The 56973-nt window shown below is 58.9% G+C and carries 49 protein-coding genes and 4 pseudogenes; 22 read left to right on the forward strand and 31 right to left on the reverse strand.

All coding sequences use genetic code 11. The features are described from left to right. Positions 1-83: 83 nt before the first annotated feature. The gene (locus tag DBR00_RS02065) at positions 84-1223 is read right to left on the reverse strand and encodes an alkane 1-monooxygenase (RefSeq protein WP_108488132.1); all 1140 of its coding nucleotides are present in this window, start codon (positions 1221-1223) and stop codon (positions 84-86) included. Between the two features lie 238 nt (positions 1224-1461). Here DBR00_RS02065 and DBR00_RS02070 point away from each other — a divergent pair, with 238 nt between their 5' ends. From DBR00_RS02070 to ligA, 4 genes are all read left to right on the forward strand, one after another. Next, the gene (locus DBR00_RS02070) at positions 1462-2121 is read left to right on the forward strand and encodes a GntR family transcriptional regulator (RefSeq protein ID WP_108488131.1); all 660 of its coding nucleotides are present in this window, start codon (positions 1462-1464) and stop codon (positions 2119-2121) included. A 12-nt stretch (positions 2122-2133) separates the two neighbouring features. Further along, positions 2134-5622 (forward strand): chromosome segregation protein SMC, encoded by a 3489-nt coding sequence (gene smc / locus DBR00_RS02075; RefSeq protein ID WP_108538005.1) that lies wholly within the window; start codon positions 2134-2136, stop codon positions 5620-5622. Positions 5623-5804: 182 nt separating this feature from the next. Continuing rightward, positions 5805-6632 carry a cell division protein ZipA gene (gene zipA, locus DBR00_RS02080; protein WP_108487983.1) on the forward strand — a complete coding sequence of 276 codons (828 nt, stop codon included), beginning with the start codon at positions 5805-5807 and terminating at the stop codon, positions 6630-6632. 61 nt (positions 6633-6693) lie between these two features. Next, complete coding sequence (gene ligA / locus DBR00_RS02085) at positions 6694-9063, forward strand: NAD-dependent DNA ligase LigA (RefSeq protein ID WP_108487984.1); 2370 nt, start codon at positions 6694-6696, stop codon at positions 9061-9063. Between the two features lie 54 nt (positions 9064-9117). On the opposite strand, the gene DBR00_RS02090 is transcribed toward ligA, so the two are convergent. From DBR00_RS02090 to DBR00_RS02105, 4 genes are all read right to left on the reverse strand, one after another. Next, positions 9118-9426, reverse strand: coding sequence for a TRL-like family protein (locus tag DBR00_RS02090; RefSeq protein ID WP_090253600.1), 309 nt, complete (start codon positions 9424-9426; stop codon positions 9118-9120). Between the two features lie 276 nt (positions 9427-9702). Next, entirely contained in the window at positions 9703-10059 is a 357-nt protein-coding gene (gene queD, locus DBR00_RS02095; RefSeq protein ID WP_108487985.1) for a 6-carboxytetrahydropterin synthase QueD, read from the reverse strand. 105 nt (positions 10060-10164) lie between these two features. Then, the gene (locus DBR00_RS02100; protein ID WP_108487986.1) at positions 10165-11298 is read right to left on the reverse strand and encodes a catalase family protein; all 1134 of its coding nucleotides are present in this window, start codon (positions 11296-11298) and stop codon (positions 10165-10167) included. Positions 11299-11351: 53 nt separating this feature from the next. Further along, entirely contained in the window at positions 11352-13226 is a 1875-nt protein-coding gene (locus tag DBR00_RS02105; protein ID WP_108487987.1) for a di-heme-cytochrome C peroxidase, read from the reverse strand. Here DBR00_RS02105 and DBR00_RS20620 point away from each other — a divergent pair. Together DBR00_RS20620 and DBR00_RS02110 are read left to right on the forward strand one after the other, a co-directional pair. Continuing rightward, the gene (locus DBR00_RS20620; RefSeq protein WP_158271537.1) at positions 13225-13362 is read left to right on the forward strand and encodes a hypothetical protein; all 138 of its coding nucleotides are present in this window, start codon (positions 13225-13227) and stop codon (positions 13360-13362) included. The two genes, DBR00_RS02105 and DBR00_RS20620, sit on opposite strands and share 2 nt — an antisense overlap. A gap of 25 nt (positions 13363-13387) precedes the next feature. Continuing rightward, entirely contained in the window at positions 13388-13855 is a 468-nt protein-coding gene (locus DBR00_RS02110) for a DUF3429 domain-containing protein (protein ID WP_108487988.1), read from the forward strand. Here DBR00_RS02110 and DBR00_RS02115 read toward each other — a convergent pair. After that, positions 13820-14374, reverse strand: a complete 555-nt coding sequence (locus DBR00_RS02115; RefSeq protein WP_108487989.1) for an AAA family ATPase — start codon at positions 14372-14374, stop codon at positions 13820-13822. The two genes, DBR00_RS02110 and DBR00_RS02115, sit on opposite strands and share 36 nt — an antisense overlap. Continuing rightward, positions 14371-14937 (reverse strand): nicotinamide riboside transporter PnuC, encoded by a 567-nt coding sequence (gene pnuC / locus DBR00_RS02120; RefSeq protein ID WP_108487990.1) that lies wholly within the window; start codon positions 14935-14937, stop codon positions 14371-14373. The genes DBR00_RS02115 and pnuC overlap by 4 nt, the downstream gene beginning before the upstream one ends. A 131-nt stretch (positions 14938-15068) precedes the next feature. On the opposite strand from pnuC, the gene DBR00_RS02125 reads away from it, so the two are divergent. Beyond that, positions 15069-16178, forward strand: a complete 1110-nt coding sequence (locus DBR00_RS02125) for an ABC transporter substrate-binding protein (protein ID WP_256582905.1) — start codon at positions 15069-15071, stop codon at positions 16176-16178. A gap of 1 nt (position 16179) precedes the next feature. Here DBR00_RS02125 and DBR00_RS02130 read toward each other — a convergent pair whose 3' ends face one another. From DBR00_RS02130 to DBR00_RS02155, 6 genes are all read right to left on the reverse strand, one after another. Next, complete coding sequence (locus tag DBR00_RS02130) at positions 16180-16395, reverse strand: DUF2970 domain-containing protein (RefSeq protein ID WP_108487992.1); 216 nt, start codon at positions 16393-16395, stop codon at positions 16180-16182. A gap of 138 nt (positions 16396-16533) precedes the next feature. Beyond that, on the reverse strand, positions 16534-16725 hold the full coding sequence (locus DBR00_RS02135) for a DUF1272 domain-containing protein (protein WP_108487993.1): 192 nt from the start codon (positions 16723-16725) through the stop codon (positions 16534-16536). 23 nt (positions 16726-16748) lie between these two features. Beyond that, on the reverse strand, positions 16749-17744 hold the full coding sequence (locus DBR00_RS02140) for a GlxA family transcriptional regulator (protein ID WP_108487994.1): 996 nt from the start codon (positions 17742-17744) through the stop codon (positions 16749-16751). Between the two features lie 170 nt (positions 17745-17914). Then, positions 17915-18184: a hypothetical protein gene (locus DBR00_RS02145; protein WP_108487995.1), complete on the reverse strand. Its 270-nt coding sequence runs from the start codon at positions 18182-18184 to the stop codon at positions 17915-17917. Between the two features lie 189 nt (positions 18185-18373). Beyond that, positions 18374-19213: a hypothetical protein gene (locus DBR00_RS02150; protein WP_108487996.1), complete on the reverse strand. Its 840-nt coding sequence runs from the start codon at positions 19211-19213 to the stop codon at positions 18374-18376. 54 nt (positions 19214-19267) lie between these two features. Then, on the reverse strand, positions 19268-20347 hold the full coding sequence (locus tag DBR00_RS02155) for a patatin-like phospholipase family protein (RefSeq protein WP_108487997.1): 1080 nt from the start codon (positions 20345-20347) through the stop codon (positions 19268-19270). A gap of 196 nt (positions 20348-20543) precedes the next feature. Between DBR00_RS02155 and DBR00_RS02160 the strand changes: the two genes are divergently transcribed. From DBR00_RS02160 to DBR00_RS02175, 4 genes are read left to right on the forward strand one after another with little or no spacing between them, the layout of a single operon-like run. Then, positions 20544-20852 carry a PepSY domain-containing protein gene (locus DBR00_RS02160; protein WP_108487998.1) on the forward strand — a complete coding sequence of 103 codons (309 nt, stop codon included), beginning with the start codon at positions 20544-20546 and terminating at the stop codon, positions 20850-20852. After that, a complete protein-coding gene (locus tag DBR00_RS02165; protein WP_108487999.1) occupies positions 20852-21169 on the forward strand; it encodes a PepSY domain-containing protein in 318 nt (105 codons plus the stop codon). Before DBR00_RS02160 ends, DBR00_RS02165 begins: the two co-directional genes overlap by 1 nt. Continuing rightward, the gene (locus tag DBR00_RS02170) at positions 21170-21838 is read left to right on the forward strand and encodes a response regulator transcription factor (protein WP_108488000.1); all 669 of its coding nucleotides are present in this window, start codon (positions 21170-21172) and stop codon (positions 21836-21838) included. Further along, positions 21835-23154 carry a sensor histidine kinase gene (locus DBR00_RS02175; protein WP_108488001.1) on the forward strand — a complete coding sequence of 440 codons (1320 nt, stop codon included), beginning with the start codon at positions 21835-21837 and terminating at the stop codon, positions 23152-23154. The genes DBR00_RS02170 and DBR00_RS02175 overlap by 4 nt, the downstream gene beginning before the upstream one ends. Positions 23155-23180: 26 nt before the next feature. Here DBR00_RS02175 and DBR00_RS02180 read toward each other — a convergent pair whose 3' ends face one another. The 3 genes and pseudogenes from DBR00_RS02180 to DBR00_RS21360 all read right to left on the reverse strand — a co-directional run. Beyond that, complete coding sequence (locus DBR00_RS02180) at positions 23181-23777, reverse strand: NADPH-dependent FMN reductase (RefSeq protein WP_108488002.1); 597 nt, start codon at positions 23775-23777, stop codon at positions 23181-23183. 112 nt (positions 23778-23889) lie between these two features. Further along, entirely contained in the window at positions 23890-24645 is a 756-nt protein-coding gene (locus DBR00_RS21355) for a methyl-accepting chemotaxis protein (protein WP_371920612.1), read from the reverse strand. Between the two features lie 102 nt (positions 24646-24747). Beyond that, positions 24748-26151: pseudogene (locus tag DBR00_RS21360) on the reverse strand (HAMP domain-containing protein); the annotation flags it as partial. A 162-nt stretch (positions 26152-26313) separates the two neighbouring features. On the opposite strand from DBR00_RS21360, the gene DBR00_RS02190 reads away from it, so the two are divergent. From DBR00_RS02190 to DBR00_RS21370, 3 genes and pseudogenes are all read left to right on the forward strand, one after another. Then, positions 26314-27630: a Na+/H+ antiporter family protein gene (locus tag DBR00_RS02190; protein WP_108488004.1), complete on the forward strand. Its 1317-nt coding sequence runs from the start codon at positions 26314-26316 to the stop codon at positions 27628-27630. A 118-nt stretch (positions 27631-27748) separates the two neighbouring features. Continuing rightward, positions 27749-28300: pseudogene (locus DBR00_RS21365) on the forward strand (cache domain-containing protein); the annotation flags it as partial. Between the two features lie 114 nt (positions 28301-28414). Then, positions 28415-29431, forward strand: a pseudogene (locus tag DBR00_RS21370) (methyl-accepting chemotaxis protein); the annotation flags it as partial. Between the two features lie 55 nt (positions 29432-29486). Here the strand turns inward: DBR00_RS21370 and DBR00_RS02200 are convergent. Both DBR00_RS02200 and DBR00_RS02205 read right to left on the reverse strand, forming a co-directional pair. Further along, a complete protein-coding gene (locus tag DBR00_RS02200) occupies positions 29487-29834 on the reverse strand; it encodes an MmcQ/YjbR family DNA-binding protein (protein WP_108488006.1) in 348 nt (115 codons plus the stop codon). A 17-nt stretch (positions 29835-29851) separates the two neighbouring features. Continuing rightward, positions 29852-30130 carry a peptidylprolyl isomerase gene (locus tag DBR00_RS02205; protein WP_108488007.1) on the reverse strand — a complete coding sequence of 93 codons (279 nt, stop codon included), beginning with the start codon at positions 30128-30130 and terminating at the stop codon, positions 29852-29854. Positions 30131-30356: 226 nt separating this feature from the next. Here DBR00_RS02205 and DBR00_RS02210 point away from each other — a divergent pair, with 226 nt between their 5' ends. Continuing rightward, positions 30357-31586, forward strand: coding sequence for a PilT/PilU family type 4a pilus ATPase (locus DBR00_RS02210; RefSeq protein WP_177479874.1), 1230 nt, complete (start codon positions 30357-30359; stop codon positions 31584-31586). Positions 31587-31614: 28 nt separating this feature from the next. Here the strand turns inward: DBR00_RS02210 and DBR00_RS02215 are convergent, their stop codons facing one another. From DBR00_RS02215 to DBR00_RS02250, 8 genes and pseudogenes are all read right to left on the reverse strand, one after another. Continuing rightward, positions 31615-32343 carry an ABC transporter substrate-binding protein gene (locus DBR00_RS02215; protein WP_256582906.1) on the reverse strand — a complete coding sequence of 243 codons (729 nt, stop codon included), beginning with the start codon at positions 32341-32343 and terminating at the stop codon, positions 31615-31617. Positions 32344-32414: 71 nt separating this feature from the next. After that, positions 32415-34370: an acetoacetate--CoA ligase gene (locus tag DBR00_RS02220; RefSeq protein ID WP_108538006.1), complete on the reverse strand. Its 1956-nt coding sequence runs from the start codon at positions 34368-34370 to the stop codon at positions 32415-32417. 294 nt (positions 34371-34664) lie between these two features. Then, positions 34665-35567, reverse strand: coding sequence for a hydroxymethylglutaryl-CoA lyase (locus DBR00_RS02225; protein WP_108489001.1), 903 nt, complete (start codon positions 35565-35567; stop codon positions 34665-34667). 213 nt (positions 35568-35780) lie between these two features. After that, a complete protein-coding gene (locus tag DBR00_RS02230) occupies positions 35781-37742 on the reverse strand; it encodes an acetyl/propionyl/methylcrotonyl-CoA carboxylase subunit alpha (protein WP_108489000.1) in 1962 nt (653 codons plus the stop codon). Then, on the reverse strand, positions 37739-38539 hold the full coding sequence (locus tag DBR00_RS02235; protein WP_108488999.1) for a gamma-carboxygeranoyl-CoA hydratase: 801 nt from the start codon (positions 38537-38539) through the stop codon (positions 37739-37741). Before DBR00_RS02235 ends, DBR00_RS02230 begins: the two co-directional genes overlap by 4 nt. Positions 38540-38575: 36 nt before the next feature. Continuing rightward, a complete protein-coding gene (locus DBR00_RS02240) occupies positions 38576-40183 on the reverse strand; it encodes a carboxyl transferase domain-containing protein (protein WP_108488998.1) in 1608 nt (535 codons plus the stop codon). 18 nt (positions 40184-40201) lie between these two features. Continuing rightward, complete coding sequence (locus tag DBR00_RS02245) at positions 40202-41365, reverse strand: isovaleryl-CoA dehydrogenase (protein WP_108488997.1); 1164 nt, start codon at positions 41363-41365, stop codon at positions 40202-40204. A 29-nt stretch (positions 41366-41394) separates the two neighbouring features. Next, positions 41395-41795 (reverse strand): annotated as a pseudogene (locus DBR00_RS02250) (MerR family DNA-binding transcriptional regulator). 179 nt (positions 41796-41974) lie between these two features. Here DBR00_RS02250 and DBR00_RS02255 point away from each other — a divergent pair. Genes DBR00_RS02255 through DBR00_RS02265 form a run of 3 tightly spaced genes read left to right on the forward strand, consistent with a single transcriptional unit; the run spans position 41975 to position 44470 of the window. Beyond that, entirely contained in the window at positions 41975-42469 is a 495-nt protein-coding gene (locus DBR00_RS02255; protein ID WP_146180656.1) for a hypothetical protein, read from the forward strand. A gap of 37 nt (positions 42470-42506) precedes the next feature. Further along, positions 42507-43412 carry a response regulator gene (locus tag DBR00_RS02260; RefSeq protein ID WP_108488994.1) on the forward strand — a complete coding sequence of 302 codons (906 nt, stop codon included), beginning with the start codon at positions 42507-42509 and terminating at the stop codon, positions 43410-43412. Positions 43413-43438: 26 nt separating this feature from the next. Continuing rightward, positions 43439-44470, forward strand: coding sequence for a hypothetical protein (locus DBR00_RS02265; RefSeq protein WP_108488993.1), 1032 nt, complete (start codon positions 43439-43441; stop codon positions 44468-44470). Between the two features lie 39 nt (positions 44471-44509). Here the strand turns inward: DBR00_RS02265 and DBR00_RS02270 are convergent, their stop codons facing one another. Continuing rightward, positions 44510-45433 carry a LysR family transcriptional regulator gene (locus DBR00_RS02270; RefSeq protein ID WP_108488992.1) on the reverse strand — a complete coding sequence of 308 codons (924 nt, stop codon included), beginning with the start codon at positions 45431-45433 and terminating at the stop codon, positions 44510-44512. Positions 45434-45591: 158 nt separating this feature from the next. On the opposite strand from DBR00_RS02270, the gene DBR00_RS02275 reads away from it, so the two are divergent. Further along, positions 45592-46821 (forward strand): acyl-CoA dehydrogenase, encoded by a 1230-nt coding sequence (locus DBR00_RS02275; RefSeq protein WP_108488991.1) that lies wholly within the window; start codon positions 45592-45594, stop codon positions 46819-46821. A gap of 56 nt (positions 46822-46877) precedes the next feature. On the opposite strand, the gene DBR00_RS02280 is transcribed toward DBR00_RS02275, so the two are convergent. The 4 genes from DBR00_RS02280 to xthA all read right to left on the reverse strand — a co-directional run bounded on the left by DBR00_RS02280 (position 46878) and on the right by xthA (position 50645). Next, the gene (locus tag DBR00_RS02280) at positions 46878-47081 is read right to left on the reverse strand and encodes a hypothetical protein (protein WP_108488990.1); all 204 of its coding nucleotides are present in this window, start codon (positions 47079-47081) and stop codon (positions 46878-46880) included. A 5-nt stretch (positions 47082-47086) separates the two neighbouring features. Further along, the gene (locus DBR00_RS02285) at positions 47087-48070 is read right to left on the reverse strand and encodes a TerC family protein (protein WP_108488989.1); all 984 of its coding nucleotides are present in this window, start codon (positions 48068-48070) and stop codon (positions 47087-47089) included. Between the two features lie 272 nt (positions 48071-48342). Then, positions 48343-49725, reverse strand: a complete 1383-nt coding sequence (locus tag DBR00_RS02290) for a substrate-binding domain-containing protein (protein WP_108488988.1) — start codon at positions 49723-49725, stop codon at positions 48343-48345. 104 nt (positions 49726-49829) lie between these two features. Beyond that, complete coding sequence (gene xthA, locus DBR00_RS02295) at positions 49830-50645, reverse strand: exodeoxyribonuclease III (protein ID WP_108488987.1); 816 nt, start codon at positions 50643-50645, stop codon at positions 49830-49832. A 144-nt stretch (positions 50646-50789) separates the two neighbouring features. Here xthA and DBR00_RS02300 point away from each other — a divergent pair, with 144 nt between their 5' ends. The 3 genes from DBR00_RS02300 to DBR00_RS02310 all read left to right on the forward strand — a co-directional run bounded on the left by DBR00_RS02300 (position 50790) and on the right by DBR00_RS02310 (position 56911). Next, positions 50790-51431: an N-acetyltransferase gene (locus DBR00_RS02300; protein WP_108488986.1), complete on the forward strand. Its 642-nt coding sequence runs from the start codon at positions 50790-50792 to the stop codon at positions 51429-51431. A gap of 87 nt (positions 51432-51518) precedes the next feature. After that, positions 51519-53246, forward strand: a complete 1728-nt coding sequence (locus tag DBR00_RS02305; RefSeq protein WP_108488985.1) for an autotransporter assembly complex family protein — start codon at positions 51519-51521, stop codon at positions 53244-53246. After that, positions 53243-56911 (forward strand): translocation/assembly module TamB domain-containing protein, encoded by a 3669-nt coding sequence (locus tag DBR00_RS02310; RefSeq protein ID WP_108538007.1) that lies wholly within the window; start codon positions 53243-53245, stop codon positions 56909-56911. Before DBR00_RS02305 ends, DBR00_RS02310 begins: the two co-directional genes overlap by 4 nt. Positions 56912-56973: the final 62 nt, after the last annotated feature.

The raw sequence follows: 56973 nt of genomic DNA on the forward strand, positions 1-56973 counted from the left end.
AGGTGCGGCAGAACTACAAACGCAGGGCATAAAAAAACGCCAGGGGTGGGAGCCCTTGGCGTTTTTTGTTACTGCGTCTGCGTTTAGGAATGGGTCAGCTGTGAATCAGTCAGTTGGTGCTCTTCACCTGCGTAGTAGGCGCGCACCCGTGGGTCCATCACCGCGCGCCACAATGGTGGGAACAGCGCCAGGACGATCATTCCGGCATAGCCATTGGGCAGTTGTGGACTGTCGTCGAAGTGGCGCAGCACCTGATAGCGGCGTTTGGCATAGGCGTGGTGGTCGGAATGGCGTTGTAGGTGGAACAGGAAGAGGTTGGTCAGGAGGAAGTTGCTGTTCCATGAATGCGTCGGATTGGTGCGTTCGTAGCGGCCATTGTCCAGCTTGCGGCGGTGCAGGCCGTAGTGCTCCACATAGTTGACGACTTCCAGCAGGGTAAAGGCGACCACTGACTGCGCGATAAAGAACAACGCGCCGAGCCAGCCGAAGGCCAGGCTGAAACCGATCAGGAATAACGCACTAATGGCGTACCAGCCAATCAATTCGTTGCGCCAGTGCAGGGCAGGCAGGTTCTTGCGTTTCAGTCGTTCAGCTTCAAGCTTCCAGGCATTGAGGAAGTTGTGCTTGTAGGCGTGCGGCAGAAAGGCATAAAGGCTCTGGCCATAGCGCGAGGAACTGGCGTCTTCCGGGGTCGACACGTGCACGTGGTGACCGCGTACATGTTCGATCTTGAATCCGCCATAGCACACGGCTGCCAGCAGAAGGCCTCCGGCGTTCTGCTCCAATTGCGGGTCCTTGTGGATGAACTCATGGGCTACGGTTATGCCGATCGCCCCGGTGACTGTGCCGACTGAAAGCACCCAACCGAACTGGCCTACCCAGCTCCAGGCCTCATGGTTGACGAACACCCAGCCAGCCCAGCCGAGCATGCCCAATAGCGCTGGCACAGTTGCCAGGCTTAATAAGCGGTAATAACCCTGCTGCTCCATTTGCGGCACCTGCACGGTTTCATCGGGGTTGGCCGGATCACGGCCGATGATGAAGTCCAGCAGCGGGATTACCCCGAACACCACCAGCACCACCAGCCAGGGCCAGGCGTTGGCATAGTGGCTGTCCAGTGACCAGTAATAGCTCAAGGGGATTCCCAATACCGGGATCAACCAGAACCAGTAGCCGATGCTTTTGATGGCAAGCATCCAGTTTGAGGGCAGGCGTTCGAACATGGTGGCTCCGTACTTGTTATTGTTGGAGTAGTAGGTTGGTAGGATTGTAGGACAATCTTCCTTGGTGGCCATCCCCCGGCAGCCCACCTTTTGGTTTGAAAGCAGGGCGCAGGCGGCCTTGGCCCGGTAACACCCTGTGTTACACTCGCGGCCTGCGCTGTACCGCCCAAGCCAAGCCTGGCATGAGCTTGAGACCCTTGTTTGCGCCCAATAGGTCAGATAGAGCCTAAGGATCACCATGACGTTCAAGGCACCGGATAGCCTCGCTGAGCAGATCGCCCATCACCTTGCCGAACGCATCATTCGCGGTGAGTTGAAGGCGCGTGAGCGGATTCAGGAACAGAAAGTCACCCAGGCGTTGAACGTCAGCCGCGGTTCGGTGCGCGAGGCATTGTTGATTCTTGAGCGCCGCCACCTGATCGTGATTCCGCCGCGCCGCGGAGCGCAGGTGGCGGAATTGACACCGCATAACGTCAAGAGCCTGTATGCCCTGGTCATGGAACTGTACATCCTGCTGGGCAAGGCGGTGGCGGATAGCTGGCAGGTTGAGGTCGACCTGGCGCCGTTTCTGCTGATACAGCAGCGTCTTCAGGACAGCCTGCAGCGCGAAGATATCAACGCTTTCGTCGAAAGCAGCTTCGACATCATGCGTGCCGCCTTCCCGTTCTCCAATAATCCCTACCTGCAGGAAACCGTGGAGAACCTGCTGCCGGCCATCAGCCGCACTTATCACCTGGCGCTGGAGCGGCGCAAAGGTGAAATGGGCCAGTTTCTCAACACCTTTGCCGCCTTGTTGCAGGCGATCATCGCCCGCAACCACCAGGCCATCCGTGAGGTGCTGCTGGGTTACGGTGAGCACAATTGCCAGCTGGTTCTGGCCGCACTGGCCGACGCTTAAGGAAGGCTGTCTATGCGGCTCAAGTGCATCAAACTGGCCGGTTTTAAGTCCTTCGTCGACCCGACCACGGTGACCTTCCCCAGTAATATGGCGGCCGTGGTCGGGCCGAACGGCTGCGGCAAGTCGAACATTATCGACGCCGTGCGCTGGGTGATGGGTGAGAGTTCGGCGAAGAACCTGCGGGGCGAGTCGATGACCGACGTCATCTTCAATGGCTCCAATACCCGCAAACCGGTGACCCAGGCTTCAATCGAGCTGATTTTTGACAACTCCGACGGCACCCTGACTGGCGAATACGCGGGCTATAACGAAATTTCCATCCGCCGCCGGGTGACCCGCGACAGCCAGAACACCTATTTCCTCAACGGCACCAAGTGCCGTCGCCGCGACATTACCGACATCTTCCTTGGTACCGGCCTGGGCCCACGCAGCTACTCGATCATTGAGCAGGGTATGATCAGCAAACTGATCGAAGCCAAGCCGGAAGACCTGCGCAACTTTATCGAAGAAGCCGCCGGTATCTCCAAGTACAAGGAGCGCCGCCGCGAGACTGAGAACCGCATCCGCCGCACCCATGAAAACCTGGCACGCCTGACCGACCTGCGTGAGGAGCTGGAGCGTCAGCTCGACCGCCTGCACCGCCAGGCCCAGTCGGCGGAGAAATATCAGGAATACAAGGCCGAGGAGCGTCAGCTCAAAGCCCAGCTCACCGCCTTGCGCTGGCAGGCGCTGAATGAGCAGGTGGGTAGCCGCGAGGCGGTGATCAGCAACCAGGAGGTCAGCTTCGAAGCCCTGGTGGCCGAGCAGCGCAACGCCGATGCGAGCATCGAGCGGTTGCGCGATGGCCATCACGAGCTGAGTGAACGTTTCAACCTGGTGCAAGGCCGTTTCTACTCGGTGGGCGGCGATATCGCGCGTATCGAGCAGAGCATCCAGCACGGCCAGCAGCGTCTGCGCCAGTTGCAGGACGACCTCAACGAAGCCGAACGCGCGCGCCTGGAAACCGAATCGCATCTGGGCCACGACCGCACGTTGCTGGCGACCCTGGGCGAAGAGCTGGCCATGCTCGAACCTGAGCAGGCGCTGACTGCAGCGGCGGCGGAAGAGTCCGCCGCCGGGCTGGAAGAATCCGAAACAGCCATGCATGGCTGGCAGGAACAGTGGGACAGCTTCAACCAGCGCAGCGCCGAACCACGGCGGCAGGCCGAGGTTCAGCAATCGCGGATTGCCCAGCTGGAGCAGAGCCTGGAGCGCCTGGCCGAGCGTCAGCGGCGTCTCACTGATGAGCTGCAGCAACTGGCCGCCGACCCGGAAGATGCCGCGATTATCGAACTGAGCGAGCAGATCGCCGCCGGCGAAATCAGCCTGGAAGACTTGCAGCTGGAAGAAGAGCAGCAGGGCGAACGTCTGCAGCAACTGCGCAATGATCTGCAGCAGGGCAGTCAGGCCCAACAGCAGGCGCAAGGCGAGTTGCAGCGCCTGAATGGTCGCCTGGCTTCGTTGGAAGCGCTGCAGCAAGCGGCGCTGGACCCCGGCAAGGGTGTCGGTGAGTGGTTGCGCGAACAGCAGCTGAGCGAACGCCCGCGTCTGGCCGAGGGCCTGCGGGTTGAGGCCGGCTGGGAGCTGGCGGTGGAAACCGTGCTGGGTGCCGATCTGCAGGCCGTGTTGCTGGATGATTTCCAGGGCCTGGATTTTGCCGGCCTGACCCAGGGCGATCTACGTCTGGCCAGCCCGAGTAAGGGCGGTGCGCGGGTTGCCGGCAGTCTGCTGGATAAGGTCGAAGCCAATATTGATCTGACACCCTGGCTGGCCAAGGTCAAACCCGTACAAAGCCTGGATGAAGCACTGGCTGCGCGCTTGCACTTGGCCGAAGGCGAAAGCCTGATCAGCCGTGATGGCTACTGGGTCGGCCGGCACTTTTTGCGCGTGCGCCGCGCCAGTGAAGCGGAAAGCGGCGTGCTGGCCCGTGGTCAGGAGATCGAACGGCTGACGCTGGAGCGCGATGAGCGTGAAGCAGCACTGGCTGTACTGGATGAGCGGCTGACGCATCTGCGTGAAAACCAGCGTGCTCAGGAAGAACAGCGCGAGCAGCAACGCCGTCAGGCCCAAGACTTGGCCCGTCGTCTCGGCGAGCTGAAGGCTCAGCTGTCTGCCGGACAGGCCAAGGTCGAGCAGCTGATATTGCGCCGTACCCGTCTGGACAGCGAGCTGCTGGAGCTGGGCGAACAACGCGAAATCGAACATGAGCAACTGGGTGAGTCGCGTCTGCAACTGCAGGATGCTCTGGATGCCATGGCCACTGACAACGAGCAGCGCGAAAGCCTGCTGGCCCGCCGCGACAGCCTGCGCGAACGCCTTGATCGCGTGCGCCAGGAAGCCCGTCAGCACAAGGATCACGCTCACCAGTTAGCTGTGCGCTTAGGCTCACTCAAAGCCCAGCATGACTCCACCCGCCAGGCCCTGGAACGCCTGGAACTGCAGGCCGAGCGCCTGCACGAGAAGCGCGAGCAGCTCAACCTCAATCTGGAAGAGGGCGAAGCGCCGCTGGAAGAGCTGCGGATCAAGCTCGAAGAACAGCTCGACAAGCGCATGGCGGTGGAAGACGAACTCAAACTGGCGCGCCTGGCCCTGGAAGATGCCGACCGCGAGCTGCGTGATGCGGAAAAACGCCGCACCCAGGCCGAGCAACAGGCGCAGCTGTTGCGTGGTCAGCTGGAACAGCAGCGCATGGACTGGCAATCGCTGACCGTGCGACGCAAGGCGTTGCAGGATCAGTTGCTGGAAGACAACTACGACCTGCACGGCGTGTTGGCGACTTTGCCGCCAGAGGCCAGCGAGAAAGCCTGGGAAGAAGAACTGGAGCGCCTGGCTGTACGTATACAGCGCTTGGGCCCGATCAACCTGGCGGCAATTGACGAATATCAGCAGCAATCCGAGCGTAAGCGTTACTTGGATGCGCAGAATGCCGATCTGGTGGAAGCGCTGGAAACCCTGGAAAACGTCATCCGTAAGATCGACAAGGAAACTCGCAACCGCTTCAAGGAAACTTTCGATCAGATCAACGGTGGCCTGCAGGCGCTATTCCCGAAAGTATTCGGTGGCGGTAACGCCTATCTGGAACTGACCGGTGAAGATTTGCTGGATACCGGCGTCACCATCATGGCGCGCCCGCCTGGAAAGAAGAACAGCACCATTCACTTATTGTCCGGCGGGGAAAAAGCACTGACGGCCTTGGCCCTGGTATTTGCCATCTTCAAGCTCAATCCAGCGCCGTTCTGCATGCTCGATGAAGTGGATGCGCCGCTGGATGATGCCAACGTCGGGCGCTATGCAAGGCTGGTAAAAGAGATGTCGGAAACCGTGCAATTTATCTATATCACCCACAATAAAATCGCCATGGAAATGGCCGACCAGTTGATGGGCGTAACCATGCACGAGCCCGGTTGTTCGCGATTGGTGGCCGTGGATGTGGAGGAAGCGCTGGCCTTGGTTGAATCATGATGGCCAGGGCGGTGTAAAGTTATCTTTCGTCGTGCTAGCTTAATGCGCATTGTTATTAGACGTGGCGTTATAACTCAGGGAAAGGCCTGGCAGAACATAGGCTTGGCGTCGCGAAAAAGAATTAGCAAAATGGCCCTGGAAGGCCTTTTTCAGCACATTTTTATTAGGGGTTAAGGTATTTCATGGAATTCGGTCTGCGCGAGTGGCTGATTGTCATCGGCATTATTGTGATTGCCGGCATCCTTTTTGATGGCTGGCGGCGGATGCGTGGTGGTAAGGGTAAGCTCAAGTTCAAACTTGATCGTAGTTTTGCCAACCTGCCAGACGATGACAGTGATCCGGACTTGCTGAGTCCGCCGCGGGTAATTGATCGGAATAAGGAGCCCGCTTTTGATGAAGAGGATCTGCCTTCACTAAGCGCCCGCGAACTCAACCGCCGTCGTGCAGGCGAGCCACAACAAGGTGACCTCAATCTTGGACAGGATGAGCCGGTGCCGACTCTGCTCAATCCGGTTGATGGCGAGCCAGCAGTTAAGTCGCTCAGCCAGAGTCAAGACAGCCTGAAAGAATTACCGCCTGTAGAAGAAGTACTGGTGATCAACGTGATTGCTCGCAGTGAGGAGGGTTTCAAAGGGCCTGCGCTCTTGCAGAACATTCTGGAAAGCGGCCTGCGTTTCGGTGAGATGGACATCTTCCACCGCCACGAAAGCATGGCGGGTAATGGTGAAGTACTGTTCTCCATGGCCAATGCGTTGAAACCTGGCACTTTTGATCTTGATGACATAGAAGGATTCAGCACCCGCGCCGTGAGTTTCTTCCTCGGCTTGCCTGGTCCGCGTCATCCCAAGCAGGCGTTTGATGTAATGGTGGCGGCGGCACGCAAACTGGCCCATGAACTGGGTGGCGAGTTGAAGGATGACCAGCGCAGCGTGATGACTGCGCAAACTATCGAGCACTACCGCCAGCGCATCGTCGAATATGAACGCAAGCAACTGACCAATAAACGCTGATTTAACCGATGAAATACCAAGAGCAGCCAAGGCTGCTCTTTTCGTTTGAGAGCACACTGCAATGACCGATGCCTCGATTGCTGCCCAGCGCATAGTGCAACTGCGCGCCGAACTGGATGGGCATAACTATCGCTATCACGTACTCGATGAGCCGAGTATTCCCGACGCTGAATATGACCGTTTGTTCCATGAGCTCAAAGCTCTAGAGGTCGAACACCCAGAGCTGGTTACGGCCGACTCTCCAACCCAGCGCGTCGGTAGCTTGGCGCTTTCGGCCTTCGGCGAGGTCAAGCACGAGGTGCCGATGCTCAGCTTGGGCAACGCCTTCGAAGAAGCCGACCTGCTGGATTTCGATCGCCGGGTGCGCGAAGGGCTGGATTTGCCAGCTGGCGATCTGTTTGGTGGCGGTGCTGAGGTTGAATACAGCTGCGAGCCCAAACTTGATGGCCTGGCGGTCAGCCTGTTGTACCGCGATGGCTTGCTGGTGCGTGGCGCTACGCGTGGTGATGGCAGCACGGGCGAGGATATCAGTGTCAACGTGCGCACCATTCGTAATGTGCCGTTAAAGCTGCAGGGTGAGGGCTGGCCTGCGGTACTTGAGGTACGGGGTGAAGTCTTTATCTCCAAGGCCGGTTTCGAGGCGCTTAATGCACGGCAGCTGGAGCAGGGCGGTAAGACTTTCGCCAACCCGCGTAATGCGGCGGCAGGCAGCCTGCGTCAGCTGGATTCGAAAATTACCGCCAGCCGTCCGCTGGAATTCTGCTGCTACGGCATTGGCCAGGTGCAAGGTGAACTGCCACAAACGCATATCGGCATTCTTGAAGCCCTTAAGCAATGGGGCATGCCGATCAGTCGCGAGCTGAAACTGGCCAAGGGTGCCGATGAATGCCTGGCGTATTACCGCAGTATCGGTGAACGTCGCGAGTCACTGGCTTATGAAATTGACGGCGTGGTGTTCAAGGTCAACAACCTGGCCTATCAGCGCGAACTGGGCTTCCGCGCGCGCGAGCCACGCTGGGCGATTGCCCATAAGTTCCCGGCAATGGAGGAGCTGACCGAGCTTCTGGATGTGGAGTTCCAGGTTGGCCGTACGGGTGCGGTTACCCCGGTGGCACGTCTGAAACCGGTCAAAGTGGCTGGCGTTACAGTGTCCAATGCCACGCTGCATAATATGGATGAAGTGGCGCGTCTGGGCGTGATGATCGGCGATACGGTGATTATCCGCCGCGCCGGTGATGTGATTCCGCAGGTGGTTCAAGTGGTGCCTGAGCGTCGTCCACTGGATGTCAGACCAGTACAGATTCCTGAAAGCTGTCCGGTGTGCGGTTCTCACGTCGAGCGCACCCAGCTGGTCAAGCGCAGCAAGGGCAAGGAAACCTTCAGCGAAGGCTCGGTGTACCGCTGTGTTGGCCGTCTGGCGTGTGGCGCCCAGCTCAAGCAGGCGATCATTCACTTTGTCTCACGTCGCGCCATGGATATAGAAGGTCTGGGCGACAAGACCATCGAACAGCTGGTTGATGAGCAGTTGATCGCCTCGCCGGCCGATCTGTACCAACTGAAGTATGAGCAGATCATCAACTTGGAAGGCTTTGCCGAGGTTTCCAGCAACAAGCTGCTTCAGGCCATTGCTGACAGTAAACAACCCAGCCTGGCGCGCTTTATCTATGCCCTCGGCATACCCGATGTGGGCGAGGAGACTGCCAAGGTGCTGGCTCGTTCGCTGGCATCTCTAGAGCGCGTACAACAGGCCTTGCCGGAAGTGCTGACCTACCTGCCGGATATCGGTTTAGAGGTGGCGCATGAGATCCACAGTTTCTTTGCCGACAGTCATAACCAGCAGGTGATTGCGGCTTTGCTGGCCCGTGATCAGTGTGGGTTGCAATTGCAGGAGCAAGGCGAGCTGAGTGCCGAACTCAGCGCCAGCGCCACACTGGCGGGGATGCTGGACAAGCTGAATATCCCGTTCGTAGGCCCTGGTGGCGCGCAGAAGCTGGCGGACAAGTTTGTCAGTCTGGATGCGGTGCTGGCGGCTGACTGGCTGGATATGCGTCAGACTCTGCCCGAGAAGCAGGCCAAGGCGGTGCGCGAGTTTTTCGATGTGCCAGCCAATGCGCAACGTGCGCAGGCTATCGAAGCGCAGCTAAAAGCTTTTGGCATGCACTGGCACAGCGAGAAAAGAGCTATCGAAGGCTTGCCGCTGGCTGGGCAGACCTGGGTGCTGACCGGCACGCTGGAAGTGATGAGCCGCGATGTGGCCAAGGAAAAGCTGGAAAGTCTGGGCGCCAAGGTGGCAGGGTCGGTATCGGCGAAAACCAGTTGTGTCGTGGCGGGCCCTGGGGCGGGCTCGAAACTGGCAAAAGCCAGTGAGTTAGGTGTGCGGGTGATTGACGAGGCGCAGTTTTTGTCAGCCCTGGCGGGCTTCGGCCTCTAGAAAGGCGGGTTTTCTATACTGCCCCCAAACAGAGTTTGGGGGCAGTACGACAACTTAGTTACCGGTTACGTTTACGCAGGTTTCGCCGAAGAACGGGTAGAAGCCTTTGGTGTGGTAATCAGCGGTAGCGATGGTGCCGATGTTGCCATTGGCCTTGGCGGCAGCAATGGACGCGTCGCCTTTGTTGATCAGACCAATGATGGTGGTGGCGCAAGCAGTACCGGTTTTGTTACCGGAAGCGGTAGTGGCAGTGATCGGGCCTTTGACGTCGGTGATCAGACCAACGCTGACTGGCGACAGGCCAGAAGCGCAACCGCTGAGCAGGGTAACCAGGCCGGCAGCCAGAGCAATTTTCTTCAACATGTTGTGATTCCTTTTCGCTTATCCATAAGAAGCTTTACCCATCCAGGTAAAGCGCTCGCGCACCCTAAAGCAGTGCCTGGGCAATAACAAGTTCGCCTGCTATTTTTCAAATCGATTTCAAATTTATGAAATCTTTCTGTGACTTTTCCACTGACAGCTGTTATCGCGCTACGCGCTATTGATTCAGCAGCCTACATAGAGAACGTGGCGATATTTGGTGATACGAATCTTGGGGGAGGTGCCTGGTGCTTCGATCAAGTGCCAGGCAAGGGGTGATCAGTCACCGTGATATTCGCAACCGCTGGTGCAGGTTTCGTGGATACGGATACGCGACAGTTCAGGCAGCAGCGGCTTGAGTTGCTGCCAAATCCACTTGGCCAGCACTTCACTGGTGGGATTTTCCAGGCCAGGAATATCGTTCAGGTAGTTGTGGTCAAGCTGCTCATAGAGTGGCCTGAAGATTGCCTTGATCTCGGAGAAGTCGCGAATCCAGCCGGTATAAGGGTCAACTTCACCTTCGATATACACCGCCACCTTGAAGGAATGGCCGTGCAGGCGCCCGCATTTGTGGCCTTCGGGGACGTGAGGCAGGCGATGGGCGGCCTCGAACATAAACTCTTTGAACAATTCCACGGTCTTTCTCTCGGGTGGTACGCGGCTAACAGCGCGTTTGGCAAGGCGCGGATATTACCAGCTCAGCAGCTGTTAACCGAGTAGCACAGAGGATTGGATACAGTTCTATGGCTGATTGCGCTCCAACCGATAGATGCTGACCGCCTCGTAAACCGCCTTTCTCAGACGGTTGATACCGCCAATCGGACGGTGTTCGGGTAGCGCATGCCAGGGGTTGAAAGACAGGTTGTCGCAGAACAGGTTCTGCTCGCGGCTATCAAAGTCCTGCGCCGGTACCTTGATGGTGGCGACGGTTTCGAACGGTGAAACGGCCTCGCTCCACTCAACGCTAGGGTCTTCGATGGGCATGTAGTAGTTGGCGTTCTGCCGCTGAACCTGCAGGGCAAAGCAGGCGGGTACGCGGTCCAGCGACAGCTGCTGATATAGCGCGTTGCGCAGGAAATTCGGCAAATCCTGGTTCTGTTCAGGCAGCTGATACTCGGGGCATGCTTCTGGTTGAGGAATGACCCGGTATTTGATGTTGTGCTCACCCAGTTTGAAGGGTGCAATAGAGTTGTAGGTGGTCGCCACCGGTGTTTCCGGGGCAGGGGACAGGGTCTTCAGTGCGATGATCAGATGGCGGAGTTCCCAGGTGCTGGGGTTCCAGCTGGGGAAGAACGCCAATATTTTTTTGCCGTCGGCCTGGGCAGCGAAATTGCTTTTGTACTCGGCCACATCACGCACGAAAAAGGCTGGGTGATTGAACATCACGAAATCCTGCTCGCTGGCGTGCTGTGGGCTTTGCGTAAGTTTTTCACCGGGCACATCAAGCAGCTTGATCGCCATGCCGCGTGCATCGCGTGCGCGGTCAAATTGTGGGTAAGCATTACCATTGGACAGGCGCATCCAGGCTTGCCAGGTTTTCCCCGGCTCACTGAGTACGCCGCGTTGCAGGTTGCTATCGATATCAGCGCTGACGGTGACTTCGGCCTTCATGCAGCCATGAGCCTTGGCGTGAGCATCACGCAGTACCCGTGTGTTGTCACGGTGCTGTTCGACCACACGAATGGCATCTTCGATGATGCCTTGGGTCAGCGCGGCTTCATCGGCCGGGATCTGCTCTTCAGTGGATACCGGGCCGGAGAACTTCCAGCCGTAATAGGCCGCACCGATGGCCCAGCCACCGATAGCGATGGCCAGCACAAGCACCAGCAGTTTGCCCAGTACACGGCCGAGCCAGAGCCAGAATCGTTTAAACATGGAGTCAATTCCTTTTAATTATTCTCAGTGTGCGATTACAGGCAGCGTGCAGTTCAGTTCTGGCAAGACGGCCCCGGGGTCCACTCTTTGGCGGCAACAGGCTGTAGCTGCTGTTCCAGAGCCGGATTGCCCAAGACCTTGAGGTACTCGATCAGTGCCCAACGTTCTTCCGGTTGCAGGGCGCGGCCTATCACGCCGTCTTCACGGCATCCCGCACGGAATTCGTGACCACGATTGCTGTTGCCGGTGACCTGGGTATCGAAGTGGAAGCCGCCGGTGAATTTTCCGCTGTTGTAGCCAATCTGTTTCGGGTTGAACTCGAAGTTACCCACCCAGAACTGGGTTTGCCGCTCCGAGACCGGCGACAGAAGTTGGAACAGGGTCGGCACCGAACCGTTATGCAGGAACGGCGGCGTGGCCCATATTCCATCCAAGGGGCGGGCTTTATAGCCGCGTAATTCCTGGACCCCGATCGGTAAGTCAAAGCCGTCCATGCGACCCCGTTCTGGTTGTGTGATGCCGGCATCTTGATACGCGCGGTTCTCCACGTAGGCGGTGACGTAGGCCAGGGCCTTTGCGCTAGAGATGCTGCGCATGTCGATGTCATCCAGCTTCGCGCCAAACAGGCGTACATCCAGCTTGCTCAGTTCGGCCTTGGCCCAGCCCAGTTTGCTGATATCGAAGCGATGGTCGGCAATATTGTCCGCCGTAGTTGGGTCCGTGCCGACGATGGAAGTCGGTACCACGCGCATACGCCATTCGGGATCGCGAGCGGGGGCGAAGCTGTCCTGGGGCGTTTTCGGGTCAGGCGCATGGCAGTAGGCGCAGTTTTCGGCAAACAGCGCGCGGCCGCGGCTGGCCAATGGCAGGTCGACCTTACCGAACACGGCTTCCGGCCAGGTAGGGGGCTGCAGCTTTTTCAGCGTTTCTTCCAGGGTGAACAGGTCACGCAGGCGTACGCTGGATGAGTAGCGTTCGGCTTCGGCAACCGGGTGGCCATCGGTATTCAGTAAGCGCAGGGTTGCGCCGACACCCAGGGCCTCGCCAACGTTGCGGGCCATCGGCTGCATGGCCGAACCGTTCCACTGCACCCAGTCGAATTTCCAGATATCCCAGACTTGCGGATAGCTCACCGGTGCATTGGCGACTCGGTAGTTGCTCGGGTCGATGGCATCACCAAATACGCTGTTGGCAATCCGGCCGAATGCATCGGTACGGCCGAAGCCTTCCTCGGTTGGGTAGAGGCCGCGATGCCAGTCATTGAACGCCGTGCCCAATAGGCGATCGAGTACCACCTTGAAATCGCGGCGCAGTTGCGCCTTCTCACTGGCGTATTCATCACCCAGTACCTGCTTGGCGAAGCGGCGGAATTTCAGCGGATTGTAATAGGTGAAAGCCATGCTCATGCCGAGCGCCTGCCCAAAGCTGCCACCGCGTACGGTCGGTACGGTGGAGGCCAGCGAATGCAGCGCGGCGCCGCCGTCGATGCGTACGGCCTGGCCTTTGTAGCGCAGCTCACCGGTGTGGCAAGCTGCACAGCTGATATCCAGGTAGTGCTCGCCGGTTTCGGCATCGGCATGCCGGGCAAAACCGACTGGCAGGTTGCCGGGGTTCAGTGGTGTGGGTTGCTGTTGCGGATCAACCAGGAAACCGAACCGCGCCAGGTACTCCGGCGTGGCAAATTGGCTGCTGCTGAACGGCAGTTCCAGGGCACTGAACCATTCATAGCGCAGGCCTTTCACCTGAGTACCTTGTGGGGTGTAGTAATAGGTCTGGCGCTCTTCTGCCGACCATTGATCAAGGTAATGCAGTTTGTCGGGCTGTTGATAGACCGGAAGGTTGGGGTTGGCGATGAAGTACAGGGCAATCAGCAGCCCGACTACCAGCAACAAAAGAAGCCCATACAGGGCCCGACGGAGAATGCGCATGGATACTTCCTTGTGGCGATTTTTATTTGTTGTTTTTATGCCAATTGGCGCAGCCGATGGCAAGCAGCCATTACTACGAAACCCAGGAAATAGCCTTCTTTTTGCTCCGAAGATGGCTTTACAGTGCGGTTTATGACGAATTAATCCACGGGAGTGAGTGTATGCATCCTTTTGACGCGCCGCAGCCGCCTAAATTGGCGCTTTTGCTGGGCTATGCCGGGTTGGTGCCTTTTGCCACCGGAGCCCTGGGTATTTGGGTGGTGCCGGAGGGCTGGCGACCGGTGGTGCTGGCAGCGCTGCTGGATTATGCCGCGGTAATTCTGGCCTTTATGGGGGCTATCCACTGGGGGCTGGCCATGCGTGCGCAAGAGGCGGGGCAGTCGGCGCAATTGCAGTTGGGTTTTTCGGTCGTACCGCCATTACTGGGCTGGCTGGCGATCAGTGGTGGCATGCCCACCAGCCTGGCCTTGCCCCTGTGCCTTATCGCTTTTGCCGGCCTCTATGGCGCGGATTTGCGAGCGGTCAAGCTGGGGCTGGCACCGCAGTGGTACCCAAGCTTGCGGCGTCCGCTGACGATTGTGGTGTGTCTGAGCCTATTGTTGGCCTGGACCAGTGTGCTGGTGCGTTGAGCCCAGCCACTGCGCAACGGTTGCAAGCGTTTGCTGGCGCCGCACAGTCCAGTCGCCCTGAATGCGCTGCAGTGGCTGCTGGTGTTGACACAACCAGTCTGCGCACTGTTCAAAGAACGCCACACGCTGAGTCAGCTCTGGCTGACAACGCTGGCCATCGTCGACCCAGGGTACGCTGCGCGGGTCAAGCAACAGGTGCAGGTGGTAGTCGCGCGCCAAGAGCGCCTCTTCGATCCAGACCGGACAATCACCAAACAGCGTCTGGCTCCAGAGCATGTTGCTGAGCAGGTGGGTGTCGAGTATCAGCAACTCAGGTGCGGCTGCTCGGGCCTGGTCTTCCCAGGCCAGCTGACCCTGGGCGATGCGACTGATATCGGCATAGCAGGTGTCGCGCTGTTCTTGGTCGATAAAGTGCCGCACATACTCGCCCACCAGCACGCCACCAAAGGTTGTTTGAATGGCATCGGCCAGCCAGCTTTTACCGCTGGATTCCGGGCCGGTCAGCACCAGCACCTTCATGCGTTGACCAACGCGCGATCTCGTCCCCAGGTCAGCCAACCGTGAATCGCCAACAGGGTAAATACGCCATACAGCGCAGCTGTTGGATACAAGCCCTGTTGTACAAATAGGCCGACAAACAGCAAATCCAGAAGTACCCACAGTGGCCAGCATTCCAAGCGTTTTTGTGCCATCCACACCTGAGCGACCAAGCTGAAGGCGCTCAATGCTGCATCCAGCCAGGGGGCTGCTGCATCGGTGAAGGTAGCCATCAGATAAGCTAGCAAGAGAGCACCGAGGCCCCCGGCAGCCAAGCTGAAAAACAGGCCTTGCGCGCTCAGCCGATTGACCTGCACGCCGCTGTGGTTGCTGCCGCCTCGCGTCCACTGCCACCAGCCGTAGCCTTGCAGCACGGCATAAACGCCTTGCAGAAGCATGTTTGAATAAAGCCTGCCGTCATAGAAAATCCAGGCATACATCAACACCATCAGCAGACCGAGCGGCCAGCACCAGCGATTCTGTCTCACGGTGAGCCAGACGGCCCATACACCAAGTGCCGAGGCGAGAGTTTCAAGGGGCGACATAGAGCACTAGCTGCCGGAAGTAGGGAGGTCAACGATTGTAACCATTCACTTTGCGCGCGTCTTGGCGCGGCGGATGGCCAGTCGCCATGATATTGCCGATATACTTACTTGACCAACCTGGAGAGCAGCACGTGTTGAAGTCGGCTTTGCACTGGATCAGCGCTGTCTGTTTGCTGACGCTGAGCATATTTACCACGCTTGTTCAGGCAGCACCCACAGTCGGGAATACCCCTGCCTCCGTCGTGTTCCTTAATCCAGGTTATTCCGATGAGCCTTTTTGGGTGGGTTATACCCAGTTCATGCAGGCAGCAGCTGATGGCTTGGGGATGCACCTTCAGGTCATTTATGGTGAGCGTGACCATCGCTTGTTACTGCAGCGAGCACGTGAGCTGTTAGAGGAGGGCACCCTTCCGGATTATCTGCTGTTCGTCAACGAGATGTACACCGCGCCTGAATTATTACGCCTGTATGCCAATAGCCCTGTCAGGCTGTTCTCTCTGCACAGTACCCTGACAGCCGAGCAACATCAGATTGTTGGTCGTTCACGTGAGCGGTACCGCAACTGGATTGGCAGCCTGATTCCCAATGATGAACAAGCAGGCTATTGGATGGCAGAGGCACTTATTGCGCGTCTGGACGGTAAACCCGGTAATCTGCTGGCATTTGCGGGAGTGCGTAATACGCCGTCATCCTCGCTGCGTGAGGAGGGTTTGCGTCGTGCTTTGGTCGAGCATCCCGAGGTTACGTTACAAAGCCTGGTTTATGGCGAGTGGAGGCGTAATCGAGCATATGAGCAGGCTAAACTACTGCTACCCCGCCATCCTGAGGTCCAGTTGATCTGGTCGGCCAATGATGAAATGGCTTTCGGGGTCATGCAGGCCGCTCAGGAAATGGGCAGAGTCCCGAACAAAGATATCTTTCTCTCTGCATTGAATAACTCCGATGAGGTTTTGCAGGCGCGCATTGACAACAAGGTATCGGTGTTGGTTGGGGGGCATTTCACGCTGGGAGGCTGGGCGATGGTGATGTTGCACGATTACCATGCCGGTACGGATTTTGCCACGCGTGGCGGCAAGGACAGGGTTGAAACGCTGTTTACCGTTCTGGATGCCGACCAGGCAAAACGCTTACAGAAACGCCTCAGTAGCCAAGGCTATGGGCTGGACTTTCGTCAGTTCAGTGCGGTGTATAACCCCAATATCCGTAATTATGGATTTTCAGTCTTGCCGTTGCTGCAGTGACTCAGACACCCGCCAGATGTAATACCAGCTTGACCACGCCAAAGATCATCAGCACAAACACTGCAGTAAACAGCACGCCCAGAATGATGAAATGACTGGGCTTACCCCGTGAGAAGTCACGCGCACGATTCCTTCCGCTTTGTACACCCAATGCAGCACTTAACACGCTCTGTAGCATCTCCCAGAGCGTCAGCGGCTTGTTTTTCTCGTCGTCCATTAGCCACCCCTATCCTGAAATCTTAGTTTCATTAAAGCCTATACCTGAGACGGTGGATTGTCTGAGTACTGACTTCGCTGCAACGGTGGATCAATTGAACACCCAGGCTCATGTGCCATCCCTTCCCAGGCGCCCGTTCTAACGGTCTTTAGTGTTTACACGTCGTGGCCGCTGCAGCAGCTCTCCGCTGCAGTTCGGGCAACGCCCATGCAATGTGCTGTCGACGCAGTCGCGGCAAAATGTGCACTCGTATGAGCAGATAAATGCGTCCTGGCTGTCGGCCGGAAGGACTCGGTTACAGCATTCGCACTTGGCTCGTATCTCCAGCATGGCAAGCTCCTTCGGTTAGGTGTTCAGGCGAAACGTTCGGCATACTCATGCGGGCTGATGCCAAGGTGCTTTTGAAAGGTACGGCGCAGGTTTTCCGGGTGGTTAAAGCCGCTCAACCGCGCCACCGTGCTGATTGAGGCTTGTGCGTTCTGCAGCAGGCTGCGCGCGGCTTCCAGGCGTACGATTTCCACATAGCGACCTGGTCCCATACCCAACTCCTGATTAAAGGTTCTCGATAAGGTGCGCGGCGTCATATTGGCCTGCGCGGCCAGCGCTGCCAGCGACAGATCCTCATGCAGGTGCAACGGTATCCACTCCAGAAGGTTGGCCAGGCGCGGTACTCGGCTTGGTTCCGGGGTCAGCAGCGCACTGAACTGCGCTTGCCCGCCGGGGCGGCGTAGGAACAGCACCAGACGTTTGGCCACGGCCAAGGCAAGCGGGCGACCGAGGTCGGCCTCAACGAGGGCCAGTGCCAGGTCGATCCCGGCAGTTACTCCGGCCGAGGTGAAGATATGGCCATTGCCGTCTGGGTCTTGCGCATCATAGGTGTGCAAGCAATCAGCGCTGATTTCCACCTGCGGGTATTCCAGGCGCAAACAGTCGAGATCGGCCCAGTGGGTGGTGGCGCGGCGGCCATCAAGCAGACCGGCGGCGGCGAGAATCAGCGCACCCGAACACACCGAACCCACGCGTCTGATTTGCGGTGCGACGCTACGTAGCCAGGTCAGCAACTCAATGTTCTGACATTGCGCCTTGTCGCCCTGACCACCTGGAATCAACAGTGTGTCGATATGTGCCGGGTCTATGGCACTCCAGGCCTGTTCGGCAACCAGTTGGAAGCCGGCTGAAGTAGTCATCGCCCCAGCTTGCTGACCGAGCACCAGCAGGCGATAAGCAGCGGGCAAGCCTTGGCGTTGGCGTTCGTCATTGGCGGAGGCAAACACCTGCAATGGGCCGGTCAGATCCAGGCTCATGACATGCGGATAAAGCAGGCAGGCAATGGTTCGTGGGACATCCATGGCGGCATCTCGATAAGCGATGGAGGCAGTCTGCGCTTAACGAGTAATTGGCAACAAGGACAATAAGCCCACGGATATGGCCATTGCGGCGTCGCCAGCGTGGCAAGGAAGGGAAGGGCTCTGACAAGAGGGGCCAATCGGCAGCTCAGAGCCCTTGTTGCAGCAGCCGATTACTCCGGCATGCTCCATGGCTCCAGGGTGAAACCTTGCTGACTGAGCTGCTCACGGGATTGCTTGAGCACGTCGGCAAATTGCACCGGGTCACTGTAGATGGTGCTGGACAGTTGAGTACGGCCGAGCAGGCGAGTGCTGGTACGGTCGATCACACTCAGGCTGAGGTTACCTGTGCCATCTTGCGGGGCCCAGGCGACGCATTGGAAAGGTTGAAAGGCGCGGTCGGCAATCAGCAAAGCTTCGTTAAAACGCAGCGGTGCGTTCATGGGGTCGGTTTCTCCGAGGTGATCCCAAATACACAAAGGGGCAAACGGTGAACTCACGCTTGCCAGTCATAAGTGTTGATGAACGAAGCTGACTGTTAAGTCACACCTTGTCGAAGAAATGCAAGAAATTGTCCGATAAATCACAGTTTTAATGGCGTAAGCCGAGAAACAGCGCGAGGAATGCAGGCGTTAGGCGTTTTCACGGTGCTTGCAGGCAGCCATCAACTGGCGCAAATAGCCGGCGACATAGCGGTGAAAGCCCCGGTCATCCCAGTAACACAGGTGACTCAACGGGGTATGCCGCTTGTACCAGGGGCCTACCGGCATAGCGCGATCTTCGGCAACCACGGCGGCATAGTTGGGCAATGGGCGCAGCGGATAACCCAGCGGGTCAGCGGGGGCATAAAGGTTGAGCCAGCGCGCCTGTTCGGTCACCGCCTCGGTCAGGCAGTGGCCGGGGAAGCGGATCGGTACGACCGGGTCATAGGCAAAGGTAAACAGCGGGATATTGCAGCCAAAGGTGATCAGCCCGCTCAGGGTCTCCAAGGCCAGAAAGGGATCCAGTGGGCATTCCTCTGCAGTATTGATGCGTTGCTGATCCCAGACGAAATTGGAGAAGATATGCCCGCCCAGTGAGTGCGCCAGCACCACCAGTGGCGTGTCAGCATCGACCTTGGCGCGTAAGGCATTGAGACCGCTGCGCAGGCACTGATGGACTTCTTCATAGGTGGTGTCGTAAGCCTGGCTGACTTTACGATAGCCGCTGGCATCACCGAGAAATAGCGTAACGATGCGTCGTAACCAGCGCCAGCGTACGGGCTGGTCGCGCAGCTTGTCGAGAAAAGCCAGTTGCCGTTTGTCCAGCACGCTGGCCCAGTGCAGGGTCTGAAAGGCCACTTGGTCGGCCTCTGCGCCAAGGCGTTGGCGCAATCCGGCGATCAGGCTGTGGGCGAAGGCGTGCTGGCCTTCGTCGTCACGCAGGTCGGGCTGCGTGCCGATGCCGTGAATAATGGCGACTGCGAGTTTCATTCTGCCCATCCCTGGTCATGTCTACGTGGCGAAAGTACTTCGCACCACGGGTTATCAAAGTGCTTGCAGGCGCTCGCCTAGACGGCCGCTGTCGACCAGTTCGAGAAACTCGTCGCCAAGCCGCTGGCTTTCGCTCATGGCCGTGCGCCAATAGCGCTCGCGGCCGGCATCATCGCCCAGGTAACGACTGAAGTCCTTACGGTCGGGGAGTTTGCCATGGGGCAAGCGTGCCAGGTAGTCACGTGAGGGGGCCAGCAGCAGAACATCCTGCAGGCGTCCGCCATCACCTCGGCGCCAGGGCATGCCCTTGTCGAACCAGCCGGGTATGACCTTATCGGTGAAGTGCGGGTAGAGCACGATATCGCCGCCGCTGTAGGGCAGATCGAGGTGATAGTCGAGCAGGCCGCCATCGCGGTAGGTACCAGGGCCGGCACCGGGGATATCGCGGACCCCTTGCATGATCATCGGGATGGAACCGGAGGCCAGCAATGCATGACGCAGATTACCGCTGTCGAGTTGCAGATAACGCGAGGGGAAGTCGCTGAGCGTCCCTAAGGGCGGAGCCCGGCGGGCATCGTGCAGAATCACCCGTTCGAAGTGCTTGGCCAGCCGCGGTCGGCCTAGCAGGTTGCTGCCAATCACCGAAGACAGGCCGAGGCCGAGTGCGCCGCGATGGTCGTGCTGGAGCAGGCCATGACTTTTCACCACGACGATATTCAAACGGTAATGCGGGTTGCTGAGGATGTTGGCGTCGTCGTTGCCGAGCAGTTGATCAAGCATCAGGCTGCAGCTACTCGACACCTGCGCCATGCTCACGCCTTTGGCAAAGCGCTGCGAGGTATACAGCTCGCCGAGGCGACGCAGGCCCGCAGCAGCATCCGGCAAGCAGGCACTGGCGAAACGCCAGGAACCGATGGACGCACCGATCAGCGAACGCTCGCGCGGTGCGCGCTGCAGCCAGTTGCCAAACAGCGCCAGATCCAGCCCTTGAATTCCTAAAGCCTTGGGGCCGCCAGCAGCGCCCGGCAAAATACCGACATCCGCGGGTTGCAGGCCGTTCTCGCGAATCCGCGCGAGGGCACGTTTGCCGGCCTTGATTGTCAACGCAGGGGATTTGATCAATATCGCATTCATGCTGGCCTCCATCGCGCAAGGCAGCGATTATAGGGTGCTGGATTGCCAGGCCAAGCGACTTCAGCGCGTGAATGATGTGCGCGTGGCTTGGGATAAATCAGTGCTTGCGCCAAGTATTAAGCAAATTCAGCTTGAGTTAAGTCGTGTGCAGTAACTTGGACTCCGTCGAAAGCCAACTCCATTAAGGAATCTGAACATGAAAACACTGACTGCTGTATGTGCCGCTGCTGCTCTGACTTTGACTGCCGGCCTCGTTCAAGCCCGTGACCTGGGCCCGGATGAAGCACTCAAACTGCGTGACGCCGGTACCATTCAATCCTTCGAAAAACTCAATGCCGCCGCTCTGGCGCTGCATCCAGGCAGCACTACTGAAGACACCGAGCTGGAAGAAGAGTACGGCCGCTACATCTATCAGGTTGAAGTTCGCGACGCCCAGGGCGTGCAGTGGGACATCGAGCTGGATGCCACTAACGCACAAGTTCTGAAGAACCAACGAGACGATTGATGAACACCACTGCCTGGGCTGCACGCGCACTTCTGGCCAGCCTGCTGCTGACGTTGACGTTCGGCAGCAGTGCGCGCGACCTGGATCAGGATGAAGCATTACGCCTGCGCCGTGAGGGGCTGATTCTGCCCCTTGAGCAGCTAATGCAAGCAGCTTTGCAGCGTCATCCCGGTGCGGTTTTGCTGGAAGTCGAGCTGGAGGAGGAAGACGGTGTACTGGTTTACGAAGTCGAACTGGTGACGGCGCAGGGCATCGTGCGTGAGCTGGAGTTGCACGCCAGCACTGGTGAAGTACTTAAGGACGAGGTGGAGGACTGAATGCGCCTACTGCTGGTTGAAGATCATGTCCCCCTGGCTGATGAGCTGCTGGCAAGTCTGACCCGTCAGGGGTATGCGGTGGACTGGTTGGCCGACGGCCGTGATGCCGCCTATCAGGGCGCGACCGAACCCTATGACTTGATCATTCTTGACCTTGGTTTGCCTGGCAAGCCGGGGCTTGAAGTGTTGCAGGAGTGGCGAACTGGCGGCCTTGCCACACCGGTATTGATCCTCACTGCGCGCGGCTCCTGGGCGGAGCGTATTGAAGGGCTCAAGGCGGGTGCCGATGATTACCTGAGCAAGCCGTTTCACCCGGAAGAGCTGCAACTGCGTATTCAGTCGCTGTTGCGCCGCGCCCGGGGTTTGGCTAATCAGCCGCAACTGGAAGCGGCGGGTCTGCAGCTTGACGAAAGTCGGCAAACCGTTAGTCGCAATGGTCATGAAGTGCAGCTAACCGCTGCCGAATTCCGCCTGTTGCGCTATTTCATGCTGCATGCGGGGCAATTGCTGTCCAAGAGCCACCTGGCCGAGCACCTGTATGACGGTGAAAGCGAACGCGATTCGAATGTTATTGAAGTGCACGTCAATCACCTGCGACGCAAATTAGGGCGTGAAATCATTGAAACACGCCGCGGGCAGGGCTATCGCTTCAACGGTGACACCGCTTGAAGTCCATCCAGCGGCGTTTGAGCCTGGGCCTCATCAGTGTGGTATTGGTGATCGGCCTGTTGCTGGCGCAAGGCAGCCTCTGGCTGTTTGACCGCAGCCTGCGTGGTTACATCCAGACCACCCTGCAAGATGAGGCTCAGACGTTGCTGGGAGCCTTTGCACGCGGCCCCAATGGCCTGCAACTGGATGATCGCCGCCTTAGCGCCGCTTACAAACGCCCTTATTCAGGACTGTATTTTCGTATCGACTTTGCCGAGCAGACCTGGCGCTCACGTTCGCTTTGGGATCGCGACCTGCAACGCGTCGATCAGCCAGGGTTGCAGGATGAATTGGGTGACGGGCCGCAAGGCCAGTTGTGGTTGATCTATCGTGCCGACTATCAGCGCTATGGCCAGCTGATCGTGATTCAGGTGGCCCGTGATTACACCCCTATCCTTAACAGTTTCAGTCAGGTGCAGAAAGTTATTCTCGGCCTGGGCATCGCCGCACTGATACTGATGCTGCTGCTACAACGCCTGATTGTCGGCCGTGCCTTGCGCCCGTTGGAGCAGACGCGGCAACAGATCATGCAGCTGCAGCAGGGCCAGCGTAGTCAGCTGGATCAGCAGGTGCCACTGGAGCTGGAGCCGCTGGTAGCACAGATCAACCACCTGCTGAGCCATACCGAAGACACCCTCAAACGCTCGCGCAATGCGTTGGGCAATTTGGGACATGCACTAAAAACACCCTTGGCGGTGTTGGTCAGCCTGGCTGGCCGGGAAGAACTCAAGCAGTTGCCAGAACTACGCGAGAGCCTCAACGGCCAGCTGCAACAGATCGAGCAACGCATCGCCCGTGAACTGGGCCGCGCGCGTCTGGCTGGCGAAGCGTTGCCTGGGGCTCATTTCGATTGTGCCCGCGAGTTGCCGGAACTTATCTCCACCCTGGCGATGATCCATGGCAACCACTTGGAGCTGAGCTGGCGGGCCGAGCCCGGATTGCGTTTGCCCTGGGACCGCGAGGACCTGCTGGAACTGCTGGGCAATCTGTTGGACAACGCCTGCAAATGGGCCGACAGCCAGGTACAGCTGCACATCAGTTGCCAGGGTGAGGTGTATCAACTGAGTGTCGAGGATGACGGACCGGGTATCGAAGCCGCGCAACGAGAGGAGGTCCTCAGTCGTGGCAATCGTCTGGATGAGCAGGTGACCGGGCATGGCCTGGGCCTGGGGATTGTGCGCGATATCGTTGATGCCTGGGGGGGGCAGTTGCAGCTGGCGGACAGCGCCTTGGGCGGTTTACAGGTTACCGTGACGCTGCCCGCTACGCGTGCCTGAATTACTCAGGCATGCGTTTGCAGCACTTACATGCCGTTGGCAAACGCCGGGTTGCTCATGTCGATGCTGTCTCGCACTGGACGTAGGGCATCGGCATATTTGGCCAGAATGCCCAGCTCGTAATCGATGCGGGCATGCAGGCGGTGGTCGTCTTCGCTGCTTGGCTCAGGTGTGTTCAGCACCTTTTCGACGCCGCGCACAATCAGGTGTTCGGGCAAGTAGCAAAGGCGGCAGTTCTTGTAGCTGGAGGCGCGCAATTCGCTGATCGGGTAAGCACCACCCACTCCCGACGAGACACCCACCAGCAGTCCGGGCTTGTGCGCCAGCTCAGCCTTGCTGGCATAAATAAAGAAGTTCTTGATGGCTGGGCAGGCCATGCCATTCCACTCAGGCGAAATGATCACGACGGCATCGGCAGCGGCCAGTTGCTTGCTGTAAAGCCCCCATGGACCTGTATCGTCGGCGGGCCAGAGCGGCAATGGGGCGAGGCCAAGATCAATCACATTGCTCTGCGCATCATCGCTGTAACCCAACTGAATCAGGCGTTGGCGCAAGAAGCGGGCGACCTTACCCGATTGGCTGTTACTGCGGCTGGAGCCGGCCACCAGAGCGATATTGAGCATCGTGTACCTCTTTTTACGAGTTATAAATGAAAAACGCAGGCTAACGATTGCAAGCCTGCGTCACAAGGAAGAAGCCGCCAGTGTGGCGGTCCGATGGTGTCACGCCTGACGATCAGACGCGAAACTGATCCATCAGACTCTGCTGGTGGTTGGCCAGTTTGTTAAGGCCTTGGCTGATTTTTGCCGACTCATCGGCCTGGGAGGAAATCGACTCGGTGACATCACGGATCGAGGCCACGTTGCGATTGATTTCCTCGGCCACCGAACTTTGCTCTTCAGCAGCGCTGGCGATCTGCAGGTTCATGTCGGTAATCACGCTGACCGCCTGGCTGATGCGCTGCAGCACGGCCACAGCCTGTCCCACCTGTTCGACGCTGCCCTGGGCCTGGCGATGGCTGCTGTGCATGGTGCTGACCACTTCCTTGGTGCCACTTTGCAAGCCTTCGATCACCTGACGGATTTCTTCCACCGAATCCTGGGTACGTTTGGCCAGGTTGCGCACTTCATCCGCCACCACGGCAAAACCTCGGCCGGCTTCACCTGCTCGGGCCGCTTCAATGGCTGCGTTCAGAGCCAAGAGGTTGGTCTGCTCGGCGATTGAACGGATGACTTCGAGTACCGAACCAATCTTCTCACTGCTATTGGCCAGACCTTCAACTTCCTGCATGGCAACGTTCATTTCGTTGGCCAGAAGTTCAATGGTCGAGGTGGTCTTACTGATGACACCCATGCCTTCACGGCTGGCGAGGTCAGCCGTACGAGCCGCTTCGGCCGCCTGTGCAGCATTGTGTGCTACGTCCTGTGCCGTGGCGCTCATTTCCTGGAAGGCAGTGGCCACCTGATCAACTTCGCGGTATTGCTGTTGCATGCCATTGCTGGTTTGACTGGCAATTAACGCTGATTGGTCAGCCGTGCTGCGTGCATCCTGAACACTGCGTTTGACGTCGGCGATAATCGGTTGCAGCTTGTCGAGGAATCGGTTGAACCAGCTGGCCAGTTCGCCCAGTTCATCCTGCTTGGCATACTCCAGGCGGCGGGTCAGGTCGCCTTCACCGCTGGCGATGTTTTTCAGCATGGCCGCTACACCGAGAATCGGACGTGTAACCCCCAGCGCCGTGAGCCAGATCAGCAGGATGCCAATCACCCCTGCTACCAGGCCAATCCCGAGAGACACGGCGGTGTTGCGCGTGGCGTCTTCATCCATCTGTGCTTCCAGGCGCGCGGCAGGTTCAAGGAGTACGCTTTCGGGTACTTCGAGTAATACACCCCAGGGTTTGCTGCCGGGGATCGGTAAAAGCGGCTCCAGAAACTGCAGTGTGCCTTGGTGGTACATGACTTTGGAGGTGTTGCTGGCCAGGACGCTGAGCATTTCAGTATGTTGCTCAGAAAATGCAGCTGCCAGCTTGCCTCCCAGCAGGCTGCTGTCACGGCTGTGTCCGGCAAGTAGCCCGGCCGGGCTGATAATGCTGACATGGCCGGCACCATCAAACAGGCCGGCATTGGCACTGTTGCTGAGTTCTTGCAGGCTGGCAAGGCTGATATCGACGCCCAGAACACCGATCACCTTGTCACCCTGAATCAGCGGGAAGGCGATGCTGGTCATCAGCGTTTTCACCCCATCGGTGTCATCCCAATAGGGATCAAGCAAGCACACCTGACGGCTTTCCTTTGGGCAGGTGTACCAGGCGTTATAGGGTGCGCCACTGATTCCGGGTGTCGTGTCGTTGAGGTTGTCCTCTTTCATGGCCTCGGCACTCAGCTCGCCGTTGTCATCCTGCGACCAATAAATCGAGAAGCGGCCTTTGTCATTACTGCCGAGATTGTCCTGATCGATAAACAGCTCATCTTTGCCATCCAGGGCGTTCGGTTCAAAGACCGTATAGATGCCGAGCAGGCTACGGTTGGCTTGCAACGACGTACGGATCTGTCGGGTGAGGTCTTCACGCAAATCAAAAGCGTCAAGAAAGCGCTTTTCTGCTTGTTCGCGAATAAACAGAATCTGAGAAGCAGCGCCGCGTCCGTATTGGTAGGCATCCATGAAGTAGCGCTGCATGTGCAAGGCCTGCGACTGACCGCGCGCCTCCATTCGCAGTTGTGCAGACTCATCCAGCATTGCTGAACTTGCCTTTTTCACCAGGTCGGCACTGCGTGAGGTCTGGATCATTGACGCAGAAACCAACACTGCGACAACGACCAGCAGGCACAAGCCAGCTAGTAGGGTGATTTTCAACTGAATCGAGAGTCGGCTGAACAACATTTTCAGGACCTTCTGGAAAGTGGCGAGGCTTGACCGCCTATCGGCGGGTGGACGTATTTCTTTAAGAGTAAAAGTAGGCAATAACTCAGCAGTTTGCAGGCCAGTGCAAACCGCCATGCAAGCTTATACGGAATTATTAACGCACTGTATGAAATATTTTACGGCTGTTTTGACAGCTTGGTCAGCATTGTGCAGAGTACGCGCCCTTCGCCGAGCCGGCGCAGCATCCAGAGAAGGTCGAAACCTTCGCGGACCTATTTAAATTGCGGGAGTAAATCGATGAACGCAGTCGTTGCGGCAGTGGGGATCATGTTGATTCTCAGCTTGTGCCGCGTGCATGTGGTTGTAGCCCTGATCGTTGGGGCATTGGCAGGCGGCCTGCTCGGTGGTTTGGGTATTGAAGGTTCGCTGACAGCCTTTAATAAAGGCTTGGGTGGTGGTGCTACCGTTGCGCTGTCCTACGCCTTGTTGGGTGCTTTTGCCGTGGCGATTGCCAAGTCAGGCTTGGCCCATGCCTTGGCAGATAAAGCTCTCTCCATGGTCAGTAAGCAGGATGTCAAAGGCGCTGGTCTGCTCAAGTGGCTGCTGATTGCACTGTTGTTGGCAGTGGCGATTTCCTCGCAGAACATTCTGCCGATTCACATCGCCTTTATTCCGCTGCTGGTGCCGCCGCTGTTGTATGTGCTGAGCAAGCTGCAACTCGACCGTCGTTTGATCGCCTGCGTGCTCACCTTCGGCCTGATTACCCCTTATATGTTCCTGCCGGTGGGTTTTGGCGGGATTTTCCTAAATGACATTTTGTTAGCCAACGTGGCTGGCGCTGGTGTGGATACCGCTGGTCTGGATGTGACCAAGGCCATGGCCATACCCGCGCTGGGCATGTTGTTCGGGCTAGTGGTGGCCCTGTTCAGCTACCGCAAGAAGCGCGTGTATGACCTGAGCAAGATCGAGCAGGTGGAGCGCGCTGATGTTGCCTACAACCCCTTGAGCCTGCTGGTGGCCGGTGTGGCGATTGTAGCGGCGTTCGTTGTGCAGCTGTGGCTGGACTCGATGATTATCGGTGCTCTGGTCGGTTTCATCATTTTCTCGGTGTCCGGAGTTGTGCGCTGGAAAGAGGCTGATGGTCTGTTTACCGAGGGCATGAAAATGATGGCGATGATCGGCTTTATCATGATCGCAGCCGCCGGTTTTGCCGAAGTGATGAAGGCCACCGGCGAAGTGAAAAGTCTGGTCGACAGCTCCGCTGAACTGATTGGCCATGACAAGGCACTGGGTGCGCTGCTAATGCTGCTGGTCGGCCTGCTGGTGACCATGGGCATCGGTTCGTCGTTCTCCACGGTGCCTATCATTGCAGCGATTTTCGTGCCGCTGGGTCTGCAGCTCGGCTTCAGCCCCCTGGCCATTGTGAGCATCGTCGGCACTGCTGGTGCACTGGGGGATGCGGGTTCACCCGCCTCCGATTCGACCCTCGGGCCAACCGCGGGGCTGAATGTCGATGGCCAGCACAATCATATATGGGATAGCGTGGTACCGACCTTCCTGCACTACAACCTGCCACTGCTGGTATTTGGTTGGGCAGCAGCTATGGTGATTTGACCGGAGTAATGAGCGTCTGCTGCGCGATAGCTTCAGACGGGTCAACTTTTCAGCGGGGCTACCGATATACCGGTAGCCCCGTTTTATTTCGTTCTACTGCCAAGCAAGGATCTGCCTGATGCGCCTTACCCTGAAGTCAAAAGTCGTGCTACTTGCACTGATCCCCGTGGTGCTGTTTGCCTTGGTGCTCAGTGGGGCTGCCGCCAAGGTGTTACAGAACCTGGCCGCCCAGGAAGTTGAAGAAACCCGCGAGCGCCTGCTGCAGGAAAGCCGTAACGAGTTGCAGCATTATGTGCAGATCGCGCTGGGTTCGGTGCAGACCTTATATGACGGTGCCGCGCAAGGCGATATGGCCAGCCGTGAGCAGGCCGTGGCGATCCTGTCGAAGATCAAGTTCGGCAAGGACGGCTACTTCTTCGGTCACGACTCCAACGTGGTGCGCCTGTTCCGCGGTGACAGCCCAGTGGATGTGGGCAAGAGCCTGACAGATCGCCGCGACCCGAATGGCGTCTACATCAACCGTGAACTGGTGAATGTCGCCAAGAACAACACGTATTACGTCAACTACAGCTCACCGCTGCCGACTGATGAATCAGTACTGGTGCCGAAAATGGCCTACAGCTACTACCTGCCCAAATGGGACATGGCGCTGGGTACCGCAATCAACCTCGATGGTGTTGAGGCGCAGATTGCCCAGGTACAGGATGAGATTGATGAGCGCATCAGCACCATCATTACCAGCATCATGGTAATTGCTGCCGTGCTACTGGTTGTTTTCGGGATTGTCGGTGTGGTGCTGAGCAACACCTTCTTGCGTCCGTTGCAGCAGATTAAGGACAACCTGGATGACATTGCCGCCGGTGAGGGTGATTTGACCCATCGTCTACCGATCAATGGTGATGATGAGCTTGGCCAGTTGGCGGGTTCGTTCAACCGTTTTGTCGAGAAGATCCACGGCCTGGTTCGGCAAATTGTTGAAATGACCGGTCAGCTGACCGAACTGGTCAGTCAGGTGTCAGCCCAAGCCCAACGCTCCGAACAGGCCATGGATCATCAGCGTCATGAGACCGATCAGGTGGCGACAGCAATCAATGAGATGTCCGCTGCGGCCCATGAAGTTGCGCAAAGCGCCCAGGGTGCTGCAGAGGCGGCGCAGAAGACCGACACCGAAGGCCAAGCAGCAAAAAAGGTGGTCGATGGCAGCATCGAGCGCATTCACACGTTGGTGCAGGACATCCGCAACAGTGGCGTGTCCCTCGACACCCTGCAGAAAGACGTGTCATCGATTGTCAGTGTGCTCGATGTGATTCGCTCCATCGCTGAACAGACCAACCTGCTGGCACTTAACGCCGCCATCGAGGCTGCACGGGCCGGTGAAGCGGGGCGCGGCTTTGCCGTAGTCGCCGATGAGGTGAGGGCGCTCGCCAGTCGTACGCAGCAGAGCACTCAGGAAATCCAGGGCATGATCGATCGCTTGCAGAAGGGTACCCAGGACGCCGTGACCGCGATGCGCCGCTCCAGCGATGCCGGTGATGTCACCAGTGAGCAGGCCAACCGCGCCGGCACATCGCTGGATGCCATCGCGCAGTTGATCGGCACTATCAACGCGATGAACGCGCAAATTGCCAGCGCTGCCGAGGAGCAAACCGCCGTGGCCGAAGAGATCAACCGCAGCGTGCACAAGATTGCTGTCGCGGTGGACAGTGTTGCCGATGAGACTCAGCAAGGGGCGCAGACTGCACGAAATCTAGCGGGCCTGGGCGAGCGACTTGGGGCGCTGGTACGTCAATTTCGCATCTAGTGCTGCCACGTTGTGGTGGCAGCGGGCAGGGATTAATTCTGCATGCTGGCCTTGTCTAGATCAGTAAGCCTGCTCGCGTGCGCTTTGGAAGTTTGGCCACCACTAATTGGTGGGAGCGGGTCAGCAAGGTGTGCAACTCCTCATCGCTCATTGGATAGGGAGCAGCCATGCTGATCCAGTGGGCCCGAGCCAGGTAGGGCGCAGGGCGAATGCCCGGACGGTCGCAGAAACCGAGAAACAGATCGTCTTCCACCTTGAAAGCCAAGCCGTCCTGCCTATCAAGGTGGAAGAGGGCGAACATTTTGTTTCCCGCAACTGAAAAAACCTGCACACCACCCCATTTAATGTCTTCACGAGCACCCGGCAGGCTCAGGCAAAGTACTGTGATCTGTTCGCGCGTCATATTCGGGGTCTCTGGGGTTATTCGCGGTAGAAAACCTGCACCAGATGGTAGCCAAATTGGCTTTTCACCGGCCCATGTACTTCACGCACCGGCTTTTTGAAGATCACCTGATCGATGGCGCGCACCATCTGACCTGGACGCACCTCACCCAGATCGCCGCCTTTCTTGCCGGAGGGACAGGTCGAATATTTGCGCGCCAGTATGTCAAATGCTTCGCCGGCGGCAATGCGCTTTTTCAGCGCGGCGGCTTCTGCTTCGGTTTTCACCAGAATGTGGCGGGCCATTGCCTTAGCCATGACGGGTTCCTCGGATTTGGATGGATATATTGTGCCAGTATTATCAGCCGCTTAGCGCCTAAGAGCCTGTTCAATGTGCTGTTGCGCGTCGGCCCTGAGGGGTTAAGAACAGGACTCTAGCTCGTGAGCCTTTGAGCGGACTCTGGCAGGGGCGCTTCCGAATTTCTCGGGAGCGATGCGTAATCTTGGCCTAACGTAATACATCCAACTCGCGGGAAGTCTCGTTATGGACCTCAATGCCATGCTGAAAATCCTGTCCAGCCAGGACGGGTCCGACCTTTATCTTTCCACTGGGGCGCCACCCTGCGCCAAATTCAATGGTGTACTCAAGGCACTCAGCGCCGAACCGCTTAAGTCCGGGGAAGTAGCGGACATCGCCGCCTCGGTGATGGATAGCGCGCAGCGTGAGGAGTTTGAGCGAGAGCTGGAAATGAACCTGGCCATCTCGATTGCCGGAGTTGGGCGCTTTCGTATCAATATCTTCAAGCAGCGCAATGAAGTGTCGATCGTGGCGCGCAATATCAAGATGGACATTCCCAAGTTCGAAGACCTCAAGCTGCCCGAGGTGCTGCTCAAGACGGTGATGGAGAAACGCGGCCTGGTGTTGTTTGTCGGCGGTACCGGTTCTGGTAAATCCACGTCCTTGGCCGCGTTGATCGACTACCGCAACCGCAACAGCGGTGGGCACATCATCACCATCGAAGACCCGGTGGAGTATGTGCACAAGCACAAGAAATCGATCATCAATCAGCGTGAAGTGGGCGTGGACACGCGCAGTTTCCACGCCGCGTTGAAGAACACCCTGCGCCAAGCACCGGATGTGATTTTGATCGGCGAAATCCGCGACCGCGAGACCATGGAGCATGCTCTGGCGTTTGCCGATACCGGACACCTGGCCATCTCCACATTGCATGCGAACAACGCCAACCAGGCGCTAGACCGTATCATCAACTTCTTTCCGGAAGACCGTCGCCCGCAGTTGCTCAATGACCTGGGCAACAACCTCAAGGCGTTCGTCTCCCAGCGCCTGGTCAAAACCATCGATGGCAAGCGCCGCGCCGCTGTGGAAGTGCTACTGGGTACGCCGACCATTCGTGACTTGATTAAGCGCAACGAGTTTTCCGAGATCAAGGAAATCATGGAAAAGTCGAAAAACCTCGGCATGCAGACCTTTGATCAGGCGCTGATCGACCTGGTCAACGATGGCTCGATTGATGAAGAAGAGGCGGTGAAAAACGCCGATTCGGCGAACAACGTACGCCTCAAGCTCAAACTCTACCGCGATAACCCAGGAGCTTCCGCGCCTGCCGCTGCTCCCGCACCAGTGGTGGCTGCACCGACACAGGCTGCGCCTGTGGCACCCGCAGCGTCGGCGGGAGAGTGGGGGCTGGAATTGAAGCTGGAAGATATCGAAGAGGAGCAGCAGCCTGAGGACCCTGGACGCAAAGGTATTTGAACACTGGCGGCGACAGAGCTGCTTGCCTTTAACGTTCGGGGCGGTAGGTGTCCTGGATACGCTGGATCATGCCTTCGGCGCGTAGCCCTTCGACTGCCTTGCGCAGATTTTCCTGCAACTGCGCATCGCAGTCTTTCGAGCAGGCCAGGTAAAGATCGGTGCTGTCCAACACAGGGCTCATCTGCAATCTGTTGTCGCTTTTGTGCCACTGATACAACCCTTCCGGCACCCCGGCGAACCAGGCATCGACGCGCTTTAGCTCGAGCATGCGCGCGGGGTTATCGCCCAACTTCAGGCTGACAATCTGTTCATCGGTAAAGCCTTGATCCTTGAGTATTTCCATTTGCGCGGTGCCCATGCCGACGGCGACACGCCGGTAACGCTTACGTGCTTCGGCAAAGTCAGCCACTGGCGCGTCGAGGCTGAAGAAGGCGCGTTCAAGCGGCGCAATTGGCGCAATCCAGGTGTACAGTGCTTCGCGCTCCGGCGTGCGTGAAAGCGGGATGATCAGCATATTCTGCCCGCGACTAACGCGCTGCTGCGCACGAAGCCAGGGTGTTACATGGATATGACTGAGATACCCCGCGCGGGAAATGGCGGCCAATGCCACATCGCCGACCATGCCATAGCCGCCCTGGAAGCTGGCAAAGGTCAGCGGCGGCGCGTCCGGCATATGCAGCTCCAGCGGCTCCTGTGCTGTTACGCTCAGGCTCAGCGAGGGGAGCAATACGACGAGACAGATCCAGCGCACAGCCACGGCAGCACTCCAGCAACGACTGGTATGGAGTATAAGCACTGCGTGTCGGTCTTGGCTGGAGTTTTGGTGCTTCAGTCCCGTAGTTCCGCCAGGTCGCGGTACAACTCCAACGCCTTTGGATTAGCCAGGGCGTCGGTGTTTTTCACCGGTTTGCCGTGCACCACGTTGCGCACCGCCAACTCGACGATTTTGCCGCTGATGGTGCGCGGGATATCCGCCACGGCGATGATCTTGGCCGGCACATGGCGCGGCGTGGTGTTGGCGCGGATGACCTGCCGGATCTGTGCCTGCAGGGCATCGTCAAGCACCATGCCCTCGCGCAGGCGCACAAACAGCACCACCCGCACATCATCCTCCCACGCCTGACCGATGGCGATGGACTCCAGCACAGCTTCGACCTTTTCCACCTGGCGGTATATTTCCGCGGTGCCGATGCGCACGCCGCCGGGGTTGAGTACCGCGTCACTGCGGCCGTGAATCACCAGCCCATTGTGCTCAGTGATTTCGGCGTAATCACCGTGAGCCCAGATGCCGGGGAAGGTCTCAAAGTAGGCCGCCCGGAACTTGCTGCCATCGTCATCCTTCCAGAAACCCACCGGCATTGAGGGAAAGTGCTGTGCGCAAACCAGTTCGCCTTTTTCGCCGCTGACCGCGGTACCTGCGTCGTTCCACACCTGCACGTCCATGCCCAAGCCCTTGCATTGCAGCTCACCGCGCCACACCGGCAGCACCGGGTTGCCGAGGGCGAAGCAGGAGACGATGTCGGTGCCGCCGGAGATCGATGACAGGCAGAGATCGGCTTTGATCGCGCGGTAGACGTACTCGAAGCTTTCGTGGGACAGCGGCGAGCCGGTCGACAGAATCGCCTTAAGACGCTGCAGGCTGTGTGTTTGAGTGGGCTTGGCACCGGCTTTTTCCAGCGCCGCGAGAAACTTGGCGCTGGTACCGAAGATGCTGATGTTTTCCGCATCGATCAGGTCAATCAAACGTTCGGCCCCAGGATGGAAGGGCGAACCGTCAAACAGCACCAGCGTCGCGCCCAGCGCTAATCCTGAGACCAGCCAGTTCCACATCATCCAACCGCAGGTGGTGTAGTAAAACAGCGTGTCATCGCGGGTCAGGTCAGTGTGCAGGCCGAGTTCTTTGGCGTGCTGCAGCAAGGTGCCGCCGGTGCCGTGCACGATGCACTTGGGCACGCCGGTGGTGCCGCTGGAATAGAGGATATACAGCGGGTGATTGAAGGCTACCTGGGTGAATTCGGGTTCGCCGCCGGCCTGGTAGAAGTCCTGCCACAACAAAACTTTGGCCTCCGAGTGGAAGTCGGCAGCGTTGGCCTGGGCATTGGAGTAGGGCACCACAATCAACTGCTCAAGCGAGGGCAGCCGTTCGAGAATTTCGTTGAGCTTGGCCGTCAGGTCCAGGCTCTTGCCGGCGTAGCGGTAACCGGCGGCGGCGATCAATACCTTGGGTTCAATCTGGCCGAAGCGGTCGATCACCCCCTGCGTGCCGAAGTCGGGTGAGCAGCTCGACCAGGTGGCGCCCAGGCTGCTGGCAGCCAGCATGCCGACCACCGTCTGCCAGGTATTGGGCATAAAGGCGGCAACCCTGTCGCCGATACCGACGCCAGCGGCACGCAGGCTGCATTGCAGGCCGGCGACATGGGCGGCCAGTTGGGCATAGCTCAGTTGTTCGCGGCTGCCATCTTCGCCAATTGCGATCAGAGCAGGATGGTGATCGCGGCGACGCAGCAGATGTTCTGCAAAGTTCAGCGTTGCACCGGGAAACCAGTGGGCGCTGGGCATGGCGCTGCCTTCTTGCAGTACGACCTCGGGCTGTGCACTAAAACGGATCTCGAAGAACTCGACAATCGCCTGCCAGAAGCTTTCACGCTGTTCCACGCTCCAGACATGCAGCGCCGGATAGTCGGCCAGTTGCAGGCTGTGGCGCTGATTGACGAAGCGGCGGAAGCCGTCCATCCGGGTGGTGGTGATACGTTCCTTGGAGGGGGTCCACAAGGGCTGTTGCATGTCGGTTCCTCATTCGGCAGGTGCCGTAATTCTTGTTGTGCCGAGCTGTTGCGCCTGGCCGATGGCACGCTAGCCTACTGGTCGCAGACGGCCTTGACCTGTAGCGCCCCTTATTGCTCGGTTGCCGACCTGGCGGCTGTTGTAGCGGTTTTGCACCGAAGGCAGGGCCGGCGCGCTGTATCTGGGGCTCTGGCTTTACAGGCTGTAAACAAAACCTGACGGGGTGGGGCGGGCACGGTCAAGCATCGTCCGTCACTCGATCCAAATGGCGGACAAACCTTCGGCATGTCCACCCTACGCGCTAGCCAGTTTTGCCCGCGCTACCCGAGAGCCATTGGGTTTATCCAGCACGGCGCAAATGCGCTGGCCGGCGGCGATCAGCCGGCCCATATCAATACCGGTTTCGATGCCCAGGCCTTCAAGCAGGTACAGCACATCCTCTGTGGCGACATTGCCAGTGGCGCCTTTGGCGTAAGGGCAGCCGCCGAGACCGGCAACCGAGCTGTCGAAGACACTGATACCTTCCAAGAGGCTCGCATAGATATTGGCCAAAGCCTGACCGTAGGTGTCGTGAAAGTGCCCGGCCAGCAGATTACGTGGCACTTCGCGGCCGACCACGTTGAGCAGGTGACGGGTAGCTCCGGCAGTGCCGGCACCTATGGTGTCGCCCAGGGAAACCTCATAGCAGCCCATGGCATACAGCTCACGGGCCACGCTGGCGACTTGCTCTGCTGGCACGCTGCCGTCATAGGGGCAGCCCAGTACGCAGGAGACATAACCGCGCACGCGGATGCCATGCTGCTTGGCGGCGTCCATCACCGGGACAAAGCGCTCCAGGCTTTCGCGGATCGAACAGTTGATATTCTTCTGCGAGAAGGCTTCCGACGCGGCAGCAAACACCGCCACTTCGCGCACGCCGGCTTCCAACGCGCCTTCAAAGCCTTTCAGATTGGGTGCCAGGGCGGCGTAGGTAATACCCGGCAACTGCTGAATCTGAGCAAACACCTCAGCGGAACCCGCCATCTGAGGTACCCACTTGGGCGAAACAAAGCTGCCCACCTCGATGTAGCGCAGGCCAGCAGCGGACAGGTCATCGATCAGGCGCACCTTGTCGGCCACGCTGATCGGCTGTTTCTCATTCTGCAAACCGTCACGCGGGCCGACTTCGACCAGGCGGACGTGATTGGGTATGTTCATGCATCTTCTCCGTAGGGTGGATCGGGGCGCGCAGCTGCCGCTTTACCCATCCTCCATGCCCCTTCGTTGTGTATTTCAAGGTGGACATAAACAGCGATGTCCACCCTACGCACTGTGCTTGCCCGCGATAAAGGTGTTGCGACCGGTGGGCGACGCTTTAGCGGCGCGCTTTTGATCGCTGTTGTCGCGGCTAAAGCCCCTCCCACCTATCCGCTATGCGCCGGCCTCTTCCAGCTCCACCAGCACAGTCCCTTCGCTGACCATCTCGCCTTCGCGGCAATACAGCGCCTTGACCGTGCCGGCCTGTGGCGCGCGGATGCTGTGTTCCATCTTCATCGCTTCCAGCACCACCAGCGCGGTGCCGGCTTCTACATGCTGGCCGGCTTCTACCAGCACCCGCACGATGCTGCCGTTCATGGGGGCGGTAAGGCCGCCGTGTTGCTGATGGCTGGCTTCGACCTCGGCAATCGGGTCATAGAGGCTGACCGCCTGCAACGCGCCCGCATAGTGCAGATACAGGCAATCGCCACGGCGAATGGCGCGGTGTTGCTGACGCAGACCGTCACGCTCGACGTGCAACTGCTCACCGTGCAGGTGCATGGCAGAAGGTGCCGCATGGCGCAGGCGAACCACCTGACGCTCATTCTGGCAACTCAGGTGCAGATCGATTTCAGCCGGTAAACCCAGGCGCAGGCCGTTGTTGTGCGTCCAGGGTGAGTGACAGTCGTCGTGGCGCTGCAGTGGCGCTTCGCTCTGCACAAAGGCCTCGGCAGCCAGTTGCCAGAATTCGGCCGGCAACTCGCTCACAGGCGGCAGCAGTTGGGCTTCATGGCGCGGGATAAAGCCGGTATCCAACTCCGCTTTGGCAAAGGCCGGATGGGCCAGTACACGTTGCAGGAACGCCAGGTTGGTTTTAACACCGCCGACGCAGGTTTCCTTGAGCATGGCCAGCAGGCGCAGCCTTGCTTCCTCGCGGTTTGCGCCCCAGGCGATCAGCTTGCCGAGCATCGGGTCATAGAACGGCGAGACTTCATCACCTTCGGTCACGCCGCTGTCGACCCGGCGGCCTGGGCCTGCATCAGCTTCGCGGTACAGCGCCAGGGTGCCGGTAGCAGGCAGAAAATCGTTATCCGGGTCTTCGGCGTACAGGCGCACTTCGATGGCGTGGCCCATCAGCGGCACCTGTTCTTGAGTGATCGGCAGTGCCTCGCCGCGGGCGACGCGAATCTGCCAGGCCACCAGATCCAGGCCGGTAATCAGCTCGGTGACTGGGTGTTCGACCTGCAGGCGAGTGTTCATCTCCATAAAGAAGAAGTCACCACGCTCATCCAGCAGGAACTCCACGGTGCCTGCGCCGACATAACCGATGGCTTGCGCCGCCTTGACGGCCGCTTCGCCCATGGCGCGGCGCAGTTCGGCTGACAGCCCCGGAGCCGGCGCTTCTTCGACGACCTTCTGGTGGCGACGCTGGATCGAGCAATCGCGCTCATTCAAGTACAGACAGTTGCCGTGCGAGTCCGCAAACACCTGAATTTCCACATGGCGTGGCTTGAGGACGTATTTTTCCACCAGCATGCGCGCGTCGCCGAACGAGGACTGCGCTTCGCGTTGGGCGCTGGCCAGGGCCTCGGCCAGCTCGCTTTCACGCTCAACCACCTTCATGCCTTTGCCACCGCCACCGGCAGCGGCTTTCAGCAGCACCGGATAACCAATCTGCTCAGCCGCCACGCGGAAGGTTTCAACATCCTGCGCTTCGCCGTGATAGCCCGGCACCAGCGGTACTCCGGCGGCTTCCATCAGCGCTTTGGCGGCGGACTTGCTGCCCATGGCGTCGATGGCCGCGGCGGGTGGGCCGAGGAAGATCAAGCCGGCAGCTTCGATGGCGCGGGCAAAACCGGCGTTTTCCGAAAGAAAACCATAACCGGGATGGATCGCCTGAGCACCGCTAGCCTTGGCCGCAGCGATCAGCGCATCAATACGCAGGTAGCTGTCCGCCGGCTTGGCACCGCCCAGATTCACCGCCAGATCGGCTTCACGCACATGGCGGGCGTTGGCGTCGATGGCGCTGTGTACCGCCACGGTCTGGATGCCCATGGCTTTGGCCGTGCGCATCACCCGGCAAGCGATTTCACCACGGTTGGCCACCAGCAGGGTGTCGATAGGCTTAAGACTCATGCTTGCGGCTCCTGCCAGGCGGGCTTGCGTTTATCCAGAAAGGCGCGCAGACCTTCCTGACCTTCAGCGCTGACGCGGATGCGAGCGATGGCGTTTTCTGTGTAACGGCGCAGCGCTGGGGTGAGCACACCGCTGCCGACTTCACGCAGTAAATCCTTGCTCGCCAGCATCGCTTGCGGGCTGTTGAGCAGCAGCGTGTCGACCCACTCGACCACGGCCTGATCCAGGGCATCGGCGGCATAGCATTCGGCAAACAGCCCCAGTTCCTGAGCATGCTCACCGCTAAAACGCTCGGCGGTCAGGGCATAGCGCCGCGCGGCGCGCTCGCCAATCGCCTGCACGACAAAGGGGCTGATGACCGCCGGTGCCAAACCGATGCGCACTTCGGACAGGCACAGCTGGGCGTCAACGGTGCCGATGGCCATGTCGCAGCAGCTGATCAAACCGAGTGCGCCGCCAAAAGCTGCGCCTTGCACCACGGCCAGAGTCGGGATCTTCAGCTGATACAGGTTGTGCATCAGCTCGGCCAGCTCACGGGAGTCGGCGAGGTTAGCGTTGTAGTCCAGGGTCGCCGCGTGCTGCATCCAGGCCAGGTCGGCGCCGGCGGAGAAGTGCTTACCGCGGCCGCGCAACAGCAGGAAGCGCAGGCTTTTGTCGGCCATCACCGCGTCGAGGGCGAGAATCAGCTCGCGGATCATCTCGGCGTTAAAGGCGTTGTTCTTGTCCGCACGGTTGAGCCAGAGGGTGGCAAAGCCGCGTGGGTCTGTTTGCAGTTCGATGGTGTTGAAGTCGGTCATGGTCTGTCGCTCTAGAATCCGGGGCAGGGCGCTGCCTTACATGCGGAACACGCCAAAGGTGGTCGGCTCGATCGGCGCGTTAAGGCTGGCGGACAACGCCAGGCCCAAGATGTCGCGGGTTTGCGCCGGGTCGATCACGCCGTCATCCCACAGGCGGGCGCTGGAGTAGTAAGGGTGGCCCTGGCGCTCATACTGTTCGAGGATCGGCTGCTTGAGCTTGGCTTCATCCTCGGCAGAGAAGCTCTGCCCGGCGCGGGCGGCTTGTTCATGTTTGACCTGCACCAACACGCCGGCGGCCTGTTCGGCGCCCATCACGCCAATGCGCGCATTCGGCCACATCCACAGGAAGCGTGGGTCATAGGCACGGCCACACATGCCATAGTTACCGGCACCGAAGCTGCCGCCGATGATCACGGTGAATTTAGGCACCTTGGCGCAGGCCACGGCGTTGACCAGCTTGGCGCCGTGTTTGGCGATGCCGCCGGATTCGTACTTCTGCCCGACCATAAAGCCGGTGATGTTCTGCAGGAACAGCAAAGGAATGCCGCGCTGGCAGGCCAGCTCGATAAAGTGCGCGCCTTTCTGCGCGGACTCGGCGAACAAAATGCCGTTATTGGCGAGGATCGCCACCGGATAGCCGTGGATATGCGCAAAGCCGCAAACTAAGGTAGCGCCAAACAGTGCCTTGAACTCATCGAATACGCTGCCATCGACAGTGCGGGCGATGACTTCACGCACATCGAAGGGCTGCTTGGCGTCCGCTGGAATCACCCCGTACAGCTCTTCGCCGCTGTACAGGGGGTTGATCGGCGCACGGTTGTTCAGCACGCCGAGCTTGCGCCAGTTCAGATTGGCGATGCTACGGCGGGCCAGGGCCAGGGCGTGTTCGTCGTTGTCGGCATAATGGTCGGCCACGCCGCTGGTCTTGCAGTGCACATCGGCGCCGCCAAGATCTTCGGCGCTGACCACCTCACCGGTGGCGGCTTTTACCAGCGGCGGGCCGGCCAGGAAGATGGTGGCCTGGTTGCGCACCATGATTGCTTCATCGGCCATGGCCGGCACGTAGGCGCCGCCAGCGGTGCAGGAGCCCATGACCACGGCGATCTGCGGGATGCCCATGGCGCTCATGTTGGCCTGATTGAAGAAGATCCGCCCGAAGTGCTCGCGGTCCGGAAACACTTCATCCTGACGCGGCAGGTTGGCGCCGCCTGAGTCCACCAGGTAGATGCACGGCAAGCGGTTCTGCTGGGCGATGCTTTGTGCGCGTAGGTGCTTTTTCACCGTCAGCGGGTAATAGCTGCCACCTTTCACCGTGGCGTCGTTGGCCACGATCATGCATTCGACACCCTCGACCCGACCGATACCGGCGACCACGCCAGCGGCGGGTACATCCTCGCCATAGACCTCATAGGCGGCCAGTTGGCCGATTTCGAGGAAGGGCGAGCCGATATCCAGCAGGCGATTGATGCGTTCCCGTGGCAGTAACTTACCCCGTGAGGTGTGGCGCTCCTGAGCCTTGGCACCGCCGCCTTCGTGGACGCGGGCGAGCAGGGCGCGCAGGTCGTTTACCTGGCTAAGCATCGCCGCGCTGTTGGCAGCGAACTCCGGCGAACGGCTGTTGATCTGGGTGTGCAGAATGGCCATCTGGCGCGCTCCGTCAGGCTATTTGGTTTCGTTGAACAGCTCGCGGCCGATCAGCATGCGGCGGATCTCGCTGGTGCCCGCGCCGATCTCATAGAGCTTGGCGTCACGCAGCAAACGGCCGGCTGGGTACTCGTTGGTGTAGCCGTTACCGCCGAGCAGCTGGATGGTGTCCAGCGCCATCTTGGTGGCCATCTCGGCGGTGTAGAGGATCACGGCGGCGGCGTCCTTGCGCGATTCTTCGCCGCGATCGCAAGCCTTGGCGACGTTGTACAGGTAGGACTTGGAGGCGTTCATGCCGGCGTACATGTCGGCCAGCTTGCCCTGCACCAGCTGGAATTCGCCGATCGACTGCTTGAACTGCTGGCGCTCGTGCACGTAGGGCAGGACCACGTCCATGCAGGCGCTCATGATCCCGGTGGGGCCGCCGGAGAGCACGGTGCGCTCGTAGTCCAGGCCGCTCATCAGCACGCGCACGCCGGCACCCTCGGCGCCGAGGATGTTCTCCTCTGGCACTTCGCAGTCCTCGAACAGCAGTTCGCAGGTGTTGGAGCCGCGCATGCCGAGCTTGTCCAGCTTTTGGTGGCGGGAGAACCCCTTGTAGTCACGCTCGACGATAAAGGCGGTCATGCCGCGCGAGCCGGCGTTGAGGTCGGTCTTGGCGTAGATCACGTAGGTGTGGGCGTCGGGGCCGTTGGTGATCCACATCTTGTTGCCATTCAACACGTAGCGGTCGCCACGTTTCTCGGCGCGCAGTTTCATCGACACCACGTCAGAGCCGGCATTCGGCTCGCTCATAGCCAGGGCGCCGATGTGCTCGCCGGAGCACAGCTTGGGCAGGTATTTGGCCTTCTGCTCATGAGTGCCGTTCTTGCGGATCTGGTTCAGGCACAGGTTGGAGTGCGCGCCATAGGACAAGCCGACTGAGGCCGAGGCGCGGCTGATTTCCTCCATCGCCACCACATGCGCCAGGTAACCCATGTTGGTGCCGCCGTATTCCTCTTCCACGGTCATGCCAAGCAGGCCCATGTCGCCAAACTTGCGCCACATGTCCATGGGGAACTCGTTGTCGCGGTCGATCTGCGCGGCACGCGGGGACAGCTCGGCCTGAGCGAAATGGTGCACCGAGTCGCGCAGCATGTCGATGGTCTCGCCGAGACCGAAGTTGAGGGTTGGGTAGCTCATGGTTCCACCTGTAATTGTTCGAATTAAGTTCAGGAGATAACGCTATGTTTTAAATAGTTTTAGCGAGTGCCGCTAAGCAACGCTCTTCGGCGGTATCCAGCTCCAGCTGCATCTGCTCGATGTCCAGTAACTGTTGCTGCAACTGGGCGCGCCGTTCGGCGATCTTGGCCATAAAGGTGTGCAATTGCTTGTGGTTGCCATGCGCCGGGTCGTAGAGCTCGATGAGTTCCTTGCATTCGGCGAGGGAAAAACCAATGCGCTTGCCGCGCAGAATCAGCTTGAGTGCGACTTTGTCTTTGGCGCTGTAGATACGCTCCTGACCGCGACGCTCGGGGCTGAGCATGCCTTGCTCTTCGTAAAAACGAATGGCGCGGGTGGTGATATCCAGCTCGCGGGCCAAGTCTGAGATGGAGTAGGTGATTGCTGACATCAGCAGATGCCCCTTGGTTACCTTTACGTTAACGTAATCTAGCCTTACGTTAACGTCAATCTGGGTCTCTGCTCACCAGCAGTCGATTTGACTCAAATGTGTGAGGAACGGAGCCCGGAATAAGGTCTAGGCTTAAAAAACGCGGCGTTAATCCACCTCTGGCTATGTGAATTCTTCATATGCATGTTTATGGAATAGAAGAACACCTTGCTAAAACCTGGCTGATGCTGGTCGGCGAGCAGCTGAGCTTTGTGGCGCAAGCCATCACCCCGGCTGAGTTGCAGGCCCAGCACTATTTTGTGGTGGCCTTGCACCCGACGCCCAAAGGGCATCTGGCGGGTGTCGGCCTGGCGATTGCTGAGGACGATGCACGTAACCTGGCCAGTCATATGTTCGACTTGGCCATCGCAGAGTTGGGTGCAGGGGAGGTGGCCGATGCCTGTGGCGAATTGAGCAATATCTTCGCCAGCGGTGTGCCCGGCCATGTCGACAGTGATCTGGTTCTCGATCTCGGTTTGCCGGCACGCTTAACTGCCGAGCAGTTCCTCAGTGTATTAGCGGCCAGTACGATCAGCGGCAGTTACATTACTCAGCAACGCGAGCATCACATCCAAGTGATTATTTTTGAGAGTTTGAACTTGCCCCCCGCTAACGGTTGGAGCCCCGCACCATGACTTTTGTTTTAATCCCAGCCTGCAGAGGGAGCGTCCTATGAAGTTCTTGATTGTCGATGACAGTCGTGCTGTTCAGGCCATCATCAAACGTATCTTGGAGAATACCGGTTACCGCGAGATCGAATTGCGCACGGCGTTGAGCGGCGATGAGGCGCTGGAGATTTTGGAAGGGTGGAAGCCTGATCTGATCCTTACCGACTGGCATATGCCGGGTATGACCGGGCTGGAGTTGTTGCAGACGATTCGTCAATTGGACATGCTCGACATTAAAGTTGGTTTTGTGACCACCGAATCTTCGGCCCGTCATCTGGATGAAGCCCACCGCAATGGTGCAGCCTTTGTAGTGAACAAACCGTTCAACACTGAAGAACTTAAGCAAGCCGTGCTGTCCGTGTTGCAGGATGCCGACGGTGTTGAGGACGCCATTGAAGCCGCTGCACCTTCGCCAGCAGCGGCCGTTGCAACGCCGAAACAGCCCATTGATGTCGCTGAAATAGCCTCAATCCTCAGTCTCTCCTCGATTGTCTGCAAGATTGAACGCATCGAGCCGGTGCCTATCGAACACGTCAAGTTGCCCTATGTCATCGGCATTTTCAGCGCCCCGGACAGCAAAAGCGTGGATGCGGTCTGCCTGATGGACCTCAACGCCGCCTGCATGCTGGGCGGTGCCATGGCCAAGCAAAGCGCGGATCAGGTCAAGGCGGCGATCTTGGGCAAAACCCTTAACCGCGACGTCTACGAAAACTGCACCTCCTTTTTAAGTGATTTGTCCGGGATGATTTCACGCAGTTCAGGCAAACGCTGCACGCTGTCGAGCAGCCATCTGGTGCAAAAGCCCTTCGGCAAGTTATTTGAACTGATGGGTAACAACTATGGCCGTGCGGATTTCAGCATCTCCTTTCCGGCTTACGGCGACGGTTTCATCTCGGTGCTGCTGAGCTAAAAACGTTCAACCGTGCAGGTAGTCTGATGAACGATTTAAGTCACTTGGAACTGGGCATCATGTTGGCGGTTGCCGCCAACCTGTTGCTGGTCGCGGTAGTCGCTGGCTTAACTGCATGGATTTATCTTCAGTTATCAAACCGCCAACCGCCGGAGGAGGTGGAGCAAGCGCAACAAGCGGATGCCGCCGAAACACGTGCCAACAATATATTGCTGACAGACATGTTAAATGAGGTCAGTGAGCACAGCGTTGAACCCTTTGATAAGGCACTGAGTCAGGGGTATGAACTGGCTTCATCCATTGAGGGAGTTACAGCGGCCAACTATGCCGAGTGGAAGCTTCAGCACCAATCCGAGCTTGATGCACTGATCGCCAATCGAGCTGAAATGGAGTTCAAGCTTGATGACCTCAAAGCCAAGCTTGATCGTGCTCATAAACTGGTCACCACCCTGCACGCACACAAGCGCCAGACGGATTCGCGCGTTGATAAGCTGGGTTCGTTGCAAGCCAAGGTTGAGCAGCTAAAAGAACAAATGACTCATTTGCAAACGAAAGGTGAGCAAGGCCAGGATGATGTCACGGAACTTCGCAAACAATTGCTCAACAGCAAGCAGCAGTTGAGCGAGGTTGAAAACCAGTTGCAGGTGTATGAAGAACAAGGGCGCCAGCAGCAGGTCAAGTTTCAACATTTGCGTGAAGAAATGGCTTACCTACAGACTCAGCGCGAACAAAGCCTAGCTGAAGCGGTGGAGTTAAGGCGGTTGCTCAGTGATGCCAAGCAGCAAGGGCTTGATCAGGTAGAGCATCATCATCGGGAAATTGAAGAGCAGAATCGGCTGCTCACGCTGTTGCGCGAAGAGTCTGAATTGCTACGCGGGCAATTGGAGCGCGAGCGCGATGTGTTGTCACGCACCCTGTTGGAAAAAGACTTTATCGAAAGCGCCTTTTTGGAAACTGATGCGGCCACCGATCAACTCCTCAAATTCAAAAGCGACTATGAGGAACTGCAAAAGGCACACCGCTTGTTGCAGCTAAAAACCAATGCAAGCGGTAGCTGAATGCGTTTAACACCGGGTTAAACGCATCCCGTAAACGCGTTATGGCTGCTCAGATTTTTCCCGCGCGCACACCAGTTGGCACAGCTCAATGATCTGCTCGCGCATCCAACGGTTGGCGGGGTCCTGATCGGTGCTTTCGTGCCAGTACAGGTGCGTTTCCAGCGGCGTCATGTCCTTGACGGGCAATTCCACATAATGCAGGTCATTGCGCTTGGCAAAACGCTCCGGCACGGTCATGGCCATGTCGGTGGTTTGCAGCACGGTGGTGGCCATCAGGTAGTGCTGTGAGCGCAGGGCTATCTTGCGCTGCATGCCTTGCCGGCCCAAGGCCAGATCCACGTGGCCCAGGCCGCTGCGCCGGCTGGAAATGTGGATATGGGTCAGGGCCATGTATTCATCCAGGCTGATTTTGTCTTTATTGAGTGGGTGACCACGGCGCATGGCGCAGACGTAGCGGTCCTCCATCAGCTTGACGTGACGCACCTGCGGATCGGTATTGAGCGGCGCGTCGACGGCAAAGTCCAAGCGGCCGGCGGCCAGTTCCTTGGTGGTGTCACGGCGGCGGGCCAGCATGCTCTCGATATTGACGTTGGGGGCCATGCGCCGCAGGCGCTGAAACAACGGCGGCAGAATGACTGCCTCGGTCAGGTCGGTCATGCTGATGCGAAAAGTTTTGTTGGCCTGTGCGGGGTTGAAAATACGACTTTCCTGCACCGAGATGCGCAATTGCTGCAATGCATTGCGCACCGGACCAATGATGTTTTGTGCCATGGGCGTGGGCACCATGCCTTGCGCGGTGCGCACAAACAGCGGGTCGTTGAAGGTTTCACGCAGGCGGGCCAGGGCATTGGACACCGCCGGCTGCGTGATGCCGACAATTTGCCCGGCGCGTGTCAGGTTGGCCTCGGTGTAGATGGCATCGAAGACGACAAACAGGTTGAGGTCGACCTTGTTCAGATTCATTGCACGCTCGCTCCGCAGGTTGTCAGCATCAGTTGGACATATATCGGTGATGAATGTTTATACACGGCGAGAATAGATTAGGTAAATCCTTAGCCCTGATCTAGCATCATTTTCACTTCATCACATTTCCTCACAATCAGTGTCAGAAGGTAGCCCCCATGGATTTCGCCTACTCCCCCAAGGTTCAGGAACTGCGTGAACGCGTCACCGCGTTTATGGAGACCCATGTCTATCCAGCCGAAGCCATCTTTGAGCAGCAGGTCAATGAGGGCGATCGTTGGCAGCCAACGGCCATCATGGAAGAACTGAAAGCCAAGGCTAAAGCCGAAGGTTTGTGGAACCTGTTTCTGCCTGACTCTGAACTGGGCGCCGGCCTGACCAACACCGAATACGCGCCGCTGGCTGAAATCATGGGCAGCTCACTGATTGGTGCCGAGCCGTTCAACTGCGCCGCACCTGACACCGGCAACATGGAAGTGCTGGTGCGTTATGCCAACGAAGCACAGAAAGAGCAGTGGCTGAAGCCGCTGCTAGACGGCACCATCCGCTCCGCATTTGCCATGACTGAGCCGGCGGTGGCGTCCTCCGATGCCACCAACATGCAGGCCCGTGCCGTGCGTGAAGGGGATGAGTGGGTGATCAACGGCCGTAAATGGTGGACTTCAGGTGCCTGTGATCCGCGCTGCAAGATCATGATTTTCATGGGCCTGACTAACCCGGATGGCCCACGCCATCAGCAACACTCGATGATTCTGGTGCCCATGGATGCGCCTGGTGTGAAAGTGCTGCGTCCGCTGCCGGTCTTCGGTTACGACGACGCCCCGCATGGCCACGCCGAAGTGCTGTTCGAGAACGTGCGCGTGCCCTATGAAAACGTTTTGCTGGGTGAGGGCCGTGGTTTTGAAATTGCTCAGGGTCGCCTTGGCCCGGGCCGTATCCACCACTGCATGCGCTCCATCGGCATGGCTGAACGCGCGCTGAAATTGATGTGTGAGCGCTCGATCAGCCGCACCGCCTTTGGCAAGCCGCTGGCCCGTCTGGGTGGCAACATCGATCACATCGCCGACTCGCGCATGGAGATCAATATGGCGCGTCTGCTGACGCTGAACGCCGCTTATATGATGGACACCGTGGGCAACAAGATCGCCGCCAGCGAAATCGCTCAGATCAAAGTCGTGGCGCCGAATGTGGCGCTGAAGGTGATTGACCGCGCGATTCAGATTCACGGCGGTGCAGGGGTCTCCAACGATTTCCCGCTGGCCTACTGGTATGCCATGCAGCGTACCCTGCGTCTGGCTGATGGTCCGGACGAAGTGCATCGCGCAGCTATTGGCAAGTTTGAGATCGGCAAGTACGTGTCCAAGGACATGATGAAAGCCAGCCGTTAACCTCTAGTGGCTACAGAAAGCCCAAGGCCCGCAGATGCGGGTCTTGGGCTTTTTCGTTAATGGCTCATTTCCGGAGGCGCAACTTCACTACCCAGCGCCTGGGTTTGTTGCAGCCAGACCAGGCGCATATGCAGCTGGGCGGCAAAGGCGCGGGCGGCGTGTTCTTCGTGAAAGGTCAAGGTGCGGCGTCCCATGCGCACCTGCCAATGCAGTTTCCCGCGCTGGTGCAGGGCCTCGATGACAACTTCGGGTACGTTCAAACGACTTAATCCTGTAGACGCTGATCGCGGGTTTTCAGTAGCGACAGGATCACCCCGCCGGCCAGCAGACCCAGGGTCATGCTGAGTGAGAGCAGGGCGGGAACCTTGACGATATCGTGGAGGAATATCTTGCCACCGATAAACATCAGAACCAATGCCAGGGCGTACTTCAGGTAAATGAAGCGGTGCATCAGCGCGGCCAGGGCAAAGTACAGCGAACGCAGGCCGAGGATGGCGAAGATGTTCGAGGTGTAGACGATAAACGGATCCTGGGAGATGGCCAGCACCGCCGGTACGCTGTCCACGGCAAACACCAGGTCGGCCAGCTCGATCAGGATCAGTGCCAGCAGCAGAGGTGTGGCATGCAGGCGGTGCTTACCCGTTTTTCTATCCGGCTTGCGCAGCAGAAAGCGCCCCTCGTGCATATCCTCGGTTACCCGAATATGCTTGCGCAGGAACTGCAGCAAACGGTTCTGGCTCAGGTCAGGGTGTTGTTCTTCCTGAGCCGAAAGCATGCGCACCCCGGTGAACAGCAGAAATGCGCCGAACAGGTACAGCACCCATTCGACGTTCTGTACCAGCGCCGTGCCCAGGCCAATCATGATCGCTCGCAGCACCACCACGCCGAGAATGCCCCAGAACAGCACGCGATGCTGATACTGCCGCGGAATAGCGAAGAAACCGAGAATCATCGCCATGACGAACACATTGTCCATCGACAGTGACTGTTCAACCAGAAAACCGGTGTAGAACTCCAGCGCCTTGGTAGCGCCCAACTGCCACCAGATCCAGCCGCCAAAGGCCACCCCAACGCTGAAGTAGCCGCTGTACAACAGCAGGCTCTCGCGCATCTCGATCTCATGCTCGTTGCGGTGCAAGACGCCGAGATCAAGCACCAGCAGGCCGATGATAATCAGGGCAAAGGTCAGCCAGAACCAGCCAGGAGTACCGAAAAGCGGAGTGTTGAGCGCGCCGAATAGACTGTCCATGGAGCCACCTCGAATGCCTGCCTAAGTTGAGGATCAACTCAGTGACTCCGACATCACGGTGATGACTCACCGCCAGAGGGGCCCGGCGTCACGCTTAAGTAAGGTTAGCAGGCCCAACAGCAGTTTCCCCTAGAACCTTTTTACAACCTGCTGCGCCTTGGCCCTGCTGCGTTACAAGCAGGCTCGGAATGCTCATTTACAACTCGTAAACTCCGCTTTCTCGCCTGCTTTAGCCTTGCATGTCTCTAGCTCGCGAGGTCGTAAACAGCTTCTTAGTACACCCAGACTTCCACCCGACGGTTCTTGATCCGGCCGTCATCTGCGGTGTTGGCAGCTACCGGCAGCTCATCGCCGAGACCGATAATGTCGCGGAAGATCACCCCTTGCTTGTTCAGCTCACGGCGCACGGCCATGGCGCGCAGCTTGGACAGCAGCTCGGCGCGTGCCGTATCAGCCTTGGCATCGCCAAAGCCGACCAGCACCACCTTGTTGCGCAGCTTGTCCTGGGTTTTCAGGTAGCTCATCAGCCGTTTGATGTCGCGTAAGGCCTTGTTATCGAGGTTGGCGCTGCCCTCCTGGAAGCGAAAATTCACCGACAGCCGTTGCGCGTCCTTGGCCAGTTCCTGGTAGGACGCTGGCATATCCGGGTTCTGCGGGATTTTCACCGCCTGTACGGTCTGCGCGATAAACCCGTTCTGGTCGACAATCGCCTGGCCGCGTGGGCTGTGCGCGAACCTCACCAGGGCTAGCGCCCAGGGGTTCTGCAACTCCGGTTGGTTGTAGAGAAACAGGCGACGCGACAGCGGATAGTCTTCGGTGGCGATCAGGGTCAGGCTTGGCAGCATCGGTTGCGATTTGCCGGCAGCAATCGCCACAGCCTTGGCCTGGCGGATATAAGGCAGGCCGATAAAGCCGATGCCATTAGGGTCCTGGCTGACGGCGTCGGAGAGCTTCTCGCTGTTCTCGAAACGCTTGGCGCTGGCGGCCAGACTCTTGCCATTGGCACTCAGCACCAGCTCCTTGAAGGTGTCGAAGGTGCCGGATTTGTCATCACGGGCATACAGGGTGATGGCACCGGCGGGGGCGCCGAGTTGCGCCCAATCCTTGATCTCACCGGCAAAGATCTGCGCCAGTTGCTCGGTGCTCAATGCACCGAGTGGGTTGGTGGGGTGAAGAATGATCGCCAGGCCGTCGAGGGCGATGATCTGTTCGGCGCTCGGGCTTTGCAGGTCACCAAAGGCTTGCAGGCTGGCCACCTCGCTGTCCTTGATCGGCCGTGATGAGGCGGCCAGATCAGCGCTGCCGTCGCCCAGGGCAACGAAACCGGTGCCAGAACCGTGGGCGGCAACTTCGATGCTCACGCTGCGGCCGTCGCTGGTCTTGCCAATGATCTTCTGCTCATTATCGGCATTGCCGGCTTCGATGCGGATCGCACTCAGGCCTTGCTCTTCCAGCAGCCCTTTGACCAACGCCGGCCCCAGTCGCGCACCAATGGTGTTGGAACCCTGGATACGCAGCACGCTGCTGTTATCGCTGGGGACGGGCAGAGCGGCAAACACTGACCAAGGCAGGGCGTAGCAGATTGAGCCGAGCAGCAGAAAGCTGATGGTACGAATCCACGTTTCGTGATCTGAGGCTGAGCGGGCACGCGACATGCGGCAAACACCTTGTATGGGTGAGTGAAAGTGCCGCGACGATAAGACAAAAAAGTGACTGCAATATGACAGTCACTGTTGTCTGCGATGGCTCTGCAATGGGCTTACAGGCCTAAATCCAGCCAGATGGGCGCATGGTCAGAGGGTTTCTCCATGCCACGCAGGTCGTAATCGACTCCCGCATCCTTGATTCGCCCTTGCAGTGCCTGGGAGGCGAGAATCACGTCGATGCGCAGGCCGCGCTTGGGCTCATCCTCAAAACCACGGCTACGGTAATCAAACCAACTGAACCGATCATTCACGGTGGGGTTGAGGTGGCGGAAGCTGTCAACCAGGCCCCAGTTCTTCAGGGTGGCCAGCCACTCGCGCTCTTCTGGCAGAAAGCTGCATTTACCGGTTTTCAGCCAGCGCAGACGATTGGGTTCGCCAATGCCGATGTCGCAGTCTTCCGGCGAAATATTGATATCGCCCATCACCACCAGCGGCTGCTCTGGGCTGAACTGGCTGAGCAGCAGTTGCTGCAAGTCGGCATAAAAACGTTGCTTGGCCGGGAACTTGGTGGGGTGGTCGCGGCTTTCACCTTGCGGGAAGTAACCGTTCATCACCGTCACCGGGTTGCCCTGGGCATCGGCGAAGGTGCCGTAGATAAAACGCCGCTGCGCGTCCTCCGCATCCCCAGGGAAACCCTTGTGCAGGCTCAGGGGTTGCTGGCGCGAGAGCAGGGCGACGCCGTAATGGCCCTTCTGTCCGTGGTAATGCACGTGATAACCAAGCTGACGAATGTCGGCCTCGGGGAACTGCTCGTCGGCGACTTTGGTTTCCTGCAGGCCGATTACATCCGGCTGATGCTTTTCGATCAGCGCTGCCAGTTGATGCGGGCGGGCACGCAGGCCATTGATATTGAAGGAGACGATCTTCATGGGCGGCAGTCCTGAATAAGGCAGCTGGATGGCCGGCAATGCTAGCCCACTGAGCGCGCCATCGGCCAGCCTGTGGCGGTGCTGGGTGGCCGGTGCTAACGTGGCTGCAGGCCCAATAAATCAAGAACAACAGAGGTCACCCTGATGCCTGACAGTCTCGCCGAAGTTCGTTTGCTCGATAGCGGTTATGCCCGTGAAGCCCGCTCCTTGTTGTATCAGGCCTACCGCCATGACCCCACATTCGCCTACCTGTTTGAAGCGGAGCGGCCGGGCTATGACCAGCGCGTACGCGCCACGGTACGTGAGTTGGTGCAACAGCATTTTGCCGAAGACCTGCCCGCCATCGGTTTGCTGATTGATGATCGGTTGATCGGCATGGCCCTGATCGCACCGCCACAGCGGCGCAAGGACATTACCGAAAGCTGGGCCTGGCGCATGCGTATGCTGTTGACCACCGGTTTTCGTTGCACCAAGCGCTATCTGGAATACCACGATGCAGTGATTGCCTGCCTGCCTCCGGGGCCTTATCACGTGCTGCCGCTACTCGGTATTCACCCGCAATACCAGGGCCAGCGTCTTGGTGAACAACTGCTCGAAGCACTGCACAACTGGTGCGCCGAAGATGCCAGTTCCCAGGGGGTGGTGCTGGATACCGGCAATGGACATTACCTGGAGTTCTATAAGCGTCAGGGGTATGAAGAGATCGGTGTGGTGGCCATCGGCCCGATAATCGAGCACGTGTTCTTCCATCCAAACCCACAGGTCACGGTCAAGGCCAGCGCCTGAAAGCCGCGACGCGGGATACACCGCGTCGCAACTATTTGCCGGCAGTGCGGCTCTAAGTCGGCCCTTGGCTCGTGCTAGCATCGCCTCATGTCTGTGTTCCCAAACCTTGTCAGTGGGTTCTGCCTGCTTTTGTTGAGTGCTGCGGCCCTGGCCGAAGCCCAGCTGCGCGTGCGGGTTGAGCCGGCCAACAGCGCGCTGAAAAGCAATATCGAGGGCTATATCGGCAGTTTGGGCGAGCGCGATGCCGAGGCCTTGCAACGCTATCGTCGGGTTGCCGAAAACCAGGCAGAAAAAGCCGCCCAGGCCCTGGGCTACTACCAGGCGCAGATCACGACTGAAGTTAGCTCAGGCGCAACACCGCGCCTGAGCGTGCGCATTCGGCCGGGTGAACCCGTGCGTTTGCGTGATGTGGTGGTGCGCGTTGAAGGACCAGCGGCGCAACTGCGCGCTTTTCGTACACCCAATAACCCGCAATTGCGGGGCGGGGCGCAGCTTAACCACGGTCATTACGATGCGGCCAAGCGCGAAATTCAGACTCAAGCCTCGCGTTATGGCTTCTTCGCCGGGCGCTTTAGCAGGCAGCGACTGACAATTGACCCCGAGGCTGGGGTTGCCGATATCGAGCTGATCTATCTCAGCGGGCCGCGCTATCAGCTGGGCGAGGTCAGTTTTGTCGGCGATGCGCCCTTCGATGAACAATTGCTGCAACGCATGGTGCCGTTCCCGACGCACCAGCCCTATGACTCGGCGCTGATTGCCGAGCTGTATCAGGCGCTGCGTTCCAGCGGTTATTTCGAGTCGGTGCAGGTGGACGCCAACCCCAGCACTGCCACTGGTGAGCAGATCCCCGTGCAGGTTCAATTGCAGGTGCGCAAACCGCGCAGCATGGGCCTGGGTTTGGGCTTCTCGACTGATGTTGGCCCGCGCGGCCGGGCCAACTGGACGCGGCACTGGGCCAATCCGCAGGGGCATAGCTATGGCGCGGAGTTGGAGCTGTCCGCACCGCGGCAGAATGTTGGCCTGTGGTACGACGTGCCGCTCGATCCACCACTGACCGACAAGTTGCGTATCGCTGGCGGTTATCAGGCCGAAGACCTGGCCAATACCGACAGCAGCAGCCGTCTGCTGACCGTCGGCCCGGAATGGCATAGCAAACTCGACAGCGGCTGGCAGCGCGTGTTGTCGCTGAAATGGCAGCACGAACAGTACGACCTGGGCGATGACGCGGGGACCAGCACGCTGCTGATGCCAGGCCTGAGTTATTCCTACCTGCACAGCGATAACCAGATCGACCCCAACCACGGCTATCGCTTGCAGTTCGACCTGTCTGGTGCGGCCAAAGGGCTGCTGTCCGATGCCAATGTGCTGCACGGCAATATCCAGCTCAAAGGTCTGACCACCTTATTCAAGCGCCATCGACTGCTGGGGCGGGTGCAGGTGGGTGGCACTGAATCCGATGGGTTTTCAAAGGTGCCGCCGTCGCTGCGCTTCTTCGCGGGGGGTGACCAGAGCGTGCGCGGCTATGACTACCAGAGCCTGTCGCCGGAAAACCGTGCGGGCGACAAGATCGGCGGACGCTACCTGTTTACCAGCAGCCTGGAATACCAATACAGCCTGACCGAGCGCTGGCGCCTGGCGAGCTTCTTCGATCAGGGCAATACCTTCGATTCGCTGCAGATTCCCTCGTTGAAAAGCGCGGTGGGCCTTGGCGTGCGCTGGGTGTCGCCGCTCGGGCCGCTGCGCCTGGATCTGGCACATCCGCTGGATAATCAGGGCGGCGTGCGCCTGCATTTCTCCATGGGGCCGGAACTGTGAAGCGCTGGTTACGCAATGTGCTGTTCAGTCTGCTTGGGCTGCTGCTGGTGTTAGCCATCAGCATGTGCCTGCTGCTGGGCACCCAAGGCGGCAGTCGCTGGTTATTGGCGCAGGTGCCGGGCTTGCAGGTGGACGACTTCGATGGGCGCTTGGGCGGCAGCTGGCGCGCGACACAGCTGCGCTGGCAGCAGGGCGAGAATAGTGTGCAGGTAATGGCGCCTAGCCTGGATTGGTCGCCGGCCTGTCTACTGCGTCTGACCCTGTGTATCCAGCAACTGCGTAGCGGGCCGATCAACTTGGTTTTTCCTGACGATGAGCAGCCCAGCAGCGAGCCGTTCAGTCTGCCGGACCTGAGCCTGCCGCTGGCGTTGCAACTGGGGCAGGTGCAGATCGACAGCCTGCAGCTCAATGGCGTCGAACAGCTGCAAGGGCTGCAGCTGGCCGCGCGTTGGACTGCGCAGGGCATTCAGATCGATAACCTCAGCTTGCATATCGCCGATCTGCAGGTGGTGTTGCAGGGCCAGGTGCAAACCTCGGGCAACTGGCCGCTGCAACTGAACGGACAACTGCGATTGCCTGCGCCCGAGCAGCAGGCTTGGCCGCTGGCATTGCAGCTCAACGGTGAACTGCGCGAACGGGTGCAACTGACAGCCAATAGCAGCGGGTATCTGCAGGGTGAATTGACGGGCTGGTTGCAGCCTTTGGCTGAACACTTGCCAGCGCAACTGCGTTTGCAGGTCGCCAGCTTCAAGGCCAGCGCCGAGTTGCCCGATACGTTGAATCTTGAGCAGATTGAGCTCAATGCCCAAGGCGATCTGCGGGATGGCTATCAGATCACTGGCAGTGCCAGGTTGTCGGCAGCCGAGGGGGCGATTGCCCTGGCGCTGGAGGGGCTGCTCAACGCTGACGGTGCGACCATCCGCAACTTGAGCTTGTCTGCCGCCCCTGAGCAGCAGGTACAGCTCAGTGGCGAGTTGAACTGGCAGCAGGGTCTGAGCCTGGACAGCCGCTTCAATTGGCAGAACTTCCCCTGGCAGCGGCTTTATCCGCTGGAGGAACCTGTGCCGGTGACATTGCGGGTGCTCAAGGGTGAACTGGCTTATCAGGATGGCAACTACCTTGGGCATTTCGCCGCCAAGCTGGATGGCCCGGCCGGTGCCTTTAGCCTGCAAAGTCCGCTGAGTGGCGATCTGCAAAATCTGTATTTACCTGAACTGCGCCTGCACGCTGGCCAGGGTCGCGCCGAAGGCCAGGTCAGCCTGGGTTTTGCCGAGCCGCTGAGCTGGGATGTGCGTTTGCAGTTAAGTCAGCTCGACCCGGCCTACTGGCTGGCCGAGCTGCCCGGCACACTTGCCGGACCGTTGAACAGCTCCGGCAGCCTGAGCGATCAGCAGCTCAACCTCACCGCTGATATCGACCTCAGCGGTCGCTTGCGCGGTCAGCCGGCCAAGCTGCTGGCGAAGTTTACCGGCGGCCTGGAGCAGGGCGAGCTGACGGCGTTGGATATTCGCCTGGGCGATAACCGCATCAGTGGCAAGGCCGCCTTGCAGCAACAGCTGAGTGGTCAGTTGCTACTAACGATGCCGCGACTGGGCCAGCTGTGGCCGGGTCTACAGGGTCAGCTCAATGGCCAGCTGGATTTGGCCGGCAACCTGCAAGCCCCCCAGGGCCAATTGCAGCTGCAAGGTCAGCGCCTGGCTTTTGCCGACCAGCGCCTGCAACAACTCAAACTCGACGCCAATCTGAACAGCGCCCAGCGTAGCCGGCTCACCCTGGATGCGCAGGGCATTCAGCTCGGTGAAACTGACCTGGGCCGTCTGACTGCCACAGCCGCCGCGGATCAGCAGCAACAGAGCCTTGAACTGCAGCTGCAAGGCCCCTTGCTGCAAAGTCAGCTGGCCCTGGCCGGCAAGCTGGACAAGGGTAACTGGCGCGGCAGCCTGAGCCGTGGCGAGATACAAAGCAGCGGCCAGGACTGGCGCTTGCAGCAGCCGGCCACACTGGTGCGGCTGGCCAATGGGCAGCTCAGCCTGGGCGCGCATTGCTGGCGTTCTGGTGATGCCAGCCTGTGTGGCACGGAGCAGCGCCTGCTGCCGCAGCCCACGCTGAACTACCAGCTGAGCAACTTCCCCATGGAAAGTTTGGCGGCCCTGTGGCCCAAGGATTTCGCCTGGCAAGGCGAGTTGAATGGTCGGCTGCAGCTGCATATGCCGGCCAGCGGCCCGAATGGCAGCCTGGAACTGGATGCCGGCAGCGGCATCTGGCGCATTCGTGATCAGCAACAGTGGCTGGAGTTTGCCTACGACAGCCTGCGCCTGAGTACACAGTTACGCCCGCAGCGCATTGATAGCCTTCTGGAGCTGCATGGCCCAGCCATGGGTGAGCTGTCGCTGCAGGCGCAGCTTGATCCGCGCCCGGCGAGCAAGCCGCTGTCTGGCAACTTCCGCCTCAATGGTCTGGACTTGGCGCTGGCTCGCCCGTTTGTGCCGATGGTCGAGCGTATTGCCGGGCAGCTGAATGGCGCGGGCAGCTTGTCGGGTGGGCTGTTGGCGCCGCAGATCAACGGCAACCTGCGCGTGCTTAATGGCGAATTAAGCGGCGCTGAGCTGCCGATGAATATCGAGCAGCTGCAACTGCAGGCGCGTATCGAGGGTGAGCAGCTGCAGTTGGAGGGCGACTGGCGCAGTGGCGAGCAAGGGCAGGGCAGCCTGAATGGCGAGCTGAGCTGGGCTGATGGACTGGTGGCGAACATGCAGCTGCGTGGCAGTCGTCTGCCGGTCACTGTCGAGCCCTATGCCGCGCTGGAGGTCGAGCCGGATCTGCATTTCAGCCTGCGTGATGAGCAACTGTCGCTGGCCGGCAAGGTGCTGATTCCCAGCGGCACGATTGAGGTGCGTGAGTTGCCGCCCTCAACCGTGCAGGTTTCCAGCGATGCTCAGGTGATGGGGCGCGACAGCACTGAGCCACAGGCCACGGCGATTGCCATGGATATTGATGTCGAAGTCGGCCAGCAACGCCTGACCTTCAGCGGCTTTGGCCTGCATGCCGAGCTGCTTGGCCGGTTGCATATCGGCAATGACCTCGACACTCGAGGCGAGCTGAGCCTGAACAAGGGCCGCTTCCGCGCCTATGGCCAGCGCTTGAATGTGCGCCGCGCGCGGCTGTTGTTCGCCGGGCCGATTGATCAGCCATTTCTCGATATCGAGGCGGTGCGTCAGGTGGATGATGTGACGGCCGGCCTGCGCCTGAGTGGCAATGCTGCGCAACCGACCAGCACGGTGTTTTCTGAGCCCGCGATGAGTCAGGAACAGGCGCTGTCCTACCTGATCATGGGACGTCCGCTGGGGCAGGGCGGAGGGGATAACACAATGTTGGCGCAGGCCGCGTTGGCTCTGGGTATGGCCGGCAGTGCATCATTGGTTAACAACGTCGCGCAGGGGCTGGGCATTCGCGACTTTCAACTGGATACCCAGGGCAGTGGTGTGACCACCAGCGTGGTGGCCAGCGGGAACCTGTCCGAGCGCCTGAGCCTGCGTTATGGCGTCGGGGTGTTCGAACCGGCGAACACCATCGCCCTGCGATACGAGCTAAGCCGCAAGCTTTACCTTGAGGCCGCCAGCGGATTGGCCAGCTCTTTGGATCTGTTTTATCGACGTGAATTTTAGCAAGCCAATTTTCTGCGGAACTGTGCTGGATTAAGCCCGTTAATTCGCGTTTAAATTGCGCA

The organism is Pseudomonas sp. HMWF032, from assembly GCF_003060885.1.
Lineage (GTDB): Bacteria > Pseudomonadota > Gammaproteobacteria > Pseudomonadales > Pseudomonadaceae > Aquipseudomonas.

Coding starts and splice junctions, on each gene's coding strand:
- DBR00_RS02135 (WP_108487993.1), bottom strand. CDS start 16,725: ATGCTGGAGATACGAGCCAAGTGCGAATGCTGTAACCGAGTCCTTCCG.
- DBR00_RS02290 (WP_108488988.1), bottom strand. CDS start 49,725: ATGTCGCGTGCCCGCTCAGCCTCAGATCACGAAACGTGGATTCGTACC.
- DBR00_RS02225 (WP_108489001.1), bottom strand. CDS start 35,567: ATGAACATACCCAATCACGTCCGCCTGGTCGAAGTCGGCCCGCGTGAC.
- DBR00_RS02305 (WP_108488985.1), top strand. CDS start 51,519: ATGTCTGTGTTCCCAAACCTTGTCAGTGGGTTCTGCCTGCTTTTGTTG.
- DBR00_RS02115 (WP_108487989.1), bottom strand. CDS start 14,374: ATGAAGGTGCTGGTGCTGACCGGCCCGGAATCCAGCGGTAAAAGCTGG.
- pnuC (WP_108487990.1), bottom strand. CDS start 14,937: ATGTCGCCCCTTGAAACTCTCGCCTCGGCACTTGGTGTATGGGCCGTC.
- DBR00_RS02165 (WP_108487999.1), top strand. CDS start 20,852: ATGAACACCACTGCCTGGGCTGCACGCGCACTTCTGGCCAGCCTGCTG.
- DBR00_RS02255 (WP_146180656.1), top strand. CDS start 41,975: ATGCATGTTTATGGAATAGAAGAACACCTTGCTAAAACCTGGCTGATG.
- DBR00_RS20620 (WP_158271537.1), top strand. CDS start 13,225: ATGGATACTTCCTTGTGGCGATTTTTATTTGTTGTTTTTATGCCAATT.
- ligA (WP_108487984.1), top strand. CDS start 6,694: ATGACCGATGCCTCGATTGCTGCCCAGCGCATAGTGCAACTGCGCGCC.
- zipA (WP_108487983.1), top strand. CDS start 5,805: ATGGAATTCGGTCTGCGCGAGTGGCTGATTGTCATCGGCATTATTGTG.
- DBR00_RS02200 (WP_108488006.1), bottom strand. CDS start 29,834: ATGACGCGCGAACAGATCACAGTACTTTGCCTGAGCCTGCCGGGTGCT.
- DBR00_RS02300 (WP_108488986.1), top strand. CDS start 50,790: ATGCCTGACAGTCTCGCCGAAGTTCGTTTGCTCGATAGCGGTTATGCC.
- DBR00_RS02210 (WP_177479874.1), top strand. CDS start 30,357: ATGGACCTCAATGCCATGCTGAAAATCCTGTCCAGCCAGGACGGGTCC.
- DBR00_RS02180 (WP_108488002.1), bottom strand. CDS start 23,777: ATGCTCAATATCGCTCTGGTGGCCGGCTCCAGCCGCAGTAACAGCCAA.
- DBR00_RS02220 (WP_108538006.1), bottom strand. CDS start 34,370: ATGCAACAGCCCTTGTGGACCCCCTCCAAGGAACGTATCACCACCACC.
- DBR00_RS02240 (WP_108488998.1), bottom strand. CDS start 40,183: ATGGCCATTCTGCACACCCAGATCAACAGCCGTTCGCCGGAGTTCGCT.
- DBR00_RS02230 (WP_108489000.1), bottom strand. CDS start 37,742: ATGAGTCTTAAGCCTATCGACACCCTGCTGGTGGCCAACCGTGGTGAA.
- DBR00_RS02090 (WP_090253600.1), bottom strand. CDS start 9,426: ATGTTGAAGAAAATTGCTCTGGCTGCCGGCCTGGTTACCCTGCTCAGC.
- DBR00_RS02140 (WP_108487994.1), bottom strand. CDS start 17,744: ATGGATGTCCCACGAACCATTGCCTGCCTGCTTTATCCGCATGTCATG.
- DBR00_RS02190 (WP_108488004.1), top strand. CDS start 26,314: ATGAACGCAGTCGTTGCGGCAGTGGGGATCATGTTGATTCTCAGCTTG.
- DBR00_RS02150 (WP_108487996.1), bottom strand. CDS start 19,213: ATGAAACTCGCAGTCGCCATTATTCACGGCATCGGCACGCAGCCCGAC.
- DBR00_RS02130 (WP_108487992.1), bottom strand. CDS start 16,395: ATGGACGACGAGAAAAACAAGCCGCTGACGCTCTGGGAGATGCTACAG.
- DBR00_RS02065 (WP_108488132.1), bottom strand. CDS start 1,223: ATGTTCGAACGCCTGCCCTCAAACTGGATGCTTGCCATCAAAAGCATC.
- smc (WP_108538005.1), top strand. CDS start 2,134: ATGCGGCTCAAGTGCATCAAACTGGCCGGTTTTAAGTCCTTCGTCGAC.
- DBR00_RS02110 (WP_108487988.1), top strand. CDS start 13,388: ATGCATCCTTTTGACGCGCCGCAGCCGCCTAAATTGGCGCTTTTGCTG.
- DBR00_RS02265 (WP_108488993.1), top strand. CDS start 43,439: ATGAACGATTTAAGTCACTTGGAACTGGGCATCATGTTGGCGGTTGCC.
- DBR00_RS02235 (WP_108488999.1), bottom strand. CDS start 38,539: ATGACCGACTTCAACACCATCGAACTGCAAACAGACCCACGCGGCTTT.
- DBR00_RS02275 (WP_108488991.1), top strand. CDS start 45,592: ATGGATTTCGCCTACTCCCCCAAGGTTCAGGAACTGCGTGAACGCGTC.
- xthA (WP_108488987.1), bottom strand. CDS start 50,645: ATGAAGATCGTCTCCTTCAATATCAATGGCCTGCGTGCCCGCCCGCAT.
- DBR00_RS02170 (WP_108488000.1), top strand. CDS start 21,170: ATGCGCCTACTGCTGGTTGAAGATCATGTCCCCCTGGCTGATGAGCTG.
- DBR00_RS02285 (WP_108488989.1), bottom strand. CDS start 48,070: ATGGACAGTCTATTCGGCGCGCTCAACACTCCGCTTTTCGGTACTCCT.
- DBR00_RS02155 (WP_108487997.1), bottom strand. CDS start 20,347: ATGAATGCGATATTGATCAAATCCCCTGCGTTGACAATCAAGGCCGGC.
- DBR00_RS02145 (WP_108487995.1), bottom strand. CDS start 18,184: ATGAACGCACCGCTGCGTTTTAACGAAGCTTTGCTGATTGCCGACCGC.
- DBR00_RS02245 (WP_108488997.1), bottom strand. CDS start 41,365: ATGAGCTACCCAACCCTCAACTTCGGTCTCGGCGAGACCATCGACATG.
- DBR00_RS02105 (WP_108487987.1), bottom strand. CDS start 13,226: ATGCGCATTCTCCGTCGGGCCCTGTATGGGCTTCTTTTGTTGCTGGTA.
- DBR00_RS21355 (WP_371920612.1), bottom strand. CDS start 24,645: ATGCAACAGCAATACCGCGAAGTTGATCAGGTGGCCACTGCCTTCCAG.
- DBR00_RS02260 (WP_108488994.1), top strand. CDS start 42,507: ATGAAGTTCTTGATTGTCGATGACAGTCGTGCTGTTCAGGCCATCATC.
- DBR00_RS02100 (WP_108487986.1), bottom strand. CDS start 11,298: ATGTTTAAACGATTCTGGCTCTGGCTCGGCCGTGTACTGGGCAAACTG.
- DBR00_RS02205 (WP_108488007.1), bottom strand. CDS start 30,130: ATGGCTAAGGCAATGGCCCGCCACATTCTGGTGAAAACCGAAGCAGAA.
- DBR00_RS02070 (WP_108488131.1), top strand. CDS start 1,462: ATGACGTTCAAGGCACCGGATAGCCTCGCTGAGCAGATCGCCCATCAC.
- DBR00_RS02160 (WP_108487998.1), top strand. CDS start 20,544: ATGAAAACACTGACTGCTGTATGTGCCGCTGCTGCTCTGACTTTGACT.
- DBR00_RS02270 (WP_108488992.1), bottom strand. CDS start 45,433: ATGAATCTGAACAAGGTCGACCTCAACCTGTTTGTCGTCTTCGATGCC.